Genomic DNA, 57,671 nt, shown 5'->3' with positions numbered 1-57,671 from the left:
CCGACGTTGTTTGGCAGTGCACTTACGCTCCGCTCTTCGCCCATGTTGATGGCTGGCAATGGCGTCCCGACCTCATCTGGTTCGACAACCTGAAGAGTGTGCGCTCGGTCAACTGGTATGTTCAGATGCTTTATGGCACCTATAAGGGTACCAACGTGTTGCAGCTCACCGAGAACGGCAAGCCCGTTGAGGGCGAAGATGGTCTCTATGCCAGCGCCGTTTACGACAAGCCCACCAAGAAGTTTATAGTGAAGATTGCCAATGCCAGCGACCAGCCGAAGCAGGTTGTGCTCAATTTCAAGGGCGCCAAGAACCTCGCTACAGCCCAGGTTATTTCGCTCCACGCCGACGACAAGCAGGCCACCAACTCGCTTGAGCAGCCCAACAATGTGGTGCCGAAGGAGAGTGAGCTTCAGGCCAACGGCAGCAATCTCACCCTGACCATTCCCGCACAGACCTTCCAGGTGGTTCGCCTGTAATCCCTGCGAAGTATCTGTCTACGCGTTGGGCCCAACCTGGCCCTTATACCCACAATCCCCGGACGAGCATCGTGCTTGTCCGGGGATTGTGGGTTAAAATCTAATGACCAATTTGGGTTATAACCAAATGTCTATTTTGTTGTTTGATAGGAATCGAACGGTTCGCTTTCACCTTATTATTTTCTGTCGGGTCCGATGTAATAGCCCAGCTCAGGCGGTTGGTTATAGGCCACGTTCTCTGCCGCCACGCTCTCTCGATAGGGCACGTCGGTCATCAGGCATGCCACCCGATGGTTGGTGGGAATGGGCGAAACGTAGATGCGTAGCTCCGTGCTCTCTTCGTTGCGCACCACCACCTCTTCGCGCCAATCGCCCAGGAAGTCGGCCGAGAGACATGGGTTCGACTTCGTTCCATTGTTGAAACGTCCATCAAATCGCTGTACCACATCCATCGATTGTGTTGCTGGGTTATACTTGGTCACCGTCTCGTGGTCGAGCAGTTGGCGCGTCAGTCCTCCGTCCCACCAGATGGCGAAGTTGCACGACAGGTGCTTGGCCTGCCGCCTTGTGTCGCTGAAGTCCACCTCCTGTCCCTGCGTGTTCTCGTTGGGGGCGTTTCTTTTCTTCGCTTCTTTCTTGTCGAAAGGCGAAGTCAGTGGCACATTGGCGCTCCACACCTCCGGTCCGTAGTGTGTTGAGTCGATGTCGGCCGCCATGCCCCGCCCCACATCGAAGTTGGCCTTGCGCTGCATTACCACTTGTCCTGTTGCCGCATCGCGTAGCTCCGATCCGTCGCGACGGTTTTCGTGCACGTCCCAGATGTATAGTTTGTGGGTCTTTGGTACCGCCACGAGGTGCAGTGCGTCGCCATGTCCGAACCCCGTGTTGTAAAGTGTGCTGCCGTCATGGTCCACACACAGCGATCCATACACAATCTCGTCCTTGCCGTCTCCGTCCACATCGGCCACTCGCAAGTTGTGGTTTCCTTGTCCTCCGTCGGCCGGTCGGGCTCTGTTCACGAGTCCCAGGCTATCGGTGAGCGCCACCTGTTGAGGCTGCGGGTGGGTGTCGTAGTACCATTTCAGGCTGAGGTTTGTGCCGTCCCAGTTCCATGCTGCCAGCGTGGTTCGCGTGTAATAGCCTCGGCAGAACACGGCCGATGGCCGTTTGCCGTCGAGGAAGGCCAGTGCCGCCAGGTAGCGATCCGACCGGTTGGCATGGTCGTCGCCCCAGCAGTCGCGTGGTCCCCGGTCGGGCACATAGTCCACGGTTTTCATCGCCGCACCCGTCAGTCCGTTAAACACCGTCAGGTATTCGGGTCCGCTCATCACACGTCCGTATCGCGCCGTTCCCACCTCCTGGTTTCGCCAGTCGGCCTTTGGGTCGCCAATGGTGCGCCCTGTTCCGTCGATGGTTCCGTCAGCTGTTTTCATCATCACCTCGGCCCGCCCATCGCCGTCGAAGTCGTAGGCCAGGAATTGGGTGAAATGTGCGCCGGCTCGGATGTTTCGCCCAAGGTTAATGCGCCACAGGCGTGTGCCGTCGAGACGGTAACAATCGATGAATACGGACGACGTGAAGCCCGCCTGTGAGTTGTCGTGAGCGTTGCTCGGCTCCCATTTCAGGATCATTTCATACTCGCCGTCGCCATCCACGTCGGCCACGCTGGCATCGTTGGCCGAGTAGGTTACGGGCACCTTGCGCAACGTTTGCGGTGCGTTGTCCTGACGGTTGGCGCCTTGCTCGCCCCGCATGGCTCGCCGTGGTTGCTTGCGCCGTGGCCATAGCGCCATGCTATCGGTGGTGGTGGGTGGTGTGAGCGGAATGGCCAGATAGCCGTCGGGCGCGTTGGCGGGCAGGGTGAACGCCCCGTCGTGTCCACCGCCCCTGACGCTGTAGGTGGTCCCCTGTTGCAAGGGCGCGTCGTCTACGAAGAACGTGCCGCCCTTCTTCAGCGGTTTGGCGTTGAGGCGCACGCCGTTTCGGTACACGTTGAAAGCCTCATGGCGCTTGTCGCCGGGTAGCGTTCGCCACGACACTACGACCTTCTTTCCGCTTCGGAACGCCACAACGCCCCGTCCGATGCGTTCGGTTTGCATCTGTTTGTGGTTGTAGCGCGCCTGCGCTTGGCAAGCCAAGGTGCTCGCCGTGAGCGCCAAGGCCAAAACAATAGTTTTCGTCATGACATTGTGTTGTTGTGTGGTTTTGTTGCCGTTCGGTTTGGGATGATGCAAGAGGCGCTGCCACAAGGCGTAGGAAAACGTCCTCGGGCAGCGCCTCTCGTTAGGGTTGTTTGATGCGATGTTACTCCGCGGACTGTTTGTCGGCGTCCTGCGGCATATAGCTCGAACCGTCGAAGCAGTGGGTGCACAACTTGCTCTTGGGCAGGCCGATGCTCTCCACGAGATCCTCGATGGTGTTGAACTTCAGCGATGACAGGCCCAGTCGGCGGGCAATCTCCTTCACCATGCGCTCATACTGTGGTGAGCCTGTGGTGGCGTATTTGTCGAGGTCCTTCTCGCTATCGCCCTCAAAGTCTTGGATGATGCGGCGTGTGATGAGCTCCATGACGCTCTTCGACGAGGTGAAACCGATGAACGGGCATTCGTAGACCAGTGGTGGGCAGCTGATGCGGGCGTGCACCTCCTTTGCTCCATACTCGAAGAATGTGCTGACGTTGTCGCGCAACTGGGTGCCACGCACAATCGAGTCGTCGCAGAACACCACACGGTTTCCCTTCAGGATGGCTCGGTTGGGGATGAGCTTCATCTTCGCCACGAGGCTACGTCGCGATTGGTTGCTCGGTGTGAACGAGCGAGGCCATGTCGGTGTGTACTTCAGCACGGCGCGCTTGTAGGGAATGCCGTGCCCCTCGGCGTAGCCCAGTGCCGTTCCCACACCACTGTCGGGTATTCCGCAAACGAGGTCGGCCTCGGTGTCGTCTTTTGCGCCCATGATCTTGCCATTGCGCTCACGCACATCCTCGGTGTTGATACCCTCATAGTCGCTCGTCGGGAATCCGTAGTACACCCAAAGGAATGAGCACACCTGGCAGCGGGTTGCAGCCTCTTGTAGCACCTCCATGCCATTGGCCTTAATGCGCACAATCTCGCCTGGTCCGAGGTCGCGCACCGTTTCGTAGCCGAGGTTGGGGAATGCGGTCGACTCGGAAGTGGCAGCCCATGCGCTCTCCTTACGTCCTAAGACGATGGGTGTGCGGCCCAGGAAGTCGCGAGCACAGATGATGCCGTCTTCGGTGAGCACGAGCATTGAACACGATCCGCGCACCTTGCGAAACACGTTGTTGATGCCTTCCACAAACGTCTCACCCATGTTGATGAGCAAGGCCACCAGCTCTGTAGGGTTGATGTTGTTGGCCGACATCTCGCTGAGGTGCATATGCTTTGCCAAGAGTTCGTCGGCAATTTCGCGCGTATTGAGGATATGGGCCACGGTGACCACGGCGTAACGCCCGAGGTGGGAGTTCACAATGATGGGTTGCGGGTCGGTGTCGCTGATGACGCCCAGGCCAGCGTTGCCCTCGAAGTCGTCGAGCTCATCCTCAAATTTCGTACGGAAATAACTACTCTCCAAACTGTGTATGGAGCGGCAGAAGCCCTTTTCCTTATCCAATGTGACAAGGCCGGCACGCTTGGTGCCTAAGTGCGAGTTATAGTCTGTACCATAAAACAAGTCGTTGGTACAGCTGCGCACTTCGATGGTTCCAAAGAATCCTCCCATATTACAATATGTTTTGTTCTCTCAAAAGATGGCTGTAAAGTTACAAAAAAATCCGCTCGTAAACGGTAGAATCGCCTATAATTCTATCGCCTCGCCCCCATGTTTTTTGCGATGTGGTGGTTGGCGCCCATGGCTTCGGCCCATTATTCCATGATTGTGCGAACCGATTTTCTGACAAAATAACAACATGTGATGGCAGATAACTGAATAAAAATTAGTAATTTTGCACCATATTAATATCAACGACTATAACAGATGGAAGAAAAGAAATTTAAGCGTACCACTGTCACTGCCGCCTTGCCTTATGCCAACGGTGGTGTTCACATCGGTCACTTGGCTGGTGTATATGTACCTTCAGACATCTATGTGCGATACCTCCGCCTGAAGAAGGAGGACGTTGTTTTCATCGGTGGATCCGATGAGCACGGCGTGCCCATCACCATACGTGCCAAGAAAGAGGGCATCACGCCGCAAGACGTGTGCGACCGTTACCACAAGATCATCAAGGACTCGTTCCGCGAGTTCGGCATCTCGTTTGATGTGTATAGCCGCACCACTTCGAAGATCCACCATCAGTTTGCCTCCGATTTCTTCAGCAAGCTCTATAAGGATGGCAAGCTCGTGGAGCAGGAGAGCGAGCAATACTACGACCCTGAGGCCCACCAGTTCCTCGCCGACCGCTACATCATGGGCACGTGCCCTCATTGTGGCAACCCCAACGCCTATGGCGACCAGTGTGAGAAGTGTGGTAGCGACCTCTCTCCCATGGAGCTCATCAACCCGCACTCCACCATCAGCGGCGCCAAGCCCGAGGTGCGCAAGACCAAGAACTGGTATCTCCCGCTCAACGAGTACCAGGGTTGGCTGAAGGAATGGATCCTCAATGGTCATAAGGAGTGGCGCTCCAACGTGTACGGCCAGTGCAAGTCGTGGCTCGACATGGACCTGCAGCCCCGTGCCATGACACGCGACCTCGATTGGGGTATTCCCGTTCCCGTAGAGGGAGCCGAGGGCAAGGTGCTCTATGTGTGGTTCGATGCGCCCATCGGTTACATCAGCAACACCAAGGAACTCTGCGATGCCGATCCTGAGCGTTGGGGCTCATGGCAGAAGTGGTGGCAAGATCCCGAGACCCGTCTCGTTCACTTCATTGGCAAGGACAACATCGTGTTCCACTGCCTGATCTTCCCCACCATGCTCAAGGCCCATGGCGATTACATCCTTCCCGACAATGTTCCGGCCAACGAGTTTCTCAACCTCGAGAACGATAAGATCTCCACATCACGCAACTGGGCAGTGTGGCTCGACGAGTATCTCGTCGACTTCCCAGGCAAGCAAGACGTGCTGCGCTATGTGCTCACGGCCAATGCGCCCGAGACCAAGGATAACAACTTCACTTGGCGCGACTTCCAGGAGCGCAACAACTCGGAGCTCGTGGCCATCTATGGCAACTTTGTGAACCGCGCCTTGCAGCTCACCAAGAAGTATTGGAACGGTGTGGTGCCCGAGTGTGGTGAGTTGCTGGAGGTCGACAAGCACGCCATCGACGAGTTTAAGGATGTGAAGGAGAAGGTGGAGCAGTATCTCGACAACTTCAAGTTCCGTGAGGCCCAGAAGGAGGCCATGAACCTCGCACGCATCGGCAACAAGTATATCACGGAGTGTGAGCCTTGGAAGGTTTGGAAGACCGATCCCAAGCGCGTGGAGACCATCCTCTATATCTCGCTCCAGCTGGTGGCCAACCTCGCCATTGCCTTTGAGCCGTTCTTGCCCTTCTCAAGCAAGAGCCTGCGCGAGATGATCGACATGCCCGAGTTCGACTGGGCGCAGCTCGGTCGCACCGACCTGCTGAAGCCTGGCCACCAGTTGGCTGAGCCCCACCTGCTCTTCCAGAAGATTGAGGACGAGGAGATCCAGAAGCAGCTCGATAAGCTGGCCGCCACCAAGGAGGCCAACGAGAAGGCTGAGGCCGCCAAGAGCTACAAGGCCGAGCCCGTGAAGGCCAATGTGCCCTTCGATGATTTTGAGAAGCTCGACATCCGCGTCGGCCACATCAAGGACTGCCAGAAGGTTAAGAAGTCGAACAAGCTGTTGCAGTTTACCATCGACGACGGAAGCGGCACCGACCGCACCATCCTTTCGGGCATCGCCAAGTTCTACGATCCCGCCGACCTCATTGGCAAGGATGTGCTCTTCGTGGCCAACTTCGCTCCGCGTAAGATGATGGGCATCGAGAGCCAGGGCATGATTCTCTCGGCAGTAGATGCCGATGGTTCGCTCCATGTTACCACCACGCTCGACCAAGTGAAGCCGGGCAGCCAGGTGGGATAACCCATACCGCCCACCGACAAGCGTCGGTGACAAAATCTCATAAGCCTCGCCTACAGGTCGTATTCCTGTAGGCGGGGCTTTATTGTTGTTGTGCCCCAAAGGTAGAAGCTTGTTATGCGCTTTCGGCTCCCCGCCAAGGAGGGTGGGGGCGATGCGCCATCGTTACGGCAAACATAAAAAAACTGACAGCCCTTCCGTTCGGGCAATCAGCAAAGGCGCCGTAGCGCATGTGTATTAAAGGATATGATTGTGTGAAAATGCGATAGAGATGTGCTCTTCGCTGTGTCGACACTTGGATTCGAACCAAGGACCCCCACCATGTCAAGGTGATACTCTAACCAACTGAGCTATGCCGACAGATGTTTCAGAAGAGCCTAAGCGGCCAAACGGCCTATCACTTAAGCGGATGCAAAGTTACTGCTTTCTTTTCATCCTTGCAAATTTTTTGCAAACTATTTGCAAACCTTTTCATTCTTCGCCCCTTGCCGTAGGCTATGGGCAGAAGTCTCGCTTTTCCCCCAGGCGCCCGTCCTCCAATGGTGCGACGGGTGCCTGCGGGGTGGGGTGGCGCGCGCTGGAGGCTTATCGCTTCTTGTCGTTGAGCTTCAGCAGGCGCTTATATTCCTTCTTTGTGATGCGCATGAACGAACCGTGCTGCGGTCCCGTCACGCCCTCTATGTCCACAGGGTCGTGGAAGTTGCGCAGGTTTTCGTCGGCCTTGCAGATGCGGTAGTGCTTGGGCCTGTCGCTATATTGTATGTATGCCACGCGCCATGTGTTGTCGCCAATGAGTTGGAAGGCGCTCGATCCCTCACATTTCTTGTGGCCCTCAAAGCTCACATAGTCGTGCTCCACGGGTTCGCCCCACCCGTAGGTCAGGTGGTCTGACACGGCCGTGTAGATGCCGGGCTTTCCGCCTTCCTTCTTGATGAGCATGTGATACTTGCCGTCGGCGAGCAGGTTGATGTCGGCGTCGATGGTGGCGTAGCCCCAATCGAAGAGCAGGCGAGGTGTGGTCAGACGGGTGAAATCCTTCGAGGCGTAGCTGTAGTACATGCGGTCGTAGGCCTCCTCTGCGCGGTTGAGCATGGAGTAGTAGATCATGTATCCGCCGCGTTCGCCATTCTTCCATACATAGTTGGGGTCCCAGAACACCTGCGGCGCCCACACCCGGTTGATGGTCGACCAATCCTTGTACGGACTCTTGGCCGTCTGCCCATCGCAGAAGATGGCCATGCCTTTGCGGAAGTCGAACGTCACCGACGCCCAGTTGATGAGGTCTTTTGAGCGGAGCAGGTCGATGCCGTAGTTGTCCCACTGATGGCTCTTGGCCACACACATGTCGGTGGTCACCATCACATAGCCTTTCCTGTTCCATGCGCGGGTAATGTAGGCGTCGCGTGTGCCGCCCTCTATGCGCGCATGCTCCTTCGGGTCGAAGATGGGTTTTCCGTCGAGAATGTCCTGGTAATGGTAGCCGTCGCGGCTCACGGCGTAGGCCGTCCACTCTCCACGGTCGCTCATGTGGCAATATAGGTAGCCGTAATTGCCCTTCACGGGGTTCTGTGCCTGGGTCGTGAGCGATGAGGCCGCGATGAGGGCTGTAAGGAATAGTTTTTTCATACGAGTTGTTTTAGTCGCCACAAAGGTAGCCATTTATTTCCGGGAGGTCAATCTTATGCGTGAAAAATGCCGTTTTTTCGTATTTATTATAATAATTGCATCCACTTCGATGTTATTATCATGTAATCAGGTTTATTTTTAATAGGTATAGCTATAATCACTAAAACGCTTATGAATAGATTATTTACGACGTTTACCCTGCTGTTGCTCGGTGTGGCCTCGCTATGGGCTGCCGAGGGCGATAGCACTGTGGTAACCTTTGATTTCTCCACGACGGCCAGCAGCCATGGCGCCTACACGGGAAGCCTGAAGGACGGTGCCCGTCTGACCACCTTTGCCGGACAGCCTGTGCTGGCGCTTGGCGACGACGGAGGCTACTTCGATCTCGGTGCCGAGTTTGGCAAGGCGCTGGGCAAGCTCAGCGCATTCTCCATCACCACCGATGTGTTTATCCCAGAGACCACCGACACCGCCCGCAATGGCAACTTCATTTGGTGCTTCGCCCATTCGTCGTCGGCGGGTTATCTCTTCTATTCCGCCAAGGGACAGCGCTACGCCATCACCAAGACCAATTACGCTGGCGAGGAGGGGCTGAAGGCGCGCGCCACCATGACGCCCAAGCTCGGCCGATGGTTCAACCTGGCGGTTGTGATGCGCCCAAACGGTCGCGTGTATCTCAACATCAATGGCTCGGGAGCGGGCGTAGCTAAGGTGTCGATCACACCCGCCGACCTCAACGAGCTGGTCAACAACTACCTTGGACGCAGCTGCTATGCCGGCGACCAGCCGCTCAAGGGCGCCATGTACCACAACTTCAAGTTGTGGAACTACGACATCAGTTCCAAAGAGCTCGCGGCCATCCGCAACGACGCCACACGCGAGGCCATGAACGCCTACATCGACTCGCTCGAGCAGGCGCGCAAAGACTCGCTGCAGAAGATCGAGGATGAGGCCCTGCTGGCCACCTTCACCATGCCCGACCTGCACCACCTCATCGACAATGTGGACCTGCCCACCACCTACCAGGGCGCCACGGTGGAGTGGACCACCAGCCAGGCGTCGGTCATCACGGCCGATGGCGTCATCACGCGTCCTCCCTATGGCGCTGAGGAGGCCACAGCTACGCTTACCGCCCACCTCACCCTGCGCAACGCACGTGCGGAGAAAACGTTCGACGTGTCGGTCGTGCCCAATCTCTCCGAGGAGGAGTGCTTGGCCTACGACCTCGAGAACCTGACGCTGCCCAACAAGCGCAACAACCTCTACGACCAACTGGTGCTGCCCACCGTGGGCCGCATGGGTACCCTCATTACCTGGCAGTCGGCCGATACGGAGTGGCTCTCCAACACAGGCCGCGTCTTGAAGTCGTCGGCCACCGAGAAGCACCACGTCACCCTCACGGCCACCCTGCTACGCGGACAACTGCGTCAAACCAAGACCTTCGATGTCTATATCCACCAGCACGAGCCGTATAAGAACTACCTCTTTGTGTATTTCCCCAGCAACGACAACGAGAACCTCTATTACGCCATCTCGGAGGACGGCTACAACTACACGCCGCTCAACCACGGACAGGCGTTCCTCAAGGCCGACACCACCACCATCATGGGTGGCCTGCGCGACCCCCACATCCTGCGTGGCGAGGATGGATGGTTCTACATGGCCGTCACCGACATGAAGTGTGCGCTCGGATGGAACAGCAACCGCGGACTGGTGCTCATGAAGTCGAAAGACCTCATCCATTGGGACCACCACACCGTGCATTTCCCCACGAAGTATGTGGGCACACAGTTTGCCAACGTCACGCGTGTGTGGGCACCCGAGACCATTTGGGACCCGCAGGCCAAGAAGTACATGGTTTATTTCTCCCTGCGCACCAACGACGGAGCCATTCCCTACGACAAGGACTATTATTGCTACGCCAACGCCGATTTCAGCGACCTTGAGGGTGAGCCCACCTACCTCTACGACCGTGGGTCGGCCACCATCGACATGGACATCGTCTACAACGAGGCCGACTCGCTCTACCATGGCTTCTTCAAGAACGAGGACCTGGGCGGCATCTGTAAGGTAACGGCGCGCACGCTCACCGCACCCGAGGGTGCCCCGCTGGGCAGCCAGTGGTCGGCACCGTCGCCCACGCTCCAGCAGACCAACGAGGCCGTGGAGGGCGCCGGTGTGTTCAAGCTCATCAACCAAGACCAGTGGGTGCTGATGTACGACTGCTACACATCGGGCCACTACCAGTTCTGTTCGAGCTCCGATCTGGGCACCTTCAACTTTGTGCAAAACACCGCCACCAGTGGCGCCTTCACACCGCGCCATGGCACCGTCATCCCCATCACCGAGGAGGAAACGGAGGCTCTCTTGGCCGCCTTCCCGCCCGTCGCGGCCACCACGCTGGCCCTGCAGGGAGCTGCTGATGTCAACGTGAAGCAGGAGAACGTGTCCATCGCCGGCACATCGGCCTTCATCCCCGTGGAGCAGGGCACCGATCTCAGCCATTACGACCCACAGCTGGAGGTGTCGCTTGGCGCCACCGTCACACCGCAAGGTCCGCAAGACTTCACCCAAGGCCCTGTGAGCTACACCGTGAGCGACGGCACCGCCTCGAAGACCTACGCCGTCACCGTTGAGGTCAACGGCAACCCCATCCTCCCCGGCTTCCACGCCGATCCCGAGGTGCTGGCGTCGCGCAAGACAGGTCGCTTCTATGTTTATCCCACCAGCGACGGTTATCCCCACTGGGGCGGCTCTTTCTTCGATGTGTTCTCAAGTCCCGACCTTGTGCATTTCACCAATGAGGGCACCATTCTCAACCTCAAGAGCGGTGGCGATGTGGCGTGGGCCACAGGCAACGCATGGGCGCCCTGCATCGAGGAGAAATGGATGGATGGCAAGTGGAAGTATTTCTTCTATTTCAGCGGACACAACAAGAACCTGAACACCAAGACCCTTGGCGTGGCCGTTGCCGACAATCCCACCGGTCCCTTCAAGGCAGCCGCCAAGCCCATCGTGTCGACCACGAAGGGTGGACAGATGATCGATTCCGACGTGTTTACCGACCCCGAGTCGGGACAGACCTATTTCTATTATGGCAACGGGCAGATGCACTACCGCCTCTTGTCAGACGACATGATGTCGACCGTGGGCGATGAGTACACCCTTACGCCCAGCGGCGGGTCGCTCGCCGACTACGCCTACCGCGAGGGCACCTATGTGTTCTATCGCAACGGCATCTATTATTTCCTTTGGAGCGTCGACGACACTGGCGCCGCCAACTACCACGTGGCCTACGGCACCGCCAAGTCGCCCACCGGTCCCATCGAAGTGGCGGCCAACCCCATCGTCCTCATTCAGGATCCCAGTCAGCAGATCTATGGCACAGGCCACAACTCAGTGGTCAACGTGCCCGGCACCGACGATTGGTACATCGTGTACCACCGCATCAACAAGGGCTACCTCAACGACAGTCCCGGTGTGCACCGTGAGGTGTGTGTGGATAAGTTGACCTTCGACGACCAAGGTCGCATCAACCGCGTAACCCCCACACGCCAAGGCATAGAGCCCATTGACAACCGCGCGCTCATCGAGGCGGCTACCGCCATCGCCTTGCCCGAGGCCGGCACTGGCAGCAGCGCCAACGCCAACGCCAAGGTTACCCGCGTAACCTATTATAGCGTTGATGGCACCTGCCTTGGCGCCAACGCCCCGCAGAGCCATGGTATCTTCATCCGCAAGGAGATGCGTGCCGACGGATCGTCGCGCAGCCTGAAGATCGTAAGGTAACGCCCCGTCATCCTCGGCGTGCGCCGCCCCCACACCCCTATAAAAAGAGCTCCTATTTCGGGTTTCATCTCGAAATAGGAGCTCTTGGTTTTGGGTGGGGCGAATAGAATGAAGCGGAAAGAAGTCAACAACCTATAGTGAAAACTACACATTTCTTTTCTACGACGGAAATATTTGGCCGAAATACGCGATTCTTAGCGCGTTTACGCAAATGCCTAATATTCAGTACGTTGTGTTTTGCTTTCAACATTTAGCGCTCCATGTTTTACAAGAAGCTTTGCGGTTAGGCATCTTTCGCATTGCAAAACATGCCCATCGGCATTGCGAAAGACGACAAGCGGTGGCTCGGTTAGGCATCTTTCGCAAGTCGAAAGGTGCCTTGCCGCAAGCGGAAGTCACATTTTTGTCGTTTGGAAAGGGCAAAAATGATTTTTCCGCGCTCTATTTCACCCAAAATCGCGGCACACTTTTTTCACCAAAACTCCTAACACTTCCCTCGCTCCACCATCTCTTGCAATTTCTCCACGAGACGCGGCACGGCATACTCGGTGGCCTCCTCCTCGTTGACCCACACGTATCCGTCGGGTGTGGCGGGTCGCTTGTCGGTGTTGAGCAGGTAGAAGTCGGCGATGATGACGCGGTGGGTGAGCACGTGCCGCACGCCCTTGCTGAGCAGCGTGAGTTGGCCTTGGAAGGTGGGCACAGGTTGATCCTCGTAGACCAACGGCTCCCACAGCCCCTGCCAGATGTCGCCCTCCCCACGCCTATGCAGCGCCACATGGCCTTGGCACCGCACCCATACGTATGCGAGGTGGCGCGTGCGGCTCTTCACGGTCTTCTGCTTCACGGGCAGCGTATCGGTGAGGTGGGCGTGGTAGGCCACACACTGATCCTCCAGAGGACACTCCGGGCATGCTGGCGCCTGCGGTGTGCAGAGGGTGGCTCCCAGGTCCATGAGCGCCGAGTTGGCCGTTCGCCACGGCGCCTCGCCCCGGTGGGTGATGGTGGTGGCATGGCCGTTGAGGCCGAAGAGGCGCTCGCCCACGATGCGGAACTCGCGTTGCCCCTCGCTGCTGTTGATGGGTGTGTGGATGCCCATCAGGCGGGCGAACACCCGGTAGGCGTTGCCGTCGATGGCCACCGCGGGACGGTTGAAGGCGAAGGCTGCGATGGCGGAAGCCGTGTAGGGCCCCACGCCCTTGAGCCGTTGGATGTCGGCCAGTGTGTTGGGAAAGCGACCTTGCGCCACAATCTGCCTTGCTGCGGCATGTAGGTTGCGCGCACGGGAGTAATAGCCCAGTCCCTGCCAGAGCTTCAGCACCTCATCCTCCGACGCCTCGGCCAACTGCTGCACGGTGGGGAAGCGCTGCATGAACCGCTCCCAATAGGCCTGGCCTTGCGCGATGCGCGTTTGCTGGAGGATGATCTCGCTGAGCCAGATGGCGTAGGGGTCGTGGGTGTGGCGCCACGGAAGGTCGCGCCCATGGCGTTCGTACCAGCCGATGAGCGCACTCAGAAATGCGGAAGCGTCGATCATGGCCTCCTCCTGCATTCAGGGCAGATGCCCTTGATCATGTAATTGACGGTGTGGGCCGCGTAGCCCTCGGGAAGCGCCACCGCGGGGATGGGTGTGTCGTGGAAACAGAAGATGCGGTGGCAACGCTCGCAGTAGAAATGCACATGCGTGTCGTCGTCCTCGCCGTCGTGGTTGTGGTGGGCCTGGCACAGCTCATACTTCACCCCACCATCGCCATCCTCCAACTGGTGCACCAGGCGGTGCTCGCGGAAGATGACGAGGGCGCGGAAGATGCCGCTCTTGTCGATGGTGACAATGCGCTGCTCCAGTTCCGACAACGATGCGGGATGCTCCGTTGCCGCCAAGGCCTTCACCACGACGATGCGGTTGGCCGTGGGCTTGATGCCGTGGCGCTCAAGCAGGTCTACACTTGTTGATTCGTCCATATCATTCATTGCTCAGTGACGATGCGGCGGGCCGTGCGAACCACACCCATCGACTGGGCGCAAAGGTAAGCATATATCGTGGGATGAGCAAAAAACGAGCCTTATTCTTTTGCTATTCGGCTTGTTTGCGCTACCTTTGCATTCTACAAAAACGATACGCATGAAAATTATACAACCCCAATTTGAGATATGGCCACAAGGCCCAGGCATAGATGGCATTTACCGACAGGTAGAACGTGTGGGCCGCGTGTGCTACAAGAGTGAGGACCACTGCACGCCCAACTCGGCGCGCCCCTTCGTGGAGCGCATGCTGAAGAGTGGCCACCTGGCCATGCTCGAGCATGGAACGGTGTGCCTGCGCGTGGCCACGGATGGCGCACATGCCGACGAGGCCGCAGCCTACGCCCGCTACCGTGACAACAAGTTCTCGCGCACCCATGTCGTAGATGGTGTGGCCTACATCACCACCAACCTCAGGGTGCTGGCGGAGAACCAGTGGATGGACGACCTCGGATGGCTTTGCGAGCCCACACCCCACCACGAGCGCCGCGTCACCGTGCATTTCACCACCCAGATCTCCATCACGCGCGAGTTTAACCGCCACCGCGCCAACTCGATGGCCGAGCAGTCGACCCGCTATTGCAACTACTCGAAGGATAAGTTCGACAATGAGATCGGCATTAACCTGCCCCAGTTTGTGACAACGTTGCCACAGGGCGACGCGGCCGAGGCCATGGCCAGCGGCCACATTGATATAACCGGCGACGAGCTGGTGGAACTGGCACGAAAGGTGGCCACGGGCGAGGCGACCGACATAGAGAACTGGCTCTTCGCCAACGCCGCCGCAGAGCGCGCCTACATGAACCTCATCGGGGCAGGGCGCAAGCCGCAGGAGGCACGCTCCGTGCTGCCGCTCGATGCCAACACCGAACTGGTTCACACAGCCTTCGTGTCCGACTGGAACCACTTCTTCGACCTCAGGGCAAAGGGAACGACGGGCGCACCCCATCCCGACGCCAAGGCCTTGGCACTGCCCCTCTACGAGCTCTTTGTGGAGAAGGGATGGCTGGAAGGTGATAAGTAAGAAAATAAGCTAAAGTAGATGATGGCAAGACTTGTTAATTATTATCCTGTGGGCATTCAGACCTTCGAGAAACTTCGCGAAGACCATTACCTGTATGTCGACAAGACAAAGTATATCGTAGACTTCAGGAAAAAGAAGATGTCTTACGTCTTTCTGAGTCGGCCCCGACGATTCGGCAAGTCGCTCTTTGCCTCTACCCTCCATGCCTATTTTGCCGGCAAGAAAGAACTCTTTGATGGGCTGGCCATCGCCGATTACGAGAAGGAATGGAACGCATACCCCGTGCTCCATTTTGACCTGAGCGGAGCCAAGCACATGGACAAGGAACAGTTGGACCGCTACCTTTCCGACATGCTCTACGACCAGGAGGCCGTGTATGGATACAAAAGCCAAAAGGTAGACCCTAACATACGGTTGAAAGACCTGGTGAAGAAGGCGCATGAGCAAACCGGGCGGAAAGCGGTGATTATCATCGACGAGTATGACGCACCGCTGCTCGACGTGGTGCACGAGAAAGAGAACCTGCTGCCGCTTCGCCAAACCATGCAGAACTTCTACAGCCCCATTAAGTTGCTCGACCCGCACCTGGAGTTTGTGTTCATCACTGGCATTACCAAGTTTTCGCAACTCAGCATCTTCAGTGAGCTGAACAACCTCGAGAACATCAGCATGTTCGACCAATATTCGGCGCTCTGCGGCATAAGCCTTACGGAGCTTACTACGGCGATGAAGCCCGATGTGCAAGCGCTCGGTGAGGCGCTTGGCATGAGCTATGAGGCGTGCCTGGAAGCGTTGAGAAGTTACTACGACGGCTATCATTTCAGCGAACATTCGGAGGATGTGTTTAACCCTTTCAGTTTGGTGAAGGCTTTGAACGCGCAGAAAATTGCACCTTATTGGTATGGATCGGGCACACCCACTTACCTTATCAAGACCCTTCAGAAGTATCATGTCAATGTGATGGATATAGAAAAGAAGAGTTGTGATGTGGACGATTTCAATGTGTCGCCCGAGCAAATGGTGTCGGCGCTTCCGCTGCTCTACCAAAGTGGCTACCTCACGATCAAGAAATTCAATCCCTTGCTGCATCGCTACACCCTGGAATATCCCAACAAAGAGGTGAAGACAGGCATGCTCAAGAACCTCGCGCCCAACTATCTCTCGCCGGTGCAACTCGACAACAGCAGCGTGGTGGGCGACTTGTTGGAAAAGCTCTACGAGGGCAACATTGAAGGAGCGATGGTAAGGCTGAAGGCGTTTCTTGCCAGCATCTCCAATCGTTTGAGTAACAAGAACGAACGCGACTTCCAAACGGTGTTCTACTTGATATTCAACTTGATGGGAGCCCACATGCGGGTGGAAGAGGAAAGCGCCATAGGCAGGGCCGACGCCGTTGTTCACATGCCGGAGGCGGTGTATGTGTTCGAACTGAAATACGACGGATCGGCAGAGGAGGCCATGAGGCAAATAGACAACAAGGGATACCTCATTCCATACTCGGCCGACGGGAAGCGGTTGTATAAGATTGGGGTGAACTTCTCGAGTGAGCAGCGAACCATCAACGAATGGGTTATTAAGGAAGAATGAATATTATTAGATACCTTATCAATATGAAACGACATTACGCATTATTACTTGTGGCCTTGATGGCCCTCACGGCTGGTACGGCCCACGCCATCACGCGCGAGCAACTGGCGCAGTATGCCTCGTCGCTCAAGGGCAAGAAGAAGGCGGAGCTGAAAACGGCGCTCTACCAACTGATGAACAACGGAAAGCGGGTGCTCTCGTATGGATCGGGCAATGCCGGAACATGGTGGGGCTTCTACGTCACCGACCGCGACCCGGAGACCAATCAGGTCATCAACCGATACAGCAGCGACGTGTTCTATTTTGGAAAGAGAGGCGAAGCCCCTGGCGGAATGAACATTGAACATTCGTTCCCGAAGAGTTGGTGGGGAGGAACCCAAAACCAAGCTTACAAGGACCTCTACAACCTCTATCCGTCGGCCTCGAAGGCCAATGGCGAGAAGGCCAACTACCCCATGGACGTGGTGACCGACGCCACGTCGGAGGAGGTGGGCTACGACAAGGTGGGCAAGGGCCGCAGCACCGACAAGGCATGGGAGCCCGGCGACCGCTACAAGGGCGACTTTGCGCGCGGATACATGTATATGGCCGTGACCTACTCGAACCTGACCTATGTGAAGACCGGACTGCAAACCATGGAAGACAACGCATCGGGCTACCCCGGAATGAAGACATGGGCCACGACGCTCTACCGCCAGTGGAGCAAGCAGGACAAGGTGGACAGCCTGGAGGTGGCGCGCAACAACGCCGTGTGGGGCATACAGAACAACCGCAACCTCTTTGTGGACTATCCCAACCTCGCCGAGTATGTGTGGGGCGATAGTGTTGACGTGGCCTTCAATCCCGCCAATGCCATGACCACCGCCACCGACGACAACCGCTACGGCTCCTTCAATCCGCCTACGCCGCCTACGCCTCCCACGCCCGACGACTCGACCGAGGTGGCCGTCGGCTATGTGTTCGCCAAGTTGCAAGGCACCCTGCCCACGGCTGGCAAGCGCTACCTCATGGTGGCTGGCACGGGCAGCGGGCTCTACGCCGCCAAGCCTGTGGCGCTCGCCAATGGCAAGAAGTTTGGCTACCTCTACACCGAGGGTGTGATGGATGAGGACGGCAAGATCCAACTGACCTCCGACAACGACGCCTACACCTTCGAGGAGGCCAATGGCGGATTCTACATCAAGGACAGCCAAGGACGCTACTATTACCAAGAGGGAACCTACAGCTCGTTTACCCCGACCACCTCGCTTGCCGACGCCGATGTGTGGCACGCCACCGCCAACGCCGACGGCACCTACGCCATCAAGGCCACCGACTCGGGCAACATCATCATGTATAGCGGCCAGTTTAAGTCGTTTGGCAACTATGCCGCCAACAAGCAAGACGGCAACCTGTTGCCCTACCTCTACGAGGAACGAAAGGAGACAGCGGGCATTGAGGCGCCCTCCCTCACAACAGCCGTCGGCAACCCAGCCGTCTACACCCTGCAGGGCGTGCGCGTCGGCAAGCCCACCCAGCCCGGTGTGTATATCCGTGGCGGTAAGAAGTTTGTGGTGAAATAAGAATCCTCGGGGGCAACCCCACAACAACAGCAAAGGGCCATTCCTGTCGAAAGCCGACGGGAATGGCCCTTTGCCATGATTATCAACCACAGGAAGAGGCGACCCCGTGGGCGACCTATTCGAAGGTTACGTTCTCCGCATGCTCGCCGATGAAGATGCGGGCGAAGTCGGACGTCTTGTACCAACCGGGTTTGCCGGGCATCTTGTCGTGGATGCGCTGGCCGTTGATGCGTAGGTTCTTGAAGTGGATGCCGCTGAGGGTGCGCTGTTCGTTGTAACCGGTCAGGAGCGAGAGGTTGGCGTGTGAGCCGTTGTAGCTGATGTTCTCGAGCGTGATGTCGTGAATGCCGCCACCGGGAGCGTGGCAATACTTGCGGTTGTAGCACACGCGGAAGTTGAAGAGCATGCCCTCGTCGATGTCGTCGATGCGGATGTTGCGGAAGGTCATGTTGCGCACGGTGATGTTGTCGCCGTTGTTGATGGCGATGCAACCCTGGTAATCAATCTGCTTCTCGCGCTGCTGAAGGATGTCGATGTCGTCGTACACCACCTGCTCGATGACCTCATTCCGCTCAATGTCGCCATGCAGGCCAATCATGATGGGATGGGCCACGTCGGCCCAATACACGGCATCTGTCACGCTGATGTTGTGGCATCCGCCGTGGTAGTCCTTGCGGGTGCAATAGATGGTGGAGCAATCGTCGCTTGTGCGACAAAACACGTGGTTGTAGGTCACGTCGTTGCTGGCAAAGACATTCATGCCATCGCCCCACCCATACCAACTGATGACCTTGGCGTTGCGCACGCTGACACGCTCGCTTCCGCCCACAGGAATCTGCGTGGTGATGGGGCCGTCGACCATCACGTCGGTAGAATACCTGACCATGATGCCCTCATGCTGGCGCTCGGGATTGACAATGCCGTGACCGATGACCTTGGCGTGGGATGCCTGCCATACCGAGGCGAAGCCCTTGATGTAAGCGCCGCCGGCTACATAGAGCACCTGGTTGCTGCCCACACGAATGGAGTCGTTGCCCAAGTCGTAATAGCCGGGACCATAAAACAGCACGTCTTTTTTCTTCATCCCCAAGGCCTTGGCCACTTGCCCGGCGTTCTTGTAGACGGGGATGGCGGCGTTGGCGAAGAGCTGCAGGTTATGGTAGGTGTCGCCGTTGACCTCCACCGAGAGGTCGAGCGGACGGTTGAGCGAGAAGCAAACGGTGTTGCCGTGGAGGGTCGTAGCGATGTTTTTCGACAACGGACGGACGCGAGCGGTCTTCACGTCGCCCTTGTTCCACGTTACTTCCACCTCGACCTTGTCGGTGAAATCGAAGTAGGCCACCGACGATTTCTCGATGGTGTGGCGACCGTTGTTGGTGTGGTCTACGTTCCATGCGTAGGTGTTGACCGTTTGCCAGAGGCCACCCGTTGCCCGGACGCGCACCGTGAAGTCGTCGTTCAGGGGCGCACCCGATGGGGCGGGGTAAGTGGTTACGGTGCCGGCAAAGAGCGCCAACGACACCAGTTGCAAGAAAAGGAGGGTGAACAAGCGGTGTTTCATTTTTTATCGGATGATGTATTTTTTGCCATTGTGAATGATGAGGCCCTTGTAGTCAGCTCCCACGCGTTGCCCTTGGATGTTGTAGCGCTTGTCGTCTGACACCTTGTCGGCATGAATGTCGTGAATGCCGGCGGGCAGGGTGTAGGGTATCAGTTCGACGGGAAAGTTGGTGGGGACGTAGTAAGTGGTGTGGTCAACCGTTCCGTCGTCGTTGATGGTGAAGTAACAGGGGCGCTTGTTGCGGAGGTGATACCATTGGGTTCCTGTGGCCTTGCGGAAGTAATAAGGGGTGCGTGTGCTGGCTGTCATGCGCATGGTGAGGGCCAGGTAACGCTGGTCGGCCAAGTTCTGCAAGTCGTAGCAGGGACCGTCGACGTTCTCATTGGTAACCTTCCAAGCCTGCTGTTGCAACGCATCACCTTCCTTTTTGGCTGTAAACGTGGCGTTGGCGTAGGGCAAGCCCTCCACGGTGTTGTTGGTGAGGTAGGTGTCGTGAAACCGGTCGCGGATGAGATAATAGCCCTCGGGAATGGCGCTGTCGAGCGTATCGCTGAGGTAAGCGACGTAGCAAACGGTGTCGCTCTTGCCGAAAAGGGTGTAGACGAGCGTGTCGACGATGGTGGTTTGGATGTCATTGTAGGTCACGCTACGCTCGGTAGAACCGCTGCTCCATTGGAAACGGATGTCCTTGAACGTGCTGGGAACGTAAGGGGCAAAGGCCACCTTGTCGCCCGGTTGGCACAGGCATTGCACCGTGTCGACCTTTACCTTGCCGTTGACCGCCATCTGGGGACGGAAGTATTTCAAGTGGACGCGTATTGTGTCGTATGAGATGGCACCTCCTTGGTTCTTGAATGCCACGGTGAACAGGGTGTCATTGCGGAGGTTTTTCACTGTGATGTTGCTGTTGGTGGCGCCTGTGCTCCATGCGAAAGATCCGAAACCGTCCTTGGAGGCAGCCTTCAACGTGATGGCGTCATCGTAGAATATGGTGATCGAATCGGTAGCCGTCACGCCATTGTAGGTGGCCGACACCTCGACGGGAGTTGGTTCGCAATCGCCTTGAACGGCAATGGAGAAGCAGAGATAGCTCTTCACGCCATGCTTGTTGGTGTAGCAAACGCGATAGACATAGCTCTCGTTGGCGGTGACGGTGAGGTTGCGTGTGGTCTCGCCGGTGTTCCATTGCCACTGGCCGCTGTCCTCGCTGCCGTCGCGAAGCTGCGGCAACAACTTGATGACCGTTCCCTTGGCCACACCTGTGTTGTTGTTGGTCTTGAAGGTGTTGACCAGTCCTCCCAACTCGTTATGGCTGAGCGTGTCGTTGCCCACCACCATCTTGGGAGCGAGCAGCGTGGGCACTTCCTCTGCCGTGGCCTTGTGGTCGCGGTAGTTCATTAGCACCGAGTAGCCCAGGTGGTCGTAGCCTCCACTTGTGGATCCTTGTCCACCGCCATCGGGTCCGTTCTTGATGAGGTTGGCGTAGGCCATCTCCGAATAGGGCATGTCTTTGCCCAGTACGCCTTGGTAATGGCCAATCACCGTGCCCCAATAGGGGCGAATCTGGTTGCCAAGGGCCGGACCGGTCATCGTCCACGCACGGCTGTCGGTGTAATAAATGCCACCGCTGCCATACTTATAGTTGGTCCAGGGCAATCCCTCGATGTTTTGCGTCTGTGCGGCAACAAACTCTATGCCGGCGGCCAAGCGGTTGTCCATAAACGAGAACAGGTCGTCGCCTTGGTTCCAAGCCATGTGGGCGATGTCGATAGCCAAGCCGGCGGCCATCGTGGCGTGGCCGATGTCGCGGCCACTCTCCTGCATCTGTCCGATCGTTCCGTACGAAGAGGCCTTCAGGTTGGCTGGAGTGTTGGTAACGGTCACCACGAGATTGCCCATGAACTCGGTCAGACCATCATTCAAAATGGGATTGGCCGTGCGGGGATCGGTGAACGTTCCCACCTGGTCGTACTTCATATAGCTCAGGCCCTGGTTATAGATGAACACGTCGTCGCACAGCACACCGATAGACATGACACACAGGGCGTTGCACAATCCCCAGTTGCTCCAATAGTGCCCAGGGGCTTGCCACCATTTCCCAACGTTCTCCCAAGTGCCATTGCGGCCACGAAGGAAGCCCATGGCAGAGGGGTACCACACCTGCAACATCCATTGGCGGAACTGCTCGAAGCGCTCGGGCGCCCAACCTTCATAGTCGCGCAACAGTTCGGCGGCTTGCGCAAACTGGTAGCCGTAGAGGCCTGCAGCGAGGGCGTAGTTGGAGTCGCCACCGATGCCCTTGGTGGTGTTGGCCCATTGCATGAGCACATTGATGGCATGGCTGGCATTGGCCTTGTTGCCCGTTATTTTCCAAACGAGGGCGTTTTGGTAGGCTATTGTGGCACCGCGGGCTGCGTTGATGTAGTTCTCTCCCTTACCGCCACCGCGCACAATGGTTTGCACGGGCGATGTGCCAGCGGTAGATTGTGCGTAGGCGGCTTGTGTCAGCACTTTGACGGCGGCCGTGATGGTGGGGTCGCCCTTGGCCAATAGATCCTTGATGCGGTCGAAATCTTCCTGCGTGTGCAGGCCTCCGGGATGCACGAATCCGCGGTTGGTGTTGTAAGATTGGGCCGTTACTCCTATTGTAAGGAGCAAAGTGGCGAGAAGTGCGTAGATCTTCTTCATGGTTGTTTATGTATTTCTGTAGTTTTGTTTCTGATGTTCACCCTCATCGTTGAGGGTGTTTAGATGCGTTATTCGAGGTGTTTCGCTGCGTCGCTAAGGGTGTTTCGCTGTGTTGCTGTGGATGTTTGGATGCATTGTTGTGGATGTTTGGATGCGTTGTTGTGGGTTATGAGGACTTGCGTTGATGTGTCTTGAAATCGAGAATCGTGAGTTTCTCGCTTGCCCATCTGTGGGTTAGAAACCGGCGGCCTTGAGCGTTCGTCTTACGAGAAGGCGCGTTCGGTAAAGCCGACCCTCCACCCCGCGCAGCGAGAAGGAGGTGATTTGCATGATTTCTTGTGTCGATTTGTTGTCGAACCTACTGAGTTTGTAGACCCACGCATCCTTGTCGGACATGCGGTTGACGACGCGCTGCTCGACCTGTTCCATTTGTTGGCATTCCAACTCGTGCTGTTCCACGATGGTCTGGGGCCTCATTTGGGTCATCATACGCTTGCAATAGGCTTGGTGGCGCAACCAATCGGTGCGTTTCTGATAGGCAATGGTGATGGCGAGACCTTTTAGACCTTCGGGAAGGATGATGTCGATCGTCAGGATTTTGACGAACACCTCTTGCACGAGATCCCTGGCGTCTTCTTCGGGTATGTTGGCTTTCAGGAAAATGGCCAGCAGCATGGGAGATGTCTCCTCATACAAACGGCTGATCGTATCGAGATGTTGGGTGGTTCTTGTTTCCATATAGGGCAGCTTTAGAATGGTTTTCTACCGCAAAGATAGTGTGGAAATCCTAAGGCCGCAACGATTTGCCCCACCAAGAATATCTATCCCATCAAGGCGATGCACTTATCGTCTAACAGTTTGATATTTAACTGATTGCGGAGAAATAGCCTTTGCACTTTTCCGTGGGAAAGTGCAAAGGCGCTTACTCTTTCAGGCTTTTCATGTAGTCTTTCGGCGTCATTCCTGTGGCTTTCTTGAAGGCCACGAGGAATGGGTTGCGGCTCTTGAATCCACAACGCTCGGCAAGGGCGGTGATGGTAAGGGTGCGACTGTCTGGTTGTTGGGCCAACTTCATGAAGGCTTTGATGCGATATTCGGCAATGAAGTCGTAGTAGCTGCGGTTCAATACCTGCGAGAACACCTGCGATAGCGTGTGGGTGGAGCACCCGATCGCGTGGGCCAGGTCGGCCATTTGTAGGTCGGGGTTGAGGTAAGGTTTCTCCTTTTCCATGTAGCTAAGCAATGCCTGCTGCCATTTTCGGCCTTCCTTCTTGTCGAGTCGACTCTTTTGGTACTTCACGGGTTGCGGTGCGAAACGCTTCCAGAAGTAAGGCTTCTTATGGTAACGGCACCACGCCACATGGCCGATGAGCGCCAACAGCAACAACACTATAATAAGGAGGAGGATGGCGTTCGATGTCATGGGCACGTCGACCACGATGCATCCATTCACTTCAGGCATGCCCACCGCCTCTATGCGGAGCGTGTATCGTCCAGGCCACAAGTTGCGATAGGCAATGATGCGTGTGCGGTCGGCCATGTTCCAGTGGTCCTCATGGCCTTCCAACTGATAGCGGAAGGTCAGGTCGCGCGTGTTTCCGAAGGCGAGAGGTGTGAACCTCACGGTGAATTCATTGTCGTGTCGGCTCAAGGTGAGCAGGCTGTCGAGCAGCACGCCACTGATCTCTTCGGGTGTGAACCAATGGTCGGTTTGTATCTCCGACAATGTGATGGGGATATGGCGGAACTTTGTTTGGCGGATGTCGCTTAGCTTGGCGTACACCAATCCGCCATTGGTGGCGGCCCAATAGGTGCCGGATGACTCGTCGATCTGTATGGCGTGCGACTGGAATTGCGAGTTGGCCAATCCGTCGATGTGGCCAAACCGACGCGCCGTTCCTTGTTTGTCGACGAAATAAATGGCATCGGAGCAGGTAATGATATAGCACTTGTCGCCAAACGGTAGGATGTCGAGGAGCGTGCTGTAGCTGTCCAGGTCATTGAAGCTGAGTCCCCTTAGGATGCCTTCGGCGGGGTCGATCGTGCCTGGAAAGCCGTTTTGTGGGATAAAGATCATGCGCCCATTGGCCAACCGCTTGATGCTTCTCAGCATGCCCATCTTAACCAACCTCGGCATCATGCCTGACGTGGTGATCATGTGATAGTAGGAATTCCACATACATTGTCCACTTGCTGTGGAGATCCAACCTTGTCCATCGTTCGCCAATCCGATGCAGAACACTTCGTTGTCGGGCAGTTGCGAGTTGCGCGTGGTGTAGAGATGTAGCGTTCCCGAGCCGTTGCTGTAGTGGCCCAATCCGGCCGATGAGCAGATCCACACTCCTCCCTTGTCGTCGCTCACCATATCGTAGATGTTGGCTCGGGCCAGTTGGGCCAGTTGGGGCGAAGGCATAGGTGCGAGCGTGTTGGCGCTTATGCGGTGCACCCCACCCCCAATGGTTCCCACCAGATAGGCATCGCCCACCTTTCGTATGCTTGAAACGATGTCGGCGCCCAGCGTCTCACGCCCCACGTAAGCAGCCGTTTTCCGCTTTTGGTCGACCACATAGAGTCCATTGCGTGTGCCCATCAATATGCGGTCGCCATCCAACAGGAAACTGCGTACGGCATAATCGGCACTGTCGAACACCCCAGGCAGGCGGAACGTATGGAAGATGCCACGGTTGAGATAGCTGTAATCGACACCGAAGAAGTTATATCCGATCCAGTCGATTCCCTCGTTATCGCGACAAAACACCATGGCATTATTGATGCGCATCCTTGTTACATCGGCAGACGAGGCCAAGGGTTGGCTTGTGTATCGGTGGGTGATCGTGCGACGGTTGGGGTCGACCTGCATGCAGCCGTCGAACGCCGTGACCACCAATAGCTGGCCTTGGGCATCGACCGAAAGGTTGGTTGCCGCATGGATATCGCTGATAAGGGAGGAGAATTGGTTGGTTTTGGGGTTGAAAACGAGTAGGCCATGCTCACGCGTTCCCAAGTAAACACGCTTTTTGTCGCTGGCCATCGATAAGAGAGTGGCGTGGGTGAATGGTGCGGGCAGGCTGTGGAAACGAGCCGCCTCGGGGCGTTCCACCGGTGCTGTTGCCACCCGATTGGCAGCGAGGAGGCACAAATGCTTTCCGCAAACCGCCGTCTTCCTCACGCTGTGGTTGTTTGTTGGCTGATGTGCAAAGATGTTAACCGCCTCCACCCGGTCGTGGCTCATCTTGAAAAGCCCTTGTGCCGTGGCGATGAAAAGCGTTCCATCGGAGGTGCGCAAGAGGTCGAACACCTCCGTGTCGATGACGTCTTGATGCACGCGGCGCATGGAAAGATGTCGCCGGTCGACTTTCCATAGGCCCACATTGTTGCCTATCAGCAGCGTTTCCCGGTCGTTCTCCATGATGGTGTTGACGTGCAAGTTTCTTTGCGTGTTGTTTTCGGGGAAGTCGATGTTGAGGAGATGTGTGCCGTCGAAGCGCGACACGCCCTGCTCGGTGCCGAAGAACACGAAGCCATATTGGTCGCGTAGCACACTCGTCACTGTCGCAGAGTGCAGTCCGTCTTCTTCAGTCAACGTACCCCATTGCCTTGTTTGCGCTACGCTGCCCAAGGTCAGTAGGAGGAGAAGATATAGTAGGTTTTTCTGTTTCATGCGATGAGGGATGATAGGGGTTATCGGCACCCGTTGCGTATGTTTCGTGGGTGATGGCAGAGCACCGCCTGCCGGAGCGACTCGTCGTCCATGTGGGTGTAGATTTCGGTGGTTGCTATATCGGCGTGGCCCAGCAAAACCTGTATGACGCGCAGGTCGGCTCCTCCCCTTAACAGGGCTGTTGCGAAGCTATGGCGTAGCGTATGGGGCGACAGGGTCTTCTTGATGCCCGCCGCCTCGCCCAGCCGTTTCACCATGATGAGTATCATGGTGCGCGTGAGGTGATGCCCCCTTCGGTTAAGAAACACGTAGTCGTCCTCCCCGGGCTTGATGCGCATCTGCCTCCGATCGTCGAACCAAAGCTCCAGTTCGCCCACCGCCCGTTGGGAGATAGGCACAAGCCGCTCCTTGCCTCCCTTACCCACGACCCGCATGAACCGCTCGTTGAGGAACAGGTTCGACAACTTCAGCTCCACCAGTTCGCTCACGCGCAAGCCACAGGAGAAGAACACCTCGATGATGGCTCGGTTGCGATGGCCCTCCGCTGAGGTAAGGTCGATGGCGGCCTCAAGCCGGTCTACTTCCTCGGTTGTTAGGTATTCGGGCAGATGTTTGGGCAGATGGGGCGACTCCAGCAGTTCGGTAGGGTCGACCTCAAGGTATCCGTCGACCACGAGGTAATGGTAGAACGTGCGTACCCCACTGAGGATGCGCGCTTGGCTTTTGGGCCCTATGCCCCGCTCGTGGATCCAAGCGGCAAAGCGTTGCAGGTCGTCGAGCTTCACGTCGGTTGGCGTGAGGCCCTGCCCGCTTAGGTGGTTGAGCAGCAGGTGGAGGTCGTGGCGGTAGGCGTCGATGGTGTTTGGCGAGTAGTTGCGCTCCAGTTTCAGATAGCGTATGTAGCGCCGGATGAGTGGCGCCAGCGTCGTGCCGTGGGGGCCCTTGCGCTGTATTTTTGTGAACGATTTGCTTTGCGCTTTATCCATTTTAGCTTACCTTTGCATGAGATAGATGGCGCATGGCAACCAGAAGGCATGCTTTCGTGGCACTCGTGCCATCTATCAATATGGCAAAATTAGCGAAAACGAAGCAAAAGACCAAGGAAATGAAGAAAATTCAGATTGTAAACGGCCCCAACCTCAACCTGCTGGGAAAGCGCGAGCCTGGCATTTACGGCAGCAGTTCGTTTGAGAGCTGCCTGCCCGCCTTGCGCGAGCGTTACCCCGATGTGCAAATCGATTATTTCCAAAGCAACATTGAAGGCGAACTCATCAACAAGATGCAAGAGGTGGGATTCTGTTATGACGGCATTGTGCTCAACGCCGGCGCTTACACCCATACGTCGATCGCCCTGCTCGACTGCATCCGTTCGTTGCGTTGCGGGGTGGTGGAGGTTCACATCTCCAATGTGCACCAGCGTGAGGAATACCGCCACCACTCCATGATATCGGCGGGCTGCAAGGGTGTTATCTGCGGCTTTGGCCTCGACAGTTACCGTTTGGCCATCGAGGGATTGCTGGCCGATATGAACCAAGCGAAGGGCTGACGATGACTCTCGACGACTATATTCTCAATCACATTGAGCCCGAGGGCGACTACCTTCACCGCCTTTGGCGCGCCACCAACATCCACACCATTCATGGACGCATGGTGAGCGGCCACCTGCAAGGGCGCCTGCTCAAGTTGCTGGTGCTCATGCTCAAGCCCCAGCGCATCCTTGAGGTGGGAACCTTCTCGGGCTATTCGGCCCTCTGCATGGCCGAGGGACTGAAGCAGGTGCACCTCTCGCGTGGTGCCGAAGGCGTGCGCCCCATGCTCTACACCTATGAGATCAACGACGAGATGGAGGACTTCACGCGTCCCTGGATTGAAGGGTCGGATGTTTCCGACTACATCGATTTCCGCATTGGCGATGCCATAGCCGAGGCGCCCCGGTTGGGGTTGACGTTCGACATGGCGTTTCTCGATGGCGACAAGCGCACCTATGTGGAGGCTTACGAGACCCTGTTGCCCCTCATCAACTCCGGTGGGGCTATCCTGGCCGATAACACCTTGTGGGACGGGCACGTCGTCGACCCAGCCTACGACCACGACCATCAGACGGTGAGTATACGCCAATTCAACGACCATGTGGCCGCCGACCCACGTGTGGAAACCGTCATCCTGCCCGAACGCGACGGCATGACGCTCATCGTAAAAAGGTGATAGCGCCCTCCTTACTTCCAAGGACATGAGGTAACGCCTTGATGGTCCCTATTGAAGTCAGTGGGCCGAAGAGGCCTGTTCCACGAGCTCCTATTTCAGGATGACATCCTGAAATAGGAGCTCGTGGTGTTATGCGTTTTTGAGTTGTGCGCCAATGGTGGCTAATGGGCTTCCTGGATGAACGCACCGTTTTGCTTGACATACTGGATGAGGCGGTTGAACACCTGGCTCTTTTGGAGCGTAGGGATGTTGCCCGTGAGGATGAGTTGCTTGCGCGCCCTTGTGAGCGCCACGTTGAGTTTGCGGTCGATGACGCGCCCATCCTCGGTAAACGAGTTGGCGGTGAGGAACTCGAGTTGGTAGCGTTGCTGAATGGTGAACGAATAGATAATGACATCGCGCTGCGACCCTTGGTAGCGCTCCACGGTGTCGATGCTGATGTTCTCCAGCTCGGGCATGCCCAACTTCTCTATCTCCTTGCGTATCATGGCAATCTGGTTGCGGTAAGGCACAATGACTCCCACGGTCTTTGCGGGGTCGAACTGTTCGCCGTAGAATCGCCGTGTGCGTCGCAACATGTCGGCCACGATGCGCGCCTCGTCGGTGTTTACCTTGTCGGAGATGTCGGGGCGTCGGCAATCGGCCGAGGCGATGAAGATCATTCTGTGCTCCGAGAGCGCGCGGTCGAGGTCGTCTTGGCTCGTTGCGGTGTAGGCCAACGATGTGGCCCTTTGGTGGGCGAGGGGCACAGGCTGCAACCGTTCGGCAAAATAGAACTCGTGGTTGGGGAACTCCGCGATGTCGGGATGCATTCGCCCCTGCCGTGAGAGGATGCCGACAAACTCGCTTCGGTGGTTCATCTGCTCGATGCGTATGAGGCGTTCGAAGAGCGAGTTGCGGCAATCGGTGAGCCCGATGGCGTTGAGCCGCTCGTCGTCGACCACCGACTGGCTGGCGTCTTGCTGCACTACGGCTGGCAGTTGCTTATAGTCGCCGACGAGGATAAACTTGTCGGGTCGGGTCAGCAAGCCCACGATGTTGGGTTCCAGGATTTGGCTGGCCTCGTCGACGATGGCCAGGTCGAAGTGTTTGAGGTCGAAGAGGTAGGTTCGGCTGAGCATGGTTGCCGTGGTTCCCACGATGACCTGCGTGTCGAGAATCTTGCCTTTGATCTCCACCAACTTGCTATATTGCTCCAGTGCGTGGTCGAGCAGGTGGTTGCGAAAGCGCTTGTCGCACGTGTGCTCGTTGCCGATGCGCAAGAAATGGATGCCATTGTCGCATAGCATGCCGCATATCTCGTCGACTGCCCGGTTGGTGTAGGCCATGAGAAGCACGTTCTTTCGAGGGGCCGTGGCGTCGCCGTCGGCTTGACCCTCCGTGTTGGGCGCAATGGTCTCCTTGACAAGGTATTGCAGGGCCATGCTCGTCTTGCCCGTTCCCGGCGGACCGATGAGCAGGAAGTAATCGTTGGCTTGCATGGCGCGCAGCACGATGTCGTTGTAGGAAGGATTGTAGTTGCGGCTGAGGCGAACCGTCGGGTTGCGCTTGGGGTTGCGCTGGCCGAGCAGCAACGCACATTTCCCCGTTTTGTCGTTGATGAGCTGGTGGAGGCTGCGCAAGGCCGATGTGGCGTTGGCTCCGGTCTCCGCATGCTCTATGCACCACGCCACGGGATGGTTGCCCACGGTGTTGCGCCGTCCCGCCTCCTCAAAGATGTCGGGGTTTTGCTGGCCATCGCTCAGTTGCACCGTTACCTCGTCGGAACGAATCTCGGTAAGGGCGCCCCGGAAGAGCAACGACCTACGCACGTCGGGCAGCCCCTCCTCGAAATACGGATAGAGGTAAACCACGTCGCCCATGCGGAAGTTGGGCAGGAAGTCCTCACCCTGGTTGGGCACGCTTAGCGTAATGATGTCGTAGCCGTTGTAGGTCGACGATTGGCGCTTGTTGGTGATGCGCAGGTTCGTATAGATGTTTCCCGTTTCTTTTTTCTCCGTGAGGGGCATGTTCCAAAGGTCGGCCGCCGCATTGCCCGTGCCTTCCACAACCCCCAAACGGCTTGCCAGTTGCTCGCGGTAAACAAAGTTGGCCATGTGGCAGAAGTAGCTATGCGTGAGCGGGTCCATGTCGTGCAAGGGCTCTGTTACCGCACATAGTTGTGGGTAAAGGTAGTTGTTCCACAATTTCTCGTTCACCTTCTGAGTGCGAAGGGCCAGTGGGTCGAGCTCGTCGATGATGGAGTTGAAGCCATTGCGGGCAATGTTGAACTCCGTCGTCACTATCTGGTTGCGCAGCTGGATGGCCTCGTCGATGAGCTGTCGGAAGTAAGTGGCTCGCGGAAGGCCCATGGGCATGGGATATTTGGAGTAGAGCAATCGGCCGTCGATGCTGTTGTAGGGCAGCGAGAAGTTGCGACTCAGACACTCGTAATAGAGCAACAACTGTACGTAGTGGGGCTCGGTGAGCATGCTTCCATGCACCGTGGACCGTTGGGTTTCGAGCGAGAAGTTCTTGCCCGACTTTTGCTCGACAAGCAGCCGGAGGTCGGTCGTCATGAGGTCGATGCGTCCTTGCAGTCCCATCTGCTCGCATACGAAGCTCGGTTCGAGAATGGCCTTGTGCCGGTCGTATGTCGATTGGAAGAGCGCATCGACCGCCTTCTGTATGTTTTCCACCTGTTTCCGTGCCTCCAGGTGGAACGATGTTTGCTTGTTGAGGTCTTGGCAGGTGCAGTATTCGAGGGCTTTCTCTCGGAAGTTCGACCTGAACGTCACCGTCCAGTCGTAGTCCTCGCCCTTGTTGATGATGTCGTCGAGCGCGCTTCCGGCAAAGTTTCCGATGAGGATGGCTTGCGAGTTGGCCGCCTCTTTCAGACGCTTGAGGGTGTAGACGAGAGGCGAATGGCCATAGGGCGTGAAGCAAGCGGCCAGCGAACTGATGTCGATGAGAAAATCGGGCTCCACGATAACCTGCCTCACTTGGCACGCCTCTTGGCCCTGTTGGGGAGCCACGTCGATGAGGTTCACCTGCGTTCCCGCCTGCAACAGGTCGGCGAGGTACTGCAAGCGCGGCTCGCTGCAGTCCACTTGGAGCATTTTTTGATCAGCGTCTTGTGCCGTCTCCACCGTTACCATGTAGCCTTTCACGGCACGCACAATGCACCGCACACATCGGCGGTCGATGTGTCGTATGGAGGGTTGAGGCTTGCGCGACATGGGTATGTGCCCGATGAGCTCGGCAGGAATGTCGGTGTCGAACACCTTGGAGATGAGCACCGCCAGCGCGCGACAGTCGTAGAGCAGCTCCTCGCGTTGGAGTGGGGCGGCGCTGTTGGAGTCGTGTCGCATCTTTTGGATGTCGAAATAATCGTTCACCCCGATGCGTTTCAACTTGCAGAGCACGTCGACCTTGGCAAAGAGCGACCCGATGGCGTCGGGCGTTCCGGCCAGTCCTGCGGCGCAAGTGAGCACCAATGTCTCGTGCATCAGCTTGTTGAGCGTGGCGGGTTTCACCTCTGTCGCCGTGGCGATGTAGGCCACGCGATGGAAGAGCTCGGTGGCGGTGATGTTTGAAGTCATGCTTGTCGGAGGTCTACTGTTGGTTTTTGTTGACCTGAGCCTTCTCCCATTCGATGAGGCGGCGCTTCAGGTCGCGCCCCCAGTGGTACTCTCCGTAGGTGCCGTCGCTGTGTATCACGCGGTGGCATGGCACCAGTACGGCTATGGGGTTCTGCGCAATGGCCGTGGCCACGGCGCGCACCGCCGTAGGCTCCCCTATGGCCTCGGCCACCTCTTGGTAAGAGCGCGTCTGCCCGAAGGGTATTTTCAGCACCTCCTGCCACACGCGAAGTTGAAACGCGGTGCCCCGCAGGTCGAGCTGCAGGGGATGGTTGAGCTGCCCAAAGGCCACGCGGCTCACGGTGTGGGCCATGTCGTCGTCTTGCGTGGTGGGTGTGTATTCGCCCCATCGCTCGGCCAATTCGTGGATGGTCTCCAGTCGGTTGAAATCAAGAAACTGCAGGTCGCAGACCCCTTGCTCGGTTCGTGCCACGATGATGTCGCCAAAGCGGCAATCGCTAAATCCGTATACTATCTCGTTACTCATACTTGCAAAGATAGTGTTTTGAAGTTAAAAAAAAGCGGTAAATGGTTAAAAAGTGGTGGCCTTTCGGGTGGTTCATCCCGAAAATGCTTACCTTTGCCCTTCCTGCCCAATGGGTGGGTGGAATCCTATGTTTACAAAATCAATCGATATGACACAAGAAGAACTGATGCGCCGGGCCATTGCCCTGAGCGAGAAGAGTGTGAAGACGGGCGGCGGGCCTTTTGGCGCCGTCATTGCCCGTGGTGGCGTAGTGGTGGCCGAAGCCTCAAACAGCGTGACGATCGACGACGACCCGACAGCCCACGCCGAGGTGAACGCCATCCGCATGGCATGCCGCGGACTGAAGACGTTCGACCTGAGCGGGTGCGACATCTACTGTTCGTGCGAGCCCTGCCCCATGTGCCTGGGCGCCATCTATTGGGCGCGCCTCGACCGTGTGTATTATGCCAACGACCGCAAGGACGCGGCCCGCATAGGCTTTGCCGACAATTTCATCTACGACGAGTTGATGATCGACCCCGACAAGCGCAACAAGCAGTTTAGCGTGTTGCTGCCCGAGGAAGGTCGTCGGGCCTTCGACATGTGGATGGAGAAGCGCGACAAAACCGAGTATTGATGCCTTGCCGGGCAACGTAATGGCACGGCGGATTATTGTCCGCCGAGCCGTTCGAAGAAGGTGATGACGTCTTCCCAGGTCTTAAACTCATCAGACCCGAAGGCCAGAGCGGTGCCCAGAAATCCCTCGCAGGGTTCCGCGTCGATGAAATAGTCGCCGTAGAGCAGCGCCTTCTGGTTGGTGTAAACCACGTGGTCGTGGGCGGGTGTGCTGAGATATTGCTCCGTCCATTCGGCCATCTGGCCCAGGGCGTTGTGGCTGTTGGTGGGCGCCGGCCCGACGATGTACACCTGATAGCGCTCCACGAGCATGGCAAACGCCTTTTGCAGGCACGACTTGGGATGGCCGTAGCTATCCTTCAGCGTCGACGAGTCGATGTAGACAATGGGGCGCTCGCGACCCTCCTGGCGGTCGTCGATCCAGCGTATGACGGGCACCACGCCATCGAGAAACGACCGGTCGTCCATGCGGTGGGCGCCATGGAAGTGGGCCGCCTGCGGATAATGGGCGGAGAACAGTCCGAACGTGTCGACCAGTTCATCCTTATCGCCAAACAGTCCCCATACGCGTTGCTGCTCGCGCTTGCGCTCGTCGGCGTCCATGGCCTCGAGCGTGGTGAAGCACTGTTCGGTTATTTCCTGGTACTCCTTCTCGAGCGCCTTGGTCATCATAAATTCCTTCTCGCCGTCCTGTCGTGGGTTGGCCCACACCTGCTTGCCCGTCATACCATGGCTTTTTAGTGTCTTGGCCATCTCGAAGGCCGGGTTCACGCAGATGCGGTCGTATCCGTAGAGCATCTCCGTGTACATGCCGCCCATCGATGTGCCGATGATGAGGTCGGGACGCTCCTCCGCCGCTTTGGCGCGCAGCAGCTCCATGGCCTCGGCAGGATGGAGCGGTAGGTCGAACGCCACCACCGTGGCCTCGGGAAACGTTTCTTGGATGCGCTTCACCGTGCCCGAGGCAGCCGACGAGGCGAATCCGTGGTTGTACATAATCTTCTTGCCCCGCATCAGGTCGGGGAATTGTTTGATGTATGGATTTTCCATTTTGGGCTTGTATTTGTTGTGGTGCAAAGTTAATGTTTTTTGTCAGAAAACCATCAATCATCGGGGTGAATAAATTGTAGGAATGTGCCCGATGGTTTTTGCCTCAACCCCAATCGGTCATGAATGATAGAAAGAATGGCTACCCATTCGGCCGATAAGGCTCAGATGACCCTTGTGGCTAATAGGAAATCATTCGTGTTCAAACAAGAGAAAATGGGGTGGGGGAAGTAGGTTAAGAGGTTGGGTTGACGACCGATGCTCAATGGAGGGCGCCTCTGAATTATGCCAACAATCTATAGCCGAATCTACACATTTCTTTTCCACGACGGATATATTTGGCCGAAATACGCCATTCTCGGCGCGTTTTCGTAACAGCCTAACACTCAAACGCTTATGCTCGTTACGCATCGCTCAACATTCCGTATTTAACCGTCCACACTATAAAACATGCCTTTTCGCAATGCGAAACATGCCCATCGGCAATGCGGAAGACGCCAAACGGTGGTGCGGGTAGGCATCTTTCGCAACTCGAAAGATGCCTACCCGCAAGCGGAAGTCACGTTTTTGTCGCCTCCATTCCGCAAAAACGCCCATTTCGTTCGCTGGTTCACGCAAAAATCCGACACAACTTTCTAACCAAAAACCCTGACAGGTTTATCCATTGTTCGCTTTCAACCCAAAGCCCATGCCTTTGTCCGGGGCGCAGAAGCTCGCAAGTAGGGAAACATGGGACCGACCCCATGTTGCGCCCACCTACGCAGCCTCGGAATGGGCAAATGGTTGCCGAAATCCCTCAAATTCAACCCCAAATCCCTATAATTCGCCCTATGGGCAGGGGCTATTCTCGTTTCTTTGTTGTATCTTTGCAAAGTAATCGTGTAGTGGGCCGGTGACCTTTTACACTTTGGTGGGGCCAACAGGCCAACACCACGCTCCACGTTGGGCGCACGGCACGATAAGCCATTGAAGAGCAAAAACAACATACTGAAAACCCGCAAAAATATGAGAAAAATCATTCTGACGGCCTTTGTGGCCCTCGCAGCCCTCGGTGCGCAGGCCAAGGGTTGGACGCAAGAGCAAGTAGACGCGACCATTGTTAAGGTCAACAACTACTGGCAGCAGCACAACAAGGCCGAGGTGAGGTCCTTCTGGGACAACGCCGCCTACCACACAGGTAACATGGAGGCTTACAAGCTCCTGGGAAAGACCGAGTGGATCGACTACAGCACACGCTGGGCCGAGCACAACAAATGGATGGGAGCCACCGAGACCGATCCCGCCAAGTGGAAGTATCGCCACTATGGTGAGGGCCACCAGTTTGTGCTCTTCGGCGACTGGCAGATTTGTTTCCAAACCTACATCGACCTCTACTGGATAGCCAACGCCAAGGGGGCGTCGGCACGCAACGAGCGAATGGTGCAGCGCGCCAAGGAGGTGATGGGCTATGAGGCCTACTCCAAGCAGAACGACTACTGGTGGTGGGCCGACGCCCTCTACATGGTGATGCCCGTCATGACGAAGATGTACAAGCTCACCGGCGACCGCCAGTATCTCGACAAACTCTACGAGAACCTGCTCTACGCCGACAGCATCATGCTCGACGAGGAGACCGGCCTCTATTTCCGCGACGGCAAATACATCTATCCCAAGCACAAGACAGCCTCGGGCAAGAAGGATTTCTGGGCCCGTGGAGACGGATGGGTGCTGGCCGGACTGGCCAAGGTGTTGCAGGACATGCCCGCCGACTATGCCCATCGCGACTTCTTCGTGAAGAAATACCAGCGTCTGGCAACTGGTGTGCAGAAATTGCAGCAGAAGCAAGGCTACTGGACACGCTCCATGATGGACCCCACCTTCGCACCCGGTCCTGAGACCAGCGGCACCGCATTCTTCACCTATGGATTCCTCTGGGGCGTGAACAACGGACTGCTCGACGCCAAGCAGTATCGCAAAACCATCGACCGCGCATGGAAATACCTAACCGAAACGGCATTGCAGCCCGACGGAAAGGTGGGCTACGTGCAGCCCATCGGCGAGAAAGCCATTCCTGGACAGGTGGTCGACAAGAACTCGCAGGCCAATTTTGGCGTGGGCGCATTCCTGCTCGCTGCCTGCGAATACCATCGCTATTTAGACAAACAGAAATAACTTAAAACCATCGACTAATGAGAAAAGCATTAATCATCACCGCTATGGCTGCCATGGCACTCAGTGTGAGTGCAGCCAAGGTCAAGGTGAAGAAGGTCGCAGAGCCTGTGGAGCAGATGCCCACATGGACCGAATGGCACGACCTCCAGGTCAATGAGGTGAACCGTTATGGTCTCCGCACCAACTTCTTCGCCTATGAGAATGAACAAGCCGCACTCGCCGGAAACATGGAAAAGTCGGCCAACTATCTCTCGCTGGAGGGTACATGGAAATTCAAATGGGTGGCCGACGCCGACCAGCGCCCCACCGATTTCTATAAGGCCGACTACGACGACTCGGCTTGGAAGACCATGCAGGTGCCCGGCATCTGGGAGCTCAACGGCTACGGCGACCCCGAATATGTGAACGTGGGCTTCGGATGGAGATACATGTTCAATGGGGATGACTACTTCAAGGGTTTCAAGAAGGAGTATAAGGTAACCAACGACAGCCTGCCTGTGCCTATCACCGACAACCACGTGGGCAGCTATCGCCGCGTCATCGAGCTTCCCGCCAACTGGGATGGAAAGCAGGTGGTGGCCCACTTCGGTTCGGTTACATCCAACATCTACCTCTTCGTCAACGGGCATTATGCCGGTTACGCCGAGGACGGCAAGGTGGCTGCCGAGTTCGACATCACCAAGTTTGTGAAGCCCGGAAAGAACCTCATCGCCTTCCAGACCTTCCGTTGGTGCGACGGTTCGTGGGATGAGGACCAGGATTTCTGGCGCCTCTCGGGTGTGGCACGCAACTGCTACCTCTTCGCCAAGAACCCCGCCGTGCAGGTGAGCAACATCAAGATCACCCCCGATCTGCTCAACGACTACCAGGATGGTGAGCTCCTCATCAACGTGAACGTGAAGGGCAACCCTCTTATCGACTTCCAGCTCATCAACGCCAACAACCAGGTGGTGGGCAAGTCGTCGGGCAGCTTCCACAGCATGCTTACCGGTTCGGCACGCTTCACCGTGCGCAACGTGAAGAAATGGACCGCCGAGACACCTTATTTATATACGTTGCTCACCATCGTCAAGGACCGCAAGGGCAACGTGGTGGAGGTAATCCCGCAGAAGGTGGGCTTCCGCAAGATTGAGATCAAGAACAGTCAGTTGCTCGTCAACGGTCAGCCCGTGCTCATCAAGGGCGCCGACCGTCATGAGATGGATCCCGATGGCGGCTACGTCGTTACACGCGAGCGCATGATTCAGGACATCAAGATCATGAAGCGCCTGAACATCAACGCCGTCAGAACCTGCCACTATCCCGACGATCCCGTGTGGTACGACCTCTGCGACGAGTATGGCCTTTACATCACGGCTGAGGCCAACCAGGAGAGCCACGGCTTCCAGTATGGTCAAAACTCGCCCGTCGTTACGAAGCTCTTTGCCAAGCAGATCATGGAGCGCAACCAGCACAACGTGGAGACCTACTACAACCATCCGTCGGTGATTGTGTGGAGCTTGGGTAACGAGACCGACAACAGCCAGAACTTCGTGGACGCGTACAACTGGATCAAGGGTCAGGACAAGAGCCGCCCCGTGCAGTATGAGCGTGGACTCTGGGGCCATGGCGACGACTCGGACATCTATTGCCCGATGTATATGTCGCACGATGGATGTGAGAAGTATGCGAAGAACGACGCCAACAAGCGCCCGCTCATCCAGTGTGAGTATAACCACACCATGGGTAACTCGAGCGGTGGATTCCTCGAGTATTGGGATCTCATCCGCAAGTATCCGAAGTACCAGGGTGGATACATCTGGGATTTCGTAGACCAGGCACTCCATCGCACACCCAACTTCAAGGCTTCGCGCACATTGGCCGACTATGAGGCCATCTCGGCCAAGTATGAGGCTGGATCGGGCAACATGTCGCCCATCTACACCTACGGTGGCGATTACAACAAGAAAGACGCTTCCGACAACAACTTCAACTGCAATGGCGTCATTGGTCCCGACCGCCAGCTCAACCCCCATGCCTACGAGATTGCTTACGTTCACCAGAACATCTGGGCCGAGGCAGTGGACCTTGCCAAGGGACAGGTGTCGGTCTACAACGAGTATTTCTTCCGCGACCTGAGCAATTACGAGCTCGTTTGGACGCTCATGAAGGACGGAAAGGCCATCGAGAACGGCAAGGTGGCACAGCTCAACGTCAAGCCACAGCAGAAGGTTACGCTCACATTGCCTTACAATGTGCCCGCCGAGGGCGAGGTGATGCTCAACATCGAGTTCCGCTTGAAGACCGCCGAGCCTCTCATGGACAAGGGACAGGTGGTGGCTTACCGCCAGTTCGCCGTGCGCGAGGCTAAGCCCGCAACCATACAGCAGCCCACACAGCAGGCTAAGCTGAAGGTGAAGGACGACAAGAAGGGTGGCGTCATCAGCGTAGAGGTGAAGGATCAGATGAGCGTTGTGTTCGACAAGACCACTGGCTTGCTGAAGACTTACAACGTGGCTGGCAAGGACCTGCTGCCCCAGGGTGGCACGCTTCGCCCCAACTTCTGGCGCGCCGTGACCGACAACGATATGGGTGCCGGCCTGCAAAGCCGCTTCAAGGCTTGGCGCTACCCCATCATGAACCTCACCGCCATCTCGGCTGCGAAGGTGGGTAAGGTGGGCGCTCGCGTGGTGGCCGTGTACGACATGCCCGACGTGAAGGCTACGCTCACCATCACCTACGACATTGATGGCGAGGGCGCCATGACCGTTCAGCAGCAGATGAAGACCACTCCCGACGCCAAGGTGAGCAACCTGCTGCGTTTCGGAATGGTGATGGATCTCGACTATAACATGGATAAGAGCGAGTTCTACGGCCGTGGCCCCATCGAGAACTACATCGACCGCAAGGCCAGCCAGAACATTGGCATCTATAAGCAGACCGCCGACCAGCAGTTCTACCCCTTCATCCGTCCGCAGGAAACAGGCACCAAGAGCGACATCCGCTGGTGGAAGCAGACCACGGCCGAGGGCTTGGGCTTCTGCATTACGGCCGTTAACAATTACTTCGACGCTTGCGCTCTCCACTATAACATTAGCGATCTCGACGAGGGCGACCAGAAGGCCCAGCGCCATTCACCCGAGGTGCCCAAGAGCAAGTACACCGAGCTCAGCATCAACCTGGCACACTTTGGCTTGGGTGGCGAAAACAGTTGGGGCTCATGGCCGTTGCAGCAGCATCGCCTGTCTTATCAGGACATGACCTTCACCTTCCATCTCACACCGCTGGGCGTGAAGTAAGACGAACCCTCGCATGAGCTGAGGCAAGTCGATTGCTATCGCGCGACGCGCTAAGTTCATACGGAATCATATCTCAATCCTTGTGGATAGATGGCCTACGGGCTATCCCATCCGCAAGGATTTTTGTTTTGTCGGCTTATGAGAGTGGAAATGGTAAACCCAAATCGGCATTAGATTTTAATTCTTGTTAGCGTTTGTTTCGAGCAGGTTGCGACAGGCGCGGTGAAGCCATAGCGGGCTATGGCGAAACGCGACTGGAAGCAAGATGCCGAAAGAAACGCTGACAAGAGTTGAAAAGAAGCTATAAGATCCTAACCATTCACCTGTTTCGGTCTAATGACCGATTTGGGGTAAAACACACCAAGCGCCCTGCAAAGGCAAAAGTATCTAATGGGTTATGTTCCAATACTTTTGCTCTTGCAGGGCGCTTGCTTATTGATCGCTATACGCCGCAGGGCGTTCCTTTGCCTCCAGGGGGAGGGAAGGTAATGGTTAGACGAAGTCCTCGCCCTTTTTCATCTGTGTCTCGTTCACGTATTTGCGGACGAGGTCGGATGAGTCTTCTTTCTTGCAGATGAGCAGCACGTTGTCTTTCTCGGCCACGATGAAGTCCTCAAGGCCGTAGATGACACCCAGTCGGCCCTTGGGCAACTTGATGATGTTGCCGTGGCAGTTGTCGAGAATCACGTCGGAGTCGATCACTACGTTGTTCTCGTTGTTCTTCGGCAAGGCCTCGTAGATGCCGTGCCATGTGCCGACGTCGGCCCATCCAAACTCGCATTTCATCACACTCACATGGTCTGACTTTTCCAGGATTCCCATGTCGACCGACAGGTTGGGATAGGCCGTGAAGTGTTCCTGCATGTAATTTTCCTCTTCCTGAACGCTGGCGTGGACGTTTATCTCGTCGAGGCTGCGCAGAACGGGCGGCAGGAAGCGGGAGAACTCTTCGCGAAGGTGGTTGACGTTGGAGAGGAACAGCCCCGTGTTCCAATAGAATTCGCCACTGTCCATAAACATCTTGGCAAACTCCCGGTCGGGCTTCTCGGTGAACGACTTCACCTTATACACATATTTCTCCTGCGGGTCGCCCATCTGGATGTATCCGTATCCAGGCTCGGGGCGCGTGGGTTTCACACCCATCGTGAGGAAACTGTTGTTGGCTGCCACGAAGGCCAGGCCCTCGAGCACGTTCTTTTTGAACGCCTCCTCGTTGAAGATGATCTGGTCGGAGGGGACGGCAATCATGCAGGCGTCGGAGTCGATGTGCGAGATGCGGTGGTTGGCCCAGGCTATGCTGGGCGCGGTGTTGCGGTGAATGGGCTCGGCCATGATACGCTCGCGCGACACATCAGGCAGTTGCTGCGTAACAAGGTCGAGGTATTCGACATTCGTGTTCACAAATATGTGGCTGGGATCAACAATCTTAGCCATCCTGTCGTAGGTCTGCTGCAACTGCGTGCGGCCCGTGCCGAAAAAGTCGATGAACTGCTTAGGGAACATCTCGCGGCTCCAGGGCCATAGGCGGCGTCCCTTGCCGCCAGCAAGGATGAGACAATAGTTATGATCAACAGGTGTCATGGGCAATGTATAGATTAAGTATTCTACAATGCGAAGTTACAATAATTAAACGACAAGACCATCGCCTTTAGTATTTATTTAGACCACTTTTTAATATTTTTACCAATCCATTCTTGTCACCCGTTTCTTTTTGCTAACTTTGCACTCGTAATTAATCAACCATGACAAAGAAGCAAATACTCCTAATAAACGACATTTGCGGATATGGCAAGGTGGCCACGGCGGCCATGTTACCCATCCTTTCTTATTTAGGACATTCCACCTACAACTTGCCGACCGCTATTGTGTCGAACACGCTCGACTATGGCAAGTTTAATATTCTCGACACCACCGACTATATCCAAGGTGTCTTTCCGGTGTGGAAGGAGCTTGGCTTCCATTACGACGCCATCGCCACAGGCTTCATCGCCTCTGAGCGCCAGGCGCGCATTGTGTCGCAATACTGCCGTGAGCAGGCCGCCTCTGGCACCACCATCTATGTGGACCCCATCATGGGCGACGAGGGAAAGCTCTACAATGGCGTGACACCCGCCGCCATCCAGAGCATGCGCGAGATGATTGCCGTGGCCGACCTCATCTACCCCAATCACACCGAGGCTTGCTACCTCACCGACCATGAGTATCACGCTGAGGGCGTGACGCAGGCCGAGGCCGACGCTTTGGTGGACGGATTGCGCGCCATCGGAACCCGCTCGGTGCTCATCACCTCGATTGTGGTCGACGGACAGCCAAGCGTGGTGGGCTACAACCACCTGACCAACGAGCGCTTTGCGCTGCCCTATACCGAGATACCCGTACATTTCCCCGGCACGGGCGATATCTTCTCGGCCGTGCTCATCGGCCATCTGCTCGATGGCGACGAGATCCAAAAGGCCACGCGTCAGGCCATGGACGCTGTGTACAAACTGATTGACCTCAACAAAACCAACGAAGATAAGAACCGCGGCATTCCGCTTGAAAAATACTTAAGCATTCTCTAATGAACTGGTTACAATCGCTTTTCTCTACCCACTCGGCTACCGGGTCGGTCATTATCATCTCTCTGATCATTGCCGTTGGCATGGGCTTAGGCAAGATGAAGGTGAGAGGAGTATCGCTGGGCGTGGCTTTTGTGTTCTTCATTGGCATCTTGGCGGGCCACATCGGCCTGTCGGTCGACCCTACCGTGCTCGACTATGCCGAGACCTTTGGCCTCTCCATGTTTGTTTATTGCTTGGGCCTACACGTAGGTCCCAACATCTTTGGCTCGTTGCGCCACGAGGGCATGGCTCTCAACTTGTGGAGCCTCTGCATCGTGGTCGTGGGCACGGTGTTCGCCCTGGCCTTGGTGCCCTTTACCGGCATCAGCCTTCCCGACATGGTGGGCTTGCTCTGTGGAGCCACCACCAACACGCCGGCGCTGGGTGCGGCCACGCAGGCCTTGGACATCCTTGGCAAGCCTTCCGATAGCGTGGCGCTGGCCACGGCTGTCACTTACCCGCTCGGTGTGGTGGGTGTCATACTTGCCATGATGTTCATCCGCAAGTGCTTTGTGAAGCCCTGCGACTTGGAGTCGAAGCCTCTTACCGACGACGACCACACCTACATCGCGCAGTTTATCGCCATGAACCCGGCCATTGCCGACAAGTCGATCGTGCAAATCGCGGAGATGACCCACCTCAAGTTCATCATCTCGCGCATCTGGCGCAATGGGCAGGTCATCGTGCCTGTGGCCAACACGGTCATCAAGATGGGCGACTCGTTGCTCGTGGTGACCTCCAAGGAGGACGAGGACACCATGGTGGTGCTTTTCGGTAAGCAGGTGGAGAAAGACTGGAACGGCGAGCAGATCGATTGGAACGCCATCGACTCGAACGTGGAGAGTCGCGTTTGTGTGGTGACCCGCCGCGCGCTCAATGGCCGCCACTTAGGGCAGCTCCAGTTGCGCCACACCTATGGCGTCAACGTGAGCCGTGTGCTGCGTGGCGACATCAAGCTTCTGGCCAGCGACGACCTGCGCTTGCAGTATGGCGATCGTGTCACGGTGGTGGGACGCCACGATGCGGTCGACAACGCGGAGCACTTCTTCGGCAACTCGGTGAAGACGTTGGAGAAACCCAATATCGGAAGCATCTTCTTAGGTATCGTGCTGGGCTTGTTGCTCGGAGCCATCCCCGTGAACCTTCCAGGCATGGAGTCGCCCATCCGATTGGGCATCGCCGGTGGTCCCATCATCATGGGCATCATCGTCGGAGCGTTAGGGCCGCGCATGCATTTCATCTCCTATACCACCCGGTCGGCCTCGCTCATGCTCCGCAGCTTGGGTCTGGCCCTCTATTTGGCCTGCCTCGGCTTGGTGGCCGGTAAGGACTTCTTCGCCACCGTGGTGCGCCCCGAGGGCTTGCTTTGGGTGGGTATCGGCTTGCTCATCACGGTCGTCCCCACCATCGTGGTGGGCGTCATCGCGTTGCATAAGCACAAGTATGATTTCGGCACGGTGTGTGGCATCATGTGCGGCAGCATGGCCAACCCGATGGCCTTGGGCTACGCCAACGACACGCTGAAGGGCGACACGGCCAGCATCAGCTATGCGTCGGTTTATCCCATGGGCATGTTTGTCAGGGTGGTGATCGCCCAGTTGCTCATCATGTTCTTGGCCAATTAGCCTACCTTTGCGGCCTAAGCTAAAATGGAGCCTTGGCCGTAAAGGTAACCATCTTGCCCGTCGAGGGATGGCGAAAACTGATCTGCTCGGCGTGGAGATATAGTCGGTCGGCCTTCATGCCATAGAGCTCATCGCCCAAGATGGGGTTGCCGAGGCCCGATGGGTGGGCGCAATGAAGGCGCAACTGGTGGGTTCGACCCGTGAGTGGGTAGAGGTGCACGCGCCTGTGGCCCACTTGCTCATAATCCGACACCGCCTCTCGTCCGTACACCTCGTCGACCACCTGTCGCGGACGGTCGTCGAGGTCGGGGCGCAAGGGCAACGCCACCCGTCCCGAGGGTGTGTCGAGGTCGCGGCTAAGCACCGCCACGTAGCGCTTGCGCACTTCGTGGCGTGCAAACTGCGCTTGCAGGTCGAGGTAAGCCTCCATGGTTTTCGTGATGATTAGGAGGCCGCTCGTGGCCATGTCGAGCCGATGCACGATGAGCGGACAGGCCGCTTGCGGATAACGTTGGCGCATGATTTGTTCCACGCTCTCGCGCCCACTCTTGCCTGGCACGCTGAGCATGCCGGCCGGCTTCATCACCACGCACAACGCCTCGTCCTCGTAAATGATCTCCAATTGATGGTTTGTGGGCTGCTCCAAGGGGTTAGGCTCTACGTCGAGCCCCTGCATCATCCATCGCAGGATAGGCTTGCACCGTTTGTTGCAAGCCGGGTAGTATTGTCCCTCGTGGCGCACCTCCTGCCTCGGGCTCTCGCCCCACCACATCATGGCCATGCTGATAGGTCGCAGGCCGTGGTCGTAGGCGTATTGCAAGAGCTTGGGTTCGCAACACTCGCCGCTTCCGCTGGGCGGCACCGATCCGAATATTTGCAGCAAGTCGCGCCGCTCTCCGCGTGCGTTCGCCATCACGAAATGTGAGAAGAGCCAATGCTGTAGGTTGTCGCTTTTTTGTCGCCGCAACCGCTTGAGCCTCAAAACACGGTTCTCCTCCTCTTGCCTTTGTTGTTGCCATTGGGCCGTCCTCGCCTTGTGGCGCACCTTCCATCGGTGCAGCTCGGCGTTCTCAAACTGTCGCCTCCTGATGTATTCCTCATCCGTCTCGCCCTCCTTCTTCCCCTTGGGAAAGGTGGGTCGCGGGTCGCCCTCATCGGTGTTGGTCTCCTCGTGGCAGACGTGCCTCAGTTCGTCCTCCCTGCACTCAATCTCGTGGTTGAGCTCCACAATCTCCGCCTCGTGGCGCTTGAAATGGCCGTCGGGCTGCAGATAGTCGAACACGGCCGGCACAAACAGGGGCCAATCGCTCCGCCCACACACCTGTCCGCTGTAGCCGGCGAGGTAGCCCACGGCGCCGTCGGCCTTGCGCTCCACCACCAACACGCCAAACATCTTGCCCCTTGCGGCCTCCTCACGGAAGGGCGCCGTGGCGGGAGTGGGTGCGAACCGCTGGTCGGCGCCTTGCAGCCACGCCACCAGTTGGCCCATCGCCTCGCGGCAAAGGGGATGGGGCTCATAGTAGAAAGGATTGTTGAATTGTTGGGGCAACGCGCCCCACGCTTGTAGGTGATGGAACAAAGAGTGTGTCATACGATAGGAGAGGGCGACGTTACCATTCGTCGCCCTCCATGAAATGGTTGCTAATACTTGAAAGAACTGCCGCCCAGGAACTCGCGCAAGAGGCTGGTGGGCGGTATGTCGCGGTTGGGAATGGGGCGGAGATATTTCAGAAACTTACGCAATCGGTAAGCCTCCGAATACTCCTCGCAGTTCTCCGGCACCTGCTCGAGCAAGGGCTCCGCCTGCTGCTTGATCACGGCCAACTCGAAGAGCATGGCCGAGTTGAACACCGCGTCGGCGTTCTCCTGATAGGGGAAGATCCATTTGTTCTCGCCCGCCCTCACCGACGGCCATCGGTGTATGGAGTCTTGCGCGTTGACGCCCCGGTACTTGTAGTCGCGTATGATGCGTCGCAACAGTCGGTTGTCGGTCGTGGGGATGTAGTTGTGGTCGTCGAGGAGAATCGTGGTCAGGGCCGACACATACACGCGGAACTTCTGCCCCTCGGGTATCTGCTCCGTCAGCACGGGGTTCAGGGCGTGTATGCCCTCCACCACCAGTACGTTGTCGTCGGCCATCTTCAGCTTCTTGCCGCTTTTCTCGCTGGTTCCCGTTTGGAAGTTATACTTGGGCAGCTCCACCTCCTCGCCTCGGAAGAGGGCGTTAAACTGGTCGTTGATGAGTTTCAGGTTGAGCGCATACACACTCTCGTAGTCATACTCCCCATTCTCGTCCTTGGGCGTGAGGTGTCGGTCCACAAAGTAGTCGTCGAGCGAAATCTGCAACGGTTTAATGCCGTTGGCGAGCAACTGTATCGACAGCCGCTTGCACGTGGTGGTCTTTCCCGACGACGACGGCCCGGCGAGCAATATGAGCTTCACGCCCTTCCGGTTGGCAATCTCGTCGGCGATGCGCGCAATCTTCTTCTCCTGCAGGGCCTCCGACACGTTGATGAGCTCTGTGGCTTTCCCCTCGCTCACCATCTCGTTGAAGTCGCCAATGGTGCGAACGCCCATGATGTCCTGCCAGCGGTGGTGCTCCTTGAATATCTCGAACATCTTGTCCTGGTGCGTCATCTCGGGCAGCACGCCCGGGTTTTTCAGGTCGGGAATGCGCAGCAGCAGTCCGTCGAAATATTTTTCCAACCCGAAGAGGTAGAGCTTCGACGTGTTGGTGAGCAGCGAGCCGTAGTAGTAGTCCACATAATCGTCGATCTGGTAATAGAGAGTGTAGAGCGCCCCCGACGACCTGAGCAACTTGGCCTTGGCGCAATCGCCCTTGTCCTCAAACATCTTCACGGCCTCGTCGGTGGGCACCTCAAAGCGCCTCACGGGCATCTTGGCGTCGATGATCTCCTGCATGCGTTTCCTGATGCGCTCCGTGTCCTCGAGGCTCACGGCGCGCCCTATGTACAGGTCCACGTAGTAGCCATTGCTCACAGGAATGTCGATGACCACGCGGCTGCCCGGATAGAGGTCGTGCACGGCCTTCGAAAGCACGAAGAAGAGGGTGCGCGTGTAGCACCTCGACCCCGATCCGCTGGTCATGTCGAGAAACTCCACATCCTTGTTGTGGTAGAGGCGGAAATTCATGCCCTCCACCTTATTGTTAACCTTCGCGGCGATGGGGCCGTAGGGCATTTCTAAATTTAATTCGCTAAAAACATCAGAAAGTGTGCTTCCGATGGCTACCTTTTTAGTTTTTTTATTATTTTTGCAACGGATTTGAATTACTTGTTTCATCTTGATGACATTTTAAGTGACCGTGTGTTGCTTGTGAAATCGGTTGTAAATGTAGTCATTTTCCCCTTAATCCCCAAGATATCGCGCAACAAATTATGTGAAAATATGTGGATTCTACTATTAAAAATCGTTGGAGCCTTGGCCCTTCTTATCTATGGTATGAAGGTAATGAGCGAGGCTCTGCAGAAGTTGGCAGGACCCCAGCTTCGCCATGTGCTTAGTGCCATGACCACCAACCGCGTATCGGGAGTGCTCACGGGTATGTTTACAACCGTCGCCGTACAGTCGTCGACCGCCACCACCGTGATGACCGTCTCGTTCGTCAACGCCGGATTGCTCACCCTTGTCCAAGCCATCTCGGTCATCATGGGCGCCAACATCGGCACCACGCTGACGGCCTGGATCATGTCGGCCGGCTTCTCGTTTAAGATAAGCAATTTCGTGTGGCCCGTGTTCCTCATCGGATTGCTGCTTATCTATTCTAAGAAACGCCGTTACATAGGCGATTTTCTCTTTGGTATATCCTTTATGTTCTTGGCCCTGACCACCCTCGGCGAGTCGCAGGTGCCACCCGAGGAGATGGGCGCCCTGCAGGCCTTCTTCGCCAGCTTCGACCCCAATAGCTTCGCCACCATCCTGTTGTTCCTGTTCTTTGGCACCATCCTGACGTGCATCTTGCAGAGTTCTGCGGCGCTCATGGCCATCACCATGATGCTCTGCACGCAGGCCAACCTGCCCATTTACCTCGGCATCGCGCTGGTTATGGGCGAGAACATCGGCACCACGCTCACGGCCAACCTCGTGGCGCTCACGGCCAACACCGAGGCGCGCCGCGCCGCCTTCGGCCACCTGTTCTTCAATGTGGTGGGCGTCATCTGGGTGCTCGCAGTGTTCCGCCACTTCGTCAACATGGCGTGCGGACTCGTGGGCTTCGACCCCACCAACCCCGCGCTCACGCATACCCCCACACAGCTCACCTTTTCGTTGGCTGCCTTCCACACCTGTTTCAACATCTGCAACACCGTCCTGCTCCTGCCCTTCGTGAAGCAAGTGGCACGCGTGTGCTGCTGGGTATGGAAACCCAAGCCCAACAAGGACGAGGACGATTTCCGTCTGCGTTTCATCTCTTCGGGTATCATGAAGACGCCCGAGCTCTCTGTGCTTGAGGCGCAGAAGGAGATCCAGAGCTTCGCCGAGCGCATCCACCGCATGTTTGGCATGGTGCGCGAACTGCTGGGTGAGAAGGACGACGACAAGTTTGTGAAGCTCTACACGCGCATCGAGAAGTATGAGGGCATCTCCGACAATATGGAGGTGGAGATCGCCAAGTATCTCGACAACGTATCGAACGCCCACCTCTCCGACGAGACGAAGGAGAAGGTGCGCGCCATGCTCCGCGAGATCTCCGAGATCGAGAGCATTGGCGACAGCAACTACAATCTCGCACGCACCATCAGCCGGTTGAAGAACAGCAAGGAGGGATTCTCCGAGACGCAGTATGAGCACATCCACCAGATGTTCGAACTTACCGACGACGCCCTGTCGCAGATGTCGGTCATGCTCAAGGGCCACCGCGACGAGCTCGACGCCAACCGCTCTTTCAATGTGGAGAACGAGATCAACAACTACCGCAACCAGCTCCGCAACCAGAACATCGCCGACGTCAACGACCACCAATACTCCTATACCGTGGGCACCATGTATATGGATATCATCCAGGAGTGTGAGCGCCTGGGCGACTTCGTCGTCAACGTGGTCGAGGCGCGCATGGGTGTTCGCCAGAACCCCGCATAACCGCTCTCCACGAGTAGCGCGTGCCACCATCAGCCCCATCCCCCTAACGAAAGGTAGGAGGGGAAAAATTAAGTCAAGCGAAATGGGCTGGGAAAGCCCAACAATCTCCTTATCCCAGGGCAGACGCCCTGCGATGGATAACGATCAATAAGCAAGCGCCCTGCAAGGCGAAGTATTGAGCCATAGCTCGTTATGCTTTTGCCTTTGCAGGGCGCTTTGTGTGTGTTTGCCATCCGTCCATCCGTTCGTGGCGGGGCTTACGGCAGGGCTTTCAGGCGCATGAGCGCCTCGAGGTAGTTGGCCCAGTTCTATCAGGGCGTCGGCCACCACACACGCCGCGCCGCGCCACACCCTTTGCAGAAGGGATGTCAGGGTTGTTGTTGTTTTCATGCTGTGGGTTGGTTGTTTCTTGTTTCCGAATCTCTGGTCCTCATCCCCAGTCGGGAGCCATGAGCCATGCAGCCGCCCAGAAGGCTTGCCACAAGGCGAGGAGCTGCGCACGAAGCGCGCGTAGAACGAACGACCGTCGGAGGTTCGTCAACTATTTATAAATAGGTGAAGGGCAAACCTACGTCGCCCCGTTTCTATGATATACGCCGCGAAGACGCAAAACACTCAACGCATGCGGAATAAAAAACAATGGGGAGGAAAGAACGGGGAGGGGACGCAAGCGTTGCGTGAGGAAAAAGCGTAACAATCTATAGCAAGAACTACACATTTCTTTTCCACGACGGAAATATTTGGCTGAAATAAGCGATTCTCAGCGTATTTTTGCAATCTGTTGATATTAAGCGTGTTAGAAACGGAGCGTAGCTTTTGTTACTCCAAATTCCGCATTTTGCATTGCAAAACATGGCCTTTCGCATTGCGAAACATGGTCTTTCGCAGTGCAGAACATGCCAAACCGAGATGCGAAAGATGCCCATCCGCAACTCGATACATGCCCATTCGCAAGTGCTGCTCTTATTTTAGGGTGTTCGATTCCTTAAAAATGGCTTTGGGGTTCTCTGGAAGCCCCACAAAGTCTCATCATTTTTTTTCAGAACAATCCCTACACTTTTTTCACTAAGGTGTTGAAAGATTTGCTTCAATGGCAATTATTTCTTATTTTTGCACCCTAAAGAAGGGTTCTGTTATAAACGGAAGAATATGATAATGATGAGACGAATAGCCCGCAGCTTGTTGCGTCCGATCGTGGAGAACGGCGCATTTTTCTTTGCGATGTATGTTCTTGGCGTTCTTTGCGCCGTGCTTACGTTGCCCCATTGGCGTGGCGCCCACCTTTACGACCACTTGTTTTCCGAGCTTTTCCTCGATGTTTACGTAACCTGCGTGTTGCTCACGCTGCTCCCCCGCAAGGTGCGCCTGTGGGTCCGCCGCGCGCTCTACGTGGTGCTCTACGCCGTGGGCATGGTGGATGTGTATTGCTTTTGGAAGTTTGGCTCCACGCTGACCCCTACGATGCTTCTTCTTGTAGGCGAGACCGACGCCCGCGAGGCGAGCGAGTTTTTCCACGCCTACCTCACACCTGAGGTGTTCTTCTCGCCTGTGGGGTGGCTGCTGGTGCTGGCCGTGGCCCATGCCCTGTGGGCGGGCCGTTGGCGCATGTGGCGGCTGGCCAACCGCGCCAGCTTGGAGCGTTGGCGCGCCTGGGAGGCTCGTGAGCTGCGCACCCCCCGCATGGTGCGCGCGCAGGGCGTGTGCGCCGTGGTGGTGGCCCTGCTGTTAGGCGTGAGCGTGGCGCAGAGCTACCACAACAAGGTAGGCATGACCCAACTGATGACCGCCCATAGCGTGGGCGCCGTGGAGCACCTGCTGACCCAGAAAGATTGTGGCAACATGTATCTGCCCATCTATCGCCTCGTGTTCAGTTGGAACAGCAACCGCCTGGCCGACAAGCAGGTAACCCAATGCATAGAGGCCGCCAAGAGGGTGACGGTGGACAGCTGCTCGTTTCGCTCCCCCACGATTGTGCTCATCATTGGCGAGAGCTACGCCAAGCACCACTCGCAGCAGTATGGCTACGGCCTGAAGACCACGCCGCGCCAGGTGCGCCGCGAGGCGAGCGGACGGCTCACAAAGTTTAGCGACGTGGTGACCTGCTGGAACCTGACGAGCTTCGTGTTTAAGAACATCCTCTCGATGCATGTGGTGGGCGAGAAGGGCGAGTGGTGCGACTACCCCCTGTTTCCCGAGCTGTTCCGCAAGGCCGGCTACCGCGTGACGTTCCTCACCAACCAGTTTTTGCCCAAGGCGAAGGATGCCGTTTACGACTTCTCGGGCGGCTTCTTCCTCAACAACCCCACGCTCAGCGAGGCCCAGTTTAGCCTGCGCAACGACAAGACTCACCGCTTCGACGACGGGCTCATCGCCGACTACGACCGCTTGCTGGGTGACGGCAAGATCAAGCTCAAGGGCGACTCGGCCCACAACCTCATCATCTTCCACCTCATAGGCCAGCACGTGAACTACCGCACCCGCTGCCCCAACAACCGCCGCGTGTTTGGCCCCGAGGCCTACAAGGAGCGCCGCCCCGACCTCAACGACCGCCAGCGCCGCATCATGGCCGACTACGACAACGCCGTGATCTACAACGACTCGGTGGTGGACGCCATCGTGCGCAAGTTTGAGAACCAAGACGCCATCGTGATCTACATGCCCGACCACGGCGAGGAGTGCTACGAGCCCGGCCGCGGCTTCATCTGCCGCAACCACAGCGCCCGGGTCGACTGGCCGTTGGCCCACTACGAGTTTGAGATACCCTTCTGGATCTACTGCTCGCGCCGCTACGCCCGCCGCCACCCCGACGTGGTGCGCGCCGTGAAGGCCGCGAAAGACAAGCCCTTCATGACCGACGCCCTGCCCCACATGCTGGTGTGGCTGGCCGGCATCGGCTCGAAAGACTACCGCGACAGCTACAACCTGCTCTCGCCCGACTATGACGCGCGGCGCCCCAGGATATTAAAGAACAGCGCCGACTACGACGAGCTACGCCGCGGCGCGCAAACCCACAACACCCATGAATGAACCCTTGCTCACCCGTGCGGAGTGTGCCGCCCTTCGCGGCCTGGCCATCATCGGCATTTTCCTCCACAACTACTGCCATTGGCTCGGTCCGGTGGTGAAGGAGAACGAATACACGTTCTCGCAACACAACGTAGACTGGCTGACGGCCGTCATGGCGTCGCCCGACGGGCTGCTGCCCGCCCACCTCGTGTCGTTCTTCGGCCACTATGGCGTGCCCGTGTTTCTCTTCCTCAGCGCCTACGGCCTGGAGCTTAAGTATGGCCGCTCGCTGTATGCCCCCGCTTTCCGCTTTGTGGCGTACCATTGGAAGAAGTTGTTCAGCATGATGATCGTGGGCTTCGTGAGCTTCACCATCGTCGACGCCATGACCCCCGGCCGCTGGCACTACACCCTGACGCAGGTGGTGGCGCAGCTGGCCATGGTGAACAACCTGCTGCCCGACCCCGACCATAACATCTGGCCCGGGCCGTTCTGGTTCTTCGGCCTCATGCTGCAGCTCTACGTCGTGTACCGCCTGCTGCTCTACAAGCGCCACTGGGCGTGGACCGTGGGTGCCATGGTGGTGTGCCTGGGCGTGCAGCTGGCCTTCGCCCCCGAGAGCGAGGCGCTCAACTGGTACCGCTACAACTTCATGGGCGGTATGCTGCCCTTCGGCCTCGGACTGCTCTACGCCCGCTACGGCAACCGCATCATCCTGACGAACCTCAACACGCTGAGCCTGCTGGTGAGCGTGGTGTTCTGCGGGTTCATGGTGATGTGGATGAGCGCCAGCTACCTGCTGTGGTCGGTCGTGCCGCTGGTGGTGTGCATCCTCTGCGTGTATGTGGTGAAGCTCCTGTCGCAAGCCGCCCGTCGCCCCGTGGGCGCCTGGCTGATGGAGAGGCTGGTGTGGATGGGCGAGATCTCCGCTGCCCTCTTTGTGATACATCCCGTCCTGCGCAAGGTGTTCATACCCATTTCGCGTCACGGCGACATCTATACCGGACTGCTGCTCTACGCCATTGCCGCCATCGGCGCGGCCTGGCTCATACGCCTCGTGATGACGAAGATACCCAAGCCACAGATGTAACACCACGAAACATCAACCGACCATGAGAATACCCGACATCGAACTGCAAAACATCAGTCGTTACCGCGGCGAGCTGATGGGCGCCGCCATGCTCTTCATCATGCTCTTCCATGTGGAGCTGGCACGCTCCGACCTGTTCTTTGGCTTGCGCCGCATGGGTAACATCGGCGTGGATATGTTTCTCTTCCTCAGTGGCGTGGGACTGTGGTTCTCGTGGATGAAGAACCCCTCCTACAGGCATTTCTACACACGACGACTGGTGCGCATCTACCCCACGTGGCTCATCGTGGCGTGCCTCTACTACATACCCCGCCTGCCGGTGCACGACCTGCGGTCGGGCGTGAACCTGGTGATGGAGATAGCCATCAACTGGAACTTCTGGTTGCACGATGAGCTCAACTTCTGGTACATTCCAGCCATCATGGCCCTTTACCTCTTCGCCCCGCCCTACATGGCCCTCATCCGCAAGCATCCCGTGTACCGGTGGCTGCCGGTGGTGATGATCATGTGGTGCATCCTTGTGCAATGGGTGACCCCCATCCACCATGCCGTGGGCCACTTGGAGATCTTTTGGAGCCGCGTGCCCATCTTCTTCATTGGCGTGAACATGGGCGAGAGCGTGCGGCAGAAGCGCACCATCGACGGCCAAGGCATCTGGATGCTGTGGATCATGTTTGTGATGGCGCTGACCGCAAGCATCTTCCTTGAGCAGGAGCGGCACGGACGGTTCCCCCTGTTCATAGAGCGCATGCTCTACATACCGCTCACCGTGACCGCCATACTGCTGCTCAACCGCGTGTTCCGACGCCTGCCGCAATGGCTCAACCGCCAGGTTGCCCTCGTGGGCGCCCTAAGCCTGGAGTGTTACCTCATCCACATCCACTTCGTGCTCAACAAGTTGCCCCACGACTGGACCTACTGGCCGAAGTTCTTCGCCTGCCTGGCGATCACCCTTCCGCTGGCATGGGCCCTGAGCAAAGGCGTGGCATGGCTCACCCGTAGGCTGCTCGGCCGTTGGGCGTAGCCGCAAAAAGGCGACCGAAAACCCAGACAGAACAGATAAAAATTGCTATATTTGCACCCTCAATTTATCGTACCCCAACATGACTGAACCACATTTTCGCCCCATGACAAAAGTGGGAATGCTGAAATCGCTGATACGGCTGATACGCCCCTCCCAATGGATCAAGAACCTCTTTGTGTTCGCCCCCGTGCTGTTTGGAGGCGCCCTGCTCGACACACGGGCGCTGCTGGCAGGCTTGGTGGCCTTCCTCGCGTTTTGCTTCGCTGCATCGAGCATATATTGTTTCAACGACATTCATGACGTGGCCGACGACCGTCGCCACCCCGAGAAATGCCAGCGGCCCATAGCCAGCGGAGCCATCAGCGTGGCGCAAGCCTACGGCGTGATGGCTGTGATGATAGCGCTGGGCGTGGCCGTGACGTTCCTATTGCCCCTCATCGGGCCCATGGCACCCACCGACGGGTTGGCCATCGACATGCCCACCGTGCCCGAATGGGGCGGCGTGAGTGCCACACTCTTCGTGGTGGTGTTCTACTGGTTGCTCAACCTGGCCTATTGCGTGAAGCTCAAGCAATACGCCATCATCGACGTGTGCATCGTGGCCTTCGGCTTTGTGCTGCGCATGTTGGCGGGAGGCGGGGCGGCAGGCATCGAGCTCAGCCATTGGATCGTGCTCATGGCGTTCCTCATAACCCTCTTCATGGGATTTGCCAAGCGGCGCGACGATGTGCTGCAAATGGAGCAGACGGGCGAGGCGCCAAGGAAGAACACCGTGAGATACAACGCCACGTTCATGGACCAGGCACTCACCATCACCGCATCGGTGACGTTGGTGTGTTACATCATGTACACCGTCAGTCCGGAGGTGATGGATCGGTTCCAGACAAACAAGCTCTACCTCACAAGCATCTTCGTGCTCGTGGGACTGTTGAGATACATGCAGGTGGCCGTGGTCGACAAGCGGAGCGGCAACCCCACGAAGGTGGTGCTGCGCGACCGATTCATACAGTTGGATGTCGTGGCGTGGATCGTTACGTTCATCCTGATTATCTATGTGGGGTGAACCCAATGACCATAACCCTTGAACCCAACGCAAAGATGACCACACAGCCACACACACTATATGTGTTCGACTTCGACGGGACGCTCACCACGAGCGACACGCTCATCGAGTTTATCCGCTACGCCAACGGCACCTGGAGCCTCGTGGGAAGCCTATTCCTGATGTTGCCCAAGCTGCTGATGATGAAATTGCACCTGCGCGACAACGGCCTGACGAAGGAGGAACTCTTCGCACGCCACTTCAAGGGCATGACGATAGAGGCCTTCGACGAGGTGTGCCAACGGTTTGCTGCCCACCACCAAGCGTTGCTCCGACCCAAGGGAGTGGCCACCCTGAGGCGCGCCATGGAACAAGGCGCACGCGTGTTGGTGGTCAGCGCGAGTGTGGACAATTGGGTGGCGCCCTTCTTCCCAGGCGTCGACGTGCAGGGAACGCAGGTTGAGGTGACCGACGGGCGGCTGACCGGGCGCTTCCTGACACGCAACTGCTATGGGCAGGAGAAGGTGAACAGACTGAAACAGGCGGTTCCCGAACTGAAGAACAACCGCCAACAATATTATATAGTAGCCTTCGGCGATAGTCGGGGTGACAAAGAAATGTTAGAATTTGCTGATGAACGACATTACAAACCCTTCCGGAAATAAGCGCGAGCGTTGGGGAGAAATCCTGCGATTTGCCATAGTCGGCACAACGGCCGTGGCCATACAGTATGCGGTCTACTTGGTGATGATACACCTTGCCCACACAGGGGTGAACGTGGCCAACACCATGGCATACCTCGTTAGCTTCTTGTTCAATTTCGTTGCCTCCACACGTTACACGTTCAAGGTGAAGGCAACAGCGGGGCGTGGATTGGCTTTCGCCTTCTGCCACGTGGTAAACTACCTGTTGCAACTGCTCATGCTCAACCTGTTTGTGGAGTGGGGCGTGGGAAAAACGTGGGCGCCGCTGCCCATGTTCGCCGTCTGCGTGCCCGTCAACTTCCTCCTGGTGCGCTACTTCCTGAAGCAAGAGCGCTTGCAAAACCCATTCTACATCTTCCGCATCAAGCGTGAGGAGCGATGGGTGGCCATAGGGTCGCTCCTCTATGGCGTGCTGGCCAATATGCTGGTGATTTGCGCCTATTGGCTCGACCTCAGTCAGATCACCGACAACTACCGCAAGGTGGTGATACGCGTGTTCCACATATCGGGCTACGACCCCATCAGTTACCTGGTGCTCACCAACTGGAGCGCTGGCTACAACATCTACCGCCACCCGCTCTTGGCCTTCTTTATGTGGATTCCCTGCCAGATCAACCAAGGACTGATGGCCCTCACGGGTGTGAACTGCGACATGGCGGTGATGGCCGTCATCCTCACGTTCTGCTGCGTGTATAGCGCCGTGTTCCTCTTCCGTATCTTGCGAGAGATCATCGGATTGGCGCAAACCGACGCCACCCTGCTCACCGCTTTGCTTTTCTCCTTCGGCTATACGATGGTGGTGACGAGCGTCCCCGACCATTTCTGCCTGTCGATGTTCATGCTCATCCTCACGCTTTATGTGGCGGGAAAGAAGATGAACGCCAAACACATGTACACCAAATGGCAGACCGTGCTCTTCTTTATCATCACAGCAGGCATATCGCTCAACAATGGCATTAAGGTGTTCTTGGCCAACCTCTTCGTCAACGGCAAGAAGTTTTGGAAGCCCTCCAACCTCTTGCTGGCGGTCATCGTGCCGTCGGCTGTGATATGGATCGCGGCACGATGGGAGTGGAAAACGTTAGAGCGACCCAACTACATAGCGCGGCAAATGCAAAAGAAGGTCAAGGCCGAGCACGACAAGGAGAAAATCTACAAGGCCTTTTGCGACACCACGAAGCTAACCGACAGCACCCAGATTGCCAAGGCCGTGGACGGCATCATCAAGAAAAAGATACGTGCCAAGTATATCCGCGACCATAAGAAGGCGTGGAACCTCCATAAGGGAAAGCCCATCGACAAGTCGGAGTTTGGGTCGTGGACAGATATCTCGACGCCGCGCGACTCCTCGCTGGTGGAGAACATCTTCGGCGAACCCATACAGCTCCATCAGGATTATGTGCTGAAAGACGTGCTCGTCAACCGACCTGTCCTCGTGCAATACCGATGGGTTTGGAACTACGTGGTTGAGGGAGTGGTCGCCTTGTTGTTCCTGGTGGGAATATGGTGTGGAAGGAAGAGTCGCTACATGTGGCTCGTCATGTCGTTCTTCGGCTTCGACATGTTTATCCATTTCGTGCTGGGCTTCGGCCTCAATGAGGTCTACATCATGTCGCCCCATTGGCTGTTTGCCATCCCCATCGCCATGGCTTACCTGGCGCAACGTGTGGAAACGACGCGCCTGAGGGTGCCCTTGCGTGTGCTGACGCTCCTGCTCACCCTCTACCTCTTGGTGTGGAACGCCGTGCTCTACATAGACTACATGCTTTGATAGATAGCCAGTCGTAAGCCATGAAGGCAGGAACCATTGGGCTTAAAGGTAAAATTCTTTAGATTTGAAACCATAAATGGCAAGCCGTGAAGGCTGGAAGGGTTGGACAAGAAGCCGTAAATCGTTAGGCAGGAAAATGGAAAAGACCTGTCGGTTGTGGTCATATGGCCATATCCGACAGGTCTTTTCGTTGCGTCTTGCTTAATGCTTCGTTGCGTCTTGCTTAATGCTTCGTTGCGTC

Annotated in this window: 37 protein-coding genes, 1 tRNA gene and 2 pseudogenes (1 of these 40 running past the window's edge); 21 read left to right on the top strand and 19 right to left on the bottom strand. The window is 56.9% G+C overall.

Going from position 1 to position 57,671, the window contains the following annotated elements; all coding sequences use genetic code 11:
• On the top strand, positions 1 to 479 hold the 3' end of the coding sequence (locus tag KM934_RS02720; protein ID WP_215759078.1) for an alpha-L-arabinofuranosidase C-terminal domain-containing protein. Its footprint begins 1,483 nt before the window's first position; only the last 479 of its 1,962 coding nucleotides appear in the window; its start codon lies off the left edge, out of view; it ends in the stop codon at positions 477 to 479.
• A gap of 176 nt (positions 480 to 655) precedes the next feature.
• Here the strand turns inward: KM934_RS02720 and KM934_RS02715 are convergent, their stop codons facing one another.
• Together KM934_RS02715 and KM934_RS02710 are read right to left on the bottom strand one after the other, a co-directional pair.
• A complete protein-coding gene (locus KM934_RS02715) occupies positions 656 to 2,662 on the bottom strand; it encodes a rhamnogalacturonan lyase (protein ID WP_252344863.1) in 2,007 nt (668 codons plus the stop codon).
• Positions 2,663 to 2,783: 121 nt separating this feature from the next.
• A complete protein-coding gene (locus KM934_RS02710) occupies positions 2,784 to 4,220 on the bottom strand; it encodes an amidophosphoribosyltransferase (protein WP_215759077.1) in 1,437 nt (478 codons plus the stop codon).
• Between the two features lie 255 nt (positions 4,221 to 4,475).
• Between KM934_RS02710 and metG the strand changes: the two genes are divergently transcribed.
• On the top strand, positions 4,476 to 6,551 hold the full coding sequence (metG, locus tag KM934_RS02705; protein ID WP_215759076.1) for a methionine--tRNA ligase: 2,076 nt from the start codon (positions 4,476 to 4,478) through the stop codon (positions 6,549 to 6,551).
• A 283-nt stretch (positions 6,552 to 6,834) separates the two neighbouring features.
• Here metG and KM934_RS02700 read toward each other — a convergent pair.
• Both KM934_RS02700 and KM934_RS02695 read right to left on the bottom strand, forming a co-directional pair.
• Positions 6,835 to 6,908, bottom strand: a tRNA-Val gene (locus KM934_RS02700).
• 225 nt (positions 6,909 to 7,133) lie between these two features.
• Positions 7,134 to 8,174: a glycoside hydrolase family 43 protein gene (locus KM934_RS02695; RefSeq protein ID WP_215759075.1), complete on the bottom strand. Its 1,041-nt coding sequence runs from the start codon at positions 8,172 to 8,174 to the stop codon at positions 7,134 to 7,136.
• 171 nt (positions 8,175 to 8,345) lie between these two features.
• Between KM934_RS02695 and KM934_RS13265 the strand changes: the two are divergent.
• A pseudogene (locus KM934_RS13265) lies at positions 8,346 to 9,623 on the top strand (immunoglobulin-like domain-containing protein); the annotation flags it as partial.
• 1,188 nt (positions 9,624 to 10,811) lie between these two features.
• A pseudogene (locus KM934_RS13115) lies at positions 10,812 to 11,726 on the top strand (family 43 glycosylhydrolase); the annotation flags it as partial.
• Positions 11,727 to 12,447: 721 nt separating this feature from the next.
• On the opposite strand, the gene KM934_RS02685 reads toward KM934_RS13115, so the two are convergent.
• Together KM934_RS02685 and KM934_RS02680 are read right to left on the bottom strand one after the other, a co-directional pair.
• Positions 12,448 to 13,515, bottom strand: coding sequence for an A/G-specific adenine glycosylase (locus KM934_RS02685; protein ID WP_252344862.1), 1,068 nt, complete (start codon positions 13,513 to 13,515; stop codon positions 12,448 to 12,450).
• Positions 13,497 to 13,925, bottom strand: a complete 429-nt coding sequence (locus KM934_RS02680; RefSeq protein ID WP_215759074.1) for a Fur family transcriptional regulator — start codon at positions 13,923 to 13,925, stop codon at positions 13,497 to 13,499. The genes KM934_RS02685 and KM934_RS02680 overlap by 19 nt, the downstream gene beginning before the upstream one ends.
• Before the next feature lie 160 nt (positions 13,926 to 14,085).
• Here KM934_RS02680 and KM934_RS02675 point away from each other — a divergent pair, with 160 nt between their 5' ends.
• From KM934_RS02675 to KM934_RS02665, 3 genes are read left to right on the top strand one after another with little or no spacing between them, the layout of a single operon-like run.
• A complete protein-coding gene (locus KM934_RS02675; RefSeq protein WP_215759073.1) occupies positions 14,086 to 15,009 on the top strand; it encodes an FAD-dependent thymidylate synthase in 924 nt (307 codons plus the stop codon).
• Positions 15,010 to 15,027: 18 nt separating this feature from the next.
• A complete protein-coding gene (locus KM934_RS02670) occupies positions 15,028 to 16,596 on the top strand; it encodes an ATP-binding protein (protein WP_317192656.1) in 1,569 nt (522 codons plus the stop codon).
• Between the two features lie 23 nt (positions 16,597 to 16,619).
• On the top strand, positions 16,620 to 18,158 hold the full coding sequence (locus tag KM934_RS02665) for an endonuclease I family protein (RefSeq protein WP_215759072.1): 1,539 nt from the start codon (positions 16,620 to 16,622) through the stop codon (positions 18,156 to 18,158).
• Positions 18,159 to 18,273: 115 nt separating this feature from the next.
• Here KM934_RS02665 and KM934_RS02660 read toward each other — a convergent pair whose 3' ends face one another.
• From KM934_RS02660 to xerA, 5 genes are all read right to left on the bottom strand, one after another.
• Complete coding sequence (locus KM934_RS02660; RefSeq protein WP_215759071.1) at positions 18,274 to 19,719, bottom strand: glycosyl hydrolase family 28 protein; 1,446 nt, start codon at positions 19,717 to 19,719, stop codon at positions 18,274 to 18,276.
• 3 nt (positions 19,720 to 19,722) lie between these two features.
• Positions 19,723 to 22,407: an alginate lyase family protein gene (locus KM934_RS02655; protein ID WP_215759070.1), complete on the bottom strand. Its 2,685-nt coding sequence runs from the start codon at positions 22,405 to 22,407 to the stop codon at positions 19,723 to 19,725.
• Between the two features lie 234 nt (positions 22,408 to 22,641).
• Entirely contained in the window at positions 22,642 to 23,145 is a 504-nt protein-coding gene (locus KM934_RS02650) for an RNA polymerase sigma factor (RefSeq protein WP_215759069.1), read from the bottom strand.
• A 184-nt stretch (positions 23,146 to 23,329) separates the two neighbouring features.
• The gene (locus KM934_RS02645) at positions 23,330 to 26,068 is read right to left on the bottom strand and encodes a helix-turn-helix domain-containing protein (protein ID WP_215759068.1); all 2,739 of its coding nucleotides are present in this window, start codon (positions 26,066 to 26,068) and stop codon (positions 23,330 to 23,332) included.
• 20 nt (positions 26,069 to 26,088) lie between these two features.
• Entirely contained in the window at positions 26,089 to 27,054 is a 966-nt protein-coding gene (xerA, locus tag KM934_RS02640) for a site-specific tyrosine recombinase/integron integrase (protein WP_215759067.1), read from the bottom strand.
• A gap of 119 nt (positions 27,055 to 27,173) precedes the next feature.
• Between xerA and aroQ the strand changes: the two genes are divergently transcribed.
• Positions 27,174 to 27,614, top strand: a complete 441-nt coding sequence (gene aroQ / locus KM934_RS02635; protein WP_215759066.1) for a type II 3-dehydroquinate dehydratase — start codon at positions 27,174 to 27,176, stop codon at positions 27,612 to 27,614.
• Between the two features lie 2 nt (positions 27,615 to 27,616).
• Positions 27,617 to 28,273: an O-methyltransferase gene (locus tag KM934_RS02630; protein ID WP_215759065.1), complete on the top strand. Its 657-nt coding sequence runs from the start codon at positions 27,617 to 27,619 to the stop codon at positions 28,271 to 28,273.
• 161 nt (positions 28,274 to 28,434) lie between these two features.
• Here KM934_RS02630 and KM934_RS02625 read toward each other — a convergent pair whose 3' ends face one another.
• Together KM934_RS02625 and KM934_RS02620 are read right to left on the bottom strand one after the other, a co-directional pair.
• A complete protein-coding gene (locus KM934_RS02625; RefSeq protein WP_215759064.1) occupies positions 28,435 to 31,854 on the bottom strand; it encodes an AAA domain-containing protein in 3,420 nt (1,139 codons plus the stop codon).
• 13 nt (positions 31,855 to 31,867) lie between these two features.
• A complete protein-coding gene (locus KM934_RS02620; RefSeq protein WP_215759063.1) occupies positions 31,868 to 32,380 on the bottom strand; it encodes a methylated-DNA--[protein]-cysteine S-methyltransferase in 513 nt (170 codons plus the stop codon).
• A gap of 148 nt (positions 32,381 to 32,528) precedes the next feature.
• On the opposite strand from KM934_RS02620, the gene KM934_RS02615 reads away from it, so the two are divergent.
• Complete coding sequence (locus tag KM934_RS02615) at positions 32,529 to 32,996, top strand: nucleoside deaminase (RefSeq protein WP_215759062.1); 468 nt, start codon at positions 32,529 to 32,531, stop codon at positions 32,994 to 32,996.
• Positions 32,997 to 33,028: 32 nt separating this feature from the next.
• On the opposite strand, the gene KM934_RS02610 is transcribed toward KM934_RS02615, so the two are convergent.
• Complete coding sequence (locus KM934_RS02610; protein WP_215759061.1) at positions 33,029 to 34,045, bottom strand: YqiA/YcfP family alpha/beta fold hydrolase; 1,017 nt, start codon at positions 34,043 to 34,045, stop codon at positions 33,029 to 33,031.
• Positions 34,046 to 35,047: 1,002 nt separating this feature from the next.
• Here KM934_RS02610 and KM934_RS02605 point away from each other — a divergent pair.
• Together KM934_RS02605 and KM934_RS02600 are read left to right on the top strand one after the other, a co-directional pair.
• Entirely contained in the window at positions 35,048 to 36,193 is a 1,146-nt protein-coding gene (locus KM934_RS02605; RefSeq protein ID WP_215759060.1) for a glycoside hydrolase family 88/105 protein, read from the top strand.
• Positions 36,194 to 36,210: 17 nt separating this feature from the next.
• On the top strand, positions 36,211 to 39,471 hold the full coding sequence (locus KM934_RS02600) for a glycoside hydrolase family 2 TIM barrel-domain containing protein (RefSeq protein WP_215759059.1): 3,261 nt from the start codon (positions 36,211 to 36,213) through the stop codon (positions 39,469 to 39,471).
• A 492-nt stretch (positions 39,472 to 39,963) separates the two neighbouring features.
• On the opposite strand, the gene KM934_RS02595 is transcribed toward KM934_RS02600, so the two are convergent.
• The gene (locus tag KM934_RS02595) at positions 39,964 to 41,052 is read right to left on the bottom strand and encodes a mannose-1-phosphate guanylyltransferase (protein ID WP_215759058.1); all 1,089 of its coding nucleotides are present in this window, start codon (positions 41,050 to 41,052) and stop codon (positions 39,964 to 39,966) included.
• A gap of 161 nt (positions 41,053 to 41,213) precedes the next feature.
• On the opposite strand from KM934_RS02595, the gene KM934_RS02590 reads away from it, so the two are divergent.
• Positions 41,214 to 42,032 (top strand): pyridoxamine kinase, encoded by an 819-nt coding sequence (locus KM934_RS02590; RefSeq protein ID WP_215759057.1) that lies wholly within the window; start codon positions 41,214 to 41,216, stop codon positions 42,030 to 42,032.
• The gene (locus tag KM934_RS02585; protein ID WP_215759056.1) at positions 42,032 to 43,696 is read left to right on the top strand and encodes a putative transporter; all 1,665 of its coding nucleotides are present in this window, start codon (positions 42,032 to 42,034) and stop codon (positions 43,694 to 43,696) included. The genes KM934_RS02590 and KM934_RS02585 overlap by 1 nt, the downstream gene beginning before the upstream one ends.
• Before the next feature lie 19 nt (positions 43,697 to 43,715).
• Here the strand turns inward: KM934_RS02585 and KM934_RS02580 are convergent, their stop codons facing one another.
• Both KM934_RS02580 and KM934_RS02575 read right to left on the bottom strand, forming a co-directional pair.
• Positions 43,716 to 45,287, bottom strand: coding sequence for an RluA family pseudouridine synthase (locus KM934_RS02580; protein WP_215759055.1), 1,572 nt, complete (start codon positions 45,285 to 45,287; stop codon positions 43,716 to 43,718).
• Between the two features lie 50 nt (positions 45,288 to 45,337).
• Entirely contained in the window at positions 45,338 to 46,999 is a 1,662-nt protein-coding gene (locus tag KM934_RS02575; RefSeq protein WP_215759054.1) for a nucleoside kinase, read from the bottom strand.
• 105 nt (positions 47,000 to 47,104) lie between these two features.
• On the opposite strand from KM934_RS02575, the gene KM934_RS02570 reads away from it, so the two are divergent.
• Positions 47,105 to 48,793 carry a Na/Pi cotransporter family protein gene (locus tag KM934_RS02570; RefSeq protein WP_215759053.1) on the top strand — a complete coding sequence of 563 codons (1,689 nt, stop codon included), beginning with the start codon at positions 47,105 to 47,107 and terminating at the stop codon, positions 48,791 to 48,793.
• 144 nt (positions 48,794 to 48,937) lie between these two features.
• On the opposite strand, the gene KM934_RS02565 is transcribed toward KM934_RS02570, so the two are convergent.
• Positions 48,938 to 49,183: a hypothetical protein gene (locus KM934_RS02565; RefSeq protein WP_215759052.1), complete on the bottom strand. Its 246-nt coding sequence runs from the start codon at positions 49,181 to 49,183 to the stop codon at positions 48,938 to 48,940.
• Positions 49,184 to 49,942: 759 nt separating this feature from the next.
• Here KM934_RS02565 and KM934_RS02560 point away from each other — a divergent pair.
• The 6 genes from KM934_RS02560 to KM934_RS02535 all read left to right on the top strand — a co-directional run bounded on the left by KM934_RS02560 (position 49,943) and on the right by KM934_RS02535 (position 57,430).
• Positions 49,943 to 51,820, top strand: a complete 1,878-nt coding sequence (locus tag KM934_RS02560) for a sulfatase-like hydrolase/transferase (RefSeq protein ID WP_215759051.1) — start codon at positions 49,943 to 49,945, stop codon at positions 51,818 to 51,820.
• Entirely contained in the window at positions 51,813 to 52,889 is a 1,077-nt protein-coding gene (locus KM934_RS02555; RefSeq protein ID WP_215759050.1) for an acyltransferase family protein, read from the top strand. Before KM934_RS02560 ends, KM934_RS02555 begins: the two co-directional genes overlap by 8 nt.
• A 22-nt stretch (positions 52,890 to 52,911) precedes the next feature.
• Positions 52,912 to 53,913, top strand: coding sequence for an acyltransferase family protein (locus KM934_RS02550; protein ID WP_215759049.1), 1,002 nt, complete (start codon positions 52,912 to 52,914; stop codon positions 53,911 to 53,913).
• A gap of 103 nt (positions 53,914 to 54,016) precedes the next feature.
• Complete coding sequence (locus KM934_RS02545) at positions 54,017 to 54,976, top strand: UbiA prenyltransferase family protein (RefSeq protein WP_252344861.1); 960 nt, start codon at positions 54,017 to 54,019, stop codon at positions 54,974 to 54,976.
• A 5-nt stretch (positions 54,977 to 54,981) separates the two neighbouring features.
• Positions 54,982 to 55,620 (top strand): HAD family hydrolase, encoded by a 639-nt coding sequence (locus tag KM934_RS02540; protein ID WP_252344860.1) that lies wholly within the window; start codon positions 54,982 to 54,984, stop codon positions 55,618 to 55,620.
• Positions 55,589 to 57,430 (top strand): DUF6080 domain-containing protein, encoded by a 1,842-nt coding sequence (locus KM934_RS02535; RefSeq protein WP_215759048.1) that lies wholly within the window; start codon positions 55,589 to 55,591, stop codon positions 57,428 to 57,430. Before KM934_RS02540 ends, KM934_RS02535 begins: the two co-directional genes overlap by 32 nt.
• Here the strand turns inward: KM934_RS02535 and KM934_RS02530 are convergent.
• The coding region (locus tag KM934_RS02530; protein WP_215759047.1) for a hypothetical protein at positions 57,418 to 57,671 on the bottom strand (254 nt) is incomplete at its 5' end. The two genes, KM934_RS02535 and KM934_RS02530, sit on opposite strands and share 13 nt — an antisense overlap.

This window comes from Hallella faecis (assembly GCF_018789675.1).
Classification (GTDB): Bacteria; Bacteroidota; Bacteroidia; order Bacteroidales; family Bacteroidaceae; genus Prevotella; species Prevotella faecis.
Note: the sequence above shows the minus strand (reverse complement) of the source record. Positions and strands in the feature narration are given on the sequence as shown.

Bases quoted from the DNA above. Each gene is read 5' to 3' on its own strand.
- KM934_RS02655 (WP_215759070.1), bottom strand. From the start codon at position 22,407: ATGAAGAAGATCTACGCACTTCTCGCCACTTTGCTCCTTACAATAGGA.
- KM934_RS02590 (WP_215759057.1), top strand. From the start codon at position 41,214: ATGACAAAGAAGCAAATACTCCTAATAAACGACATTTGCGGATATGGC.
- KM934_RS02675 (WP_215759073.1), top strand. From the start codon at position 14,086: ATGAAAATTATACAACCCCAATTTGAGATATGGCCACAAGGCCCAGGC.
- KM934_RS02575 (WP_215759054.1), bottom strand. From the start codon at position 46,999: ATGAAACAAGTAATTCAAATCCGTTGCAAAAATAATAAAAAAACTAAA.
- KM934_RS02565 (WP_215759052.1), bottom strand. From the start codon at position 49,183: ATGAAAACAACAACAACCCTGACATCCCTTCTGCAAAGGGTGTGGCGC.
- KM934_RS02670 (WP_317192656.1), top strand. From the start codon at position 15,028: ATGATGGCAAGACTTGTTAATTATTATCCTGTGGGCATTCAGACCTTC.
- KM934_RS02680 (WP_215759074.1), bottom strand. From the start codon at position 13,925: ATGGACGAATCAACAAGTGTAGACCTGCTTGAGCGCCACGGCATCAAG.
- KM934_RS02550 (WP_215759049.1), top strand. From the start codon at position 52,912: ATGAGAATACCCGACATCGAACTGCAAAACATCAGTCGTTACCGCGGC.
- KM934_RS02610 (WP_215759061.1), bottom strand. From the start codon at position 34,045: ATGGAAAATCCATACATCAAACAATTCCCCGACCTGATGCGGGGCAAG.
- metG (WP_215759076.1), top strand. From the start codon at position 4,476: ATGGAAGAAAAGAAATTTAAGCGTACCACTGTCACTGCCGCCTTGCCT.
- KM934_RS02630 (WP_215759065.1), top strand. From the start codon at position 27,617: ATGACTCTCGACGACTATATTCTCAATCACATTGAGCCCGAGGGCGAC.
- KM934_RS02625 (WP_215759064.1), bottom strand. From the start codon at position 31,854: ATGACTTCAAACATCACCGCCACCGAGCTCTTCCATCGCGTGGCCTAC.
- KM934_RS02545 (WP_252344861.1), top strand. From the start codon at position 54,017: ATGACAAAAGTGGGAATGCTGAAATCGCTGATACGGCTGATACGCCCC.
- KM934_RS02555 (WP_215759050.1), top strand. From the start codon at position 51,813: ATGAATGAACCCTTGCTCACCCGTGCGGAGTGTGCCGCCCTTCGCGGC.
- KM934_RS02535 (WP_215759048.1), top strand. From the start codon at position 55,589: ATGAACGACATTACAAACCCTTCCGGAAATAAGCGCGAGCGTTGGGGA.
- KM934_RS02570 (WP_215759053.1), top strand. From the start codon at position 47,105: ATGTGGATTCTACTATTAAAAATCGTTGGAGCCTTGGCCCTTCTTATC.
- KM934_RS02660 (WP_215759071.1), bottom strand. From the start codon at position 19,719: ATGAAACACCGCTTGTTCACCCTCCTTTTCTTGCAACTGGTGTCGTTG.
- KM934_RS02620 (WP_215759063.1), bottom strand. From the start codon at position 32,380: ATGAGTAACGAGATAGTATACGGATTTAGCGATTGCCGCTTTGGCGAC.
- KM934_RS02645 (WP_215759068.1), bottom strand. From the start codon at position 26,068: ATGAAACAGAAAAACCTACTATATCTTCTCCTCCTACTGACCTTGGGC.
- KM934_RS02710 (WP_215759077.1), bottom strand. From the start codon at position 4,220: ATGGGAGGATTCTTTGGAACCATCGAAGTGCGCAGCTGTACCAACGAC.
- KM934_RS02580 (WP_215759055.1), bottom strand. From the start codon at position 45,287: ATGACACACTCTTTGTTCCATCACCTACAAGCGTGGGGCGCGTTGCCC.
- KM934_RS02540 (WP_252344860.1), top strand. From the start codon at position 54,982: ATGACCATAACCCTTGAACCCAACGCAAAGATGACCACACAGCCACAC.
- KM934_RS02665 (WP_215759072.1), top strand. From the start codon at position 16,620: ATGAAACGACATTACGCATTATTACTTGTGGCCTTGATGGCCCTCACG.
- KM934_RS02560 (WP_215759051.1), top strand. From the start codon at position 49,943: ATGATAATGATGAGACGAATAGCCCGCAGCTTGTTGCGTCCGATCGTG.
- KM934_RS02585 (WP_215759056.1), top strand. From the start codon at position 42,032: ATGAACTGGTTACAATCGCTTTTCTCTACCCACTCGGCTACCGGGTCG.
- KM934_RS02650 (WP_215759069.1), bottom strand. From the start codon at position 23,145: ATGGAAACAAGAACCACCCAACATCTCGATACGATCAGCCGTTTGTAT.
- KM934_RS02685 (WP_252344862.1), bottom strand. From the start codon at position 13,515: ATGCAGGAGGAGGCCATGATCGACGCTTCCGCATTTCTGAGTGCGCTC.
- aroQ (WP_215759066.1), top strand. From the start codon at position 27,174: ATGAAGAAAATTCAGATTGTAAACGGCCCCAACCTCAACCTGCTGGGA.
- KM934_RS02695 (WP_215759075.1), bottom strand. From the start codon at position 8,174: ATGAAAAAACTATTCCTTACAGCCCTCATCGCGGCCTCATCGCTCACG.
- xerA (WP_215759067.1), bottom strand. From the start codon at position 27,054: ATGGATAAAGCGCAAAGCAAATCGTTCACAAAAATACAGCGCAAGGGC.
- KM934_RS02715 (WP_252344863.1), bottom strand. From the start codon at position 2,662: ATGACGAAAACTATTGTTTTGGCCTTGGCGCTCACGGCGAGCACCTTG.
- KM934_RS02605 (WP_215759060.1), top strand. From the start codon at position 35,048: ATGAGAAAAATCATTCTGACGGCCTTTGTGGCCCTCGCAGCCCTCGGT.
- KM934_RS02615 (WP_215759062.1), top strand. From the start codon at position 32,529: ATGACACAAGAAGAACTGATGCGCCGGGCCATTGCCCTGAGCGAGAAG.
- KM934_RS02595 (WP_215759058.1), bottom strand. From the start codon at position 41,052: ATGACACCTGTTGATCATAACTATTGTCTCATCCTTGCTGGCGGCAAG.
- KM934_RS02600 (WP_215759059.1), top strand. From the start codon at position 36,211: ATGAGAAAAGCATTAATCATCACCGCTATGGCTGCCATGGCACTCAGT.